This is a genomic window from Bacteroides mucinivorans (genome assembly GCF_034654355.2).
Taxonomy (GTDB): domain Bacteria; phylum Bacteroidota; class Bacteroidia; order Bacteroidales; family Bacteroidaceae; genus Bacteroides; species Bacteroides nordii.
On the sequence record NZ_CP178179.1, the window covers coordinates 5,940,161 to 5,997,831 of the forward strand.

The window sequence follows — 57,671 nt, forward strand, 5'->3', positions numbered from 1 at the left end:
GATGTAGTAGACGCTTGCGCTTTCCAGGACGGACAGATAGACTATCATGAACTGGATGCTTTTTTTGAAGTAAACAAAAGACTGGCCGATAAATACGGATTGAAATGCTGGACAAATGCCGAATCCTTCGACAGAGATATGCCTATTAAGTTTTTCCCAATAAAATTTGATAAATTACGGCTTAAACTTGAGGCAGCCCAAAGAGCTGGATACGATAAGGCTATAACATTTGAATTCTCTCATTTTATGAGCCCGCAATCAGCTTATCTCCAGGCCGGACATCTGTATGATCGCTATAAAGAATATTTCGATATCAAATAATAAACAGAAATGAATCAGTCAAAAACAAATATAGGATATATCATATTTTTATCGGTAGTGGCCGCTTTAGGAGGTTTCCTATTCGGATATGACACAGCCGTTATTTCAGGAACAATAGCACAAGTATCACAACAATTCGGGTTAAACACTCTTCAGGCAGGATGGTATGTAGGCTGTGCGTTGATAGGTTCTATTGGCGGCGTAGCCTGCGCCGGAATCCTAAGCGACAGAGGTGGTCGGAAAAACACAATGATTCTCTCGGCCATACTATTCTCAGCATCTGCCATAGGCTGTGCGTTGGCATCCTCTTTCAACGAACTGGTGATATACCGCATCATTGGGGGAATCGGTATCGGTGTCGTTTCCATTATTTCACCATTATATATATCCGAAGTATCCGTTCCCCAATACCGGGGACGACTGGTATCATTATACCAATTAGCCATTACCATCGGTTTCCTGGGGGCATATCTGGTCAATTACCAATTGATGCTTGGAGCCGATGCCGCTGCCCAATCGAGCAACCAATGGATCGTTAAAGTCTTTTCAGACGAGATATGGAGAGGTATGTTAGGCATGGAAACGGTTCCGGCTCTACTCTTTTTCCTTATCATTTTCTTTATTCCCGAAAGCCCCCGCTGGTTGGTACTTAAAAATAAAGAAGTACCGGCAAGTCGTATCCTGCAACGGATCTATGGTAGCAAAAGTGAATCTGAAATACAGATAAATGCCATACGACAAGTTGCCGGAGGAGAGTCTAAATCCGAATGGTCGCTGCTTCTACGCCCCGGTATACTCAAAGCGGTAATTATCGGAGCATCCATCGCGATCTTAGGCCAATTCATGGGAGTAAATGCTGTACTGTACTATGGTCCGTCTATCTTCCAGGAAAGCGGGCTCTCCAGTGGAGATTCTCTATTCTACCAGGTATTAGTAGGAATGGTAAACATGCTCACCACAGTGCTGGCACTGGTTATTATTGATAAAGTGGGGCGAAAGAAATTAGTATATTATGGAGTTTCGGGAATGATAATCTCATTAATACTCATTGCATTCTACTTTACCAAAGGAGCTGAACTACAGATACCAAGCACTGCATTATTAATATTTTTCCTAAGCTACATATTCTGCTGCGCAATATCTATATGTGCCGTTATCTGGGTACTTTTATCCGAAATGTATCCCATCAAAGTCCGGGGACTGGCTATGTCTATTGCCGGATTCTCACTTTGGATCGGGACATTCCTCATCGGTCAACTTACCCCTTGGATGCTACAAACCCTAACTCCGGCAGGCACGTTCCTTACCTTTGCAGGTATGTGCGTTCCATACATTCTGATTATATGGAAATTAGTTCCCGAAACCACCGGAAAAAGTCTTGAAGAAATAGAAAAGAACTGGGATAAAAAATAATTTAATAAATAAAATATATGTAAATGAAACTTAACAACTTATTGTTCACGCACATATTCGAGTTCCGTGATAATAGGAAGATGATCTGACAGCAATGAATGAACTGCCTGGGTTCTTACTATTCTCCACCCCTTTTGAGGACGAGCGTATAAATAGTCAATTTTCACTTTAGGTTCCCAGGCGGGAAAAGTAAAAGACGAATCGGTTGCATCCCACCAATTACGAGCCATAATTTTCTTTATGACTTTGGAATTGGGTTCAGCATTAAAATCTCCGCCGATTATCACAGGATAAGAAGAACTTTTAAAATAATCAGTGATGTATTGCGCTTGTAATTCGCGGGTTTTCTCATCTGTCACATCCAAATGGGTGGCTGCAAAAAAGATAGTATCGGATTTCCCAACCTCAAACAACCCCTCAAGAAGAGCGCGAGGTTCCACCCCTTGAGGATTAGGTAACATTAATTTGTTTACACTTATATAAGGATGTTTGGAGAGTATTCCAATGCCGTAATAACCATTACTGAAGTTAATCGTTTTTCCATAAAGTCCGAACATATTCGTCTTTCCAGCTAATTCAGAGAGCATATCTCTGCCGTTTTGATGAGGCGCAAGGGTCCGATGAGTATTTACATCGACTTCTTCAAGAGCTACGAAATCAGGTTGAAAAGCTTTGATGTGTTCTGCTAATTGATCGATAGTTGCAAGTTCACCGAATCTTAGATTATAAGTCATCACTCTGAGCTTCAAAGTATCTTGAGCATTTATATCCAAAGCGGATAAAAGAATAAGAATAAAAAATAATTTTTTCATGGTATACTCGATTTTGGAAACAAATATATTATTAATATTTATTTTTAGTTACTAATATTGAAGTTTATTAACGCAAAAGGATGAAAAGGCCAAGTAATTATCAAATAATTGCATTTTACAGTGATAACTTTGAATTTTAATACGAAATTCAAGTTACAAGAGAGTAAAGAACCGCGATAAAATCAGTTTTTTCAATCCAATAAAACTAAAATAAATAATACTTTTAGAGAACCGTCACAATTATCATACAAATCCATTTTTTATGAAAAAACAAAACGATATAGAATCTTTTATTTCCGGCAGTAGAGAGACCTTTGAGTCGCTCTATAATGCGTATGCAGGAAAGATTTTCAATTATATAAATTCGTTTATATATGACCCGGATCTGGCGAAAGATATTACTCAAAATACATTCCTCCAATTATGGGATTCGCGATCAAATCTCGACGTTAATGGCAATATCGAAGGCTATATATATTCTATTGCCCGAAATTTATTATTCCGTGAAATACGCCGTCTTAACATCTTTAAGAGTTATGCCGTCAAGGTACAAGAAGCCGCAAAGGAAGGAGAAGAATCAAATATAGAAGAAGATCTCTCACGAGACATGATAGAACAACAGATTCTTTCATTATTAGCCGAACTTCCGGAAGCACGCCGCAGAATATTCCTGATGAGATGGAGTAAAGGATTGTCTAACAAAGAAATAGCACAAGAACTTTCTATTTCGGAGAAAACCGTTTCTACCCAGATTCATCGCACTATTAGTTTCCTTAAGTCCAAAATGGGCTCTGCATTCATGATCTTTATTTCCGTATCTGCAATTCATTTCTAAAATATTTCACTTTCTTGTAATCCTTTTGTGGGAGCTGTGGATATATAGTATAAATAGCCACAGAAAATGAAGATAGAACGCATAAAACATTTAATCACCAATCTGCTTATAGGTTGTTCTTCAACATCCGAACGTGCCGAACTGGCTAAATGGATGAACTCCGAAGATGCCGAACGCAATAGTAGGGAAGCATGGGAAAATGCCTCCGAAGATATTGATGAATCGCTTAAAAATGAAATATGGAACGGTATTCAGTTAAAAATCAAAGGGCCTATTTCCAAACCTGCATCGTCCAAACATATCATTAAACGCCGAATTTACTCTATTCCAGGAGTTGCTGCCGCTATTGCAATTATATTATGCTCAACATTTACTGCCTACTTACTATACAATAATTTTGCAGAACATCAAGAGAGTAGGGAAAGCAATATCTATACTTTTGAAGTGGAACCCGGCCAAAAGGGAAGTATGCGCTTAGCAGACGGTACTATAGTACACTTGAACTCCGCATCTAAGATATCATTTACCGGTAATTACAATTCCGAAGAGCGCGTGGTAAGTCTTAATGGGGAGGCTTATTTTGAAGTAGCCAAAAATCCTGATAAAAGATTTGTTGTAACATGCAACGGAGTAGACATTGAAGCGTTAGGTACTGAATTTAACGTAAAAGCATATCCTGCTGACAGCATCATTACCACTACTCTTGCCAAAGGAAAAGTCAAAGTCTACAACAACGAACAAAGTGTGACTCTTCTTCCTAACGGAGTAGCTACTTATGATCTGAAACGACAGACTATCAAAGCATCAGTTACTGATGATATTTCAATTGCCAATTATTGGAGAACAGGACAGCTTGTCTGTAATGCCGAACCCTTGTCTTCCATTGCACAGACCATCGAAAGAATGTACAACGTAAAAATCAATATCAACGATACGAAGTTGAGAAATATGAAATTCACCGGTACCATTCAGAATAACTCATTGACTAATGTCTTATACGTGATGAGTCTGAGTTATCCGCTGACATACACAGTAACCGACTCTGTAATAACAGTCTCTGCCCAAAAGGATATAATAAAAAAACATAGATAAAAATAAACCAGTTAACAAATTAAGCCTATGAAAAATAATAATTTAAAATCGCTCAAGCTGTTATGCCTGTTAGTGCTGTTAGTTATAGTCTATCCGGTTCATGCACAGCATTCAGTTAGTATTGCCGATAAAACAATTGCGCAGGCAATTAAAATAATTGAAGGAGACACCGGTTATAAGTTCTTTTATGCAGAGAACTTACCGGATTTCACTAAAAAGGTCAGTTTCAAAACAGAGAATAAACCCATTGAAACAATACTCAATAGCTTATTCAAAGATACTGAAATTGCATATATCATTAAAAGTCAGAAACAAATCATTCTGTCCAAAAGGAGTACACAATCACCCTCTCAATCACCCGGAAAAATCATTATCAAAGGTCAGGTTAAGGGAAGTGACGGAGAAGCGTTGATAGGCGCTTCCATTATAACTGATAATAATGTTGGAACAATCACGGATATTGACGGTAACTATGAATTGCAATTAGATAAACCGGCTACACTAACTTATACATACATAGGTTATACTCCGCTAAAAATCAAGGTAAACAAATCAGAAATCAAGAATATCATTCTGGATAGTTCCAATGTTCTTCTCGACGATGTAGTAGTCGTAGGATATGGTACCCAAAAGAAAATAAATCTCACGGGATCAGTACAAAGTGTGAACAGCGAAGATATTCTCAGACGAAGTGTTTCCACAGGTTCCGCCGCACTACAGGGTATTATCCCCGGACTTACAGCTATTCAGGCATCCGGACAGCCGGGAGCAGACAATGCTTCTATCAAGATTAGAGGACTGGGCTCATTGAACTCGGCAACCTCTCCATTGATATTAATCGACGGGGTAGAAGGTGACATGAACCGCATCGATTTGAATTCGGTAGAATCAATTACTGTATTAAAAGATGCAGCTTCTGCCTCAATATATGGTTCGCGAGCTTCAAACGGTGTGATACTGGTTACTACTAAACGAGGTTCCGAAGGAAAAGTGAAACTTACATTCAATGGTTATATGGGCTATAACAAACCAACCACACTGCCTACGCCTACAAATGCCATCGAGTACATGCAGGCAGTAGATGTGGCACGTGTCAACGCAAGCCAGGAGCCATTATACACCCAAACCATCGATATATATAAAAATGGGGGTGTAGACAACATTAATTATTACGATACGGATTGGCGAAAAGAGGTAATTAAAGACCACGCAACAACCCAAAATTATTCTCTCAGCATCAGTGGTGGCAACAATATAACAAAGCTTTTTGCTACGGCAGGATATTATGCACAAAACGGCCTTATCGATAATAACAAATTCACACGGACCTCTTTACGCGTAAACACAGATACCAAGATTAATAAATGGATGAAACTCGGAGTAGATATAGGTATACGCCAGGCTACAGCCAAATCTCCCGTAATGGATACACCCGCCAATATCATAGGCAAAGCTCTGACCATGACCCCCATCATGTCGGGCATCAACGCCGATGGTACATGGGGATATGGTATTAACGGAACCAACCCCATTGCTATGGTACAAAGCGGATGCACAACGAATAGTATTGCTCCCGAATATACTGCAAGAACAACCTTGTCTATCGACCCCTTTGATGGTTTCAATATTTTCGGAGCATATTCATGGAAACGAACAGATGGAGAAACTAATGCATTTGTAAAGCCCTACCAGGTATACGAAAATGGCGTATCGAAGGGTGAATTTCCAACGACAGGGTCATCAAAGTCAGAACAAAGAACAAAAACAGTTACCAAACAGTATAATCTGCAGGGAACTTATGAGAAGACTTTCCATAAGAATTACCTGAAAGCATTAGTTGGGTTTCAAAGCGAAGAGTTGAAGAACAGTTACCTGTTAGCCGGCCGTAAAAACTACTATTACGAAGGGTATGAAGAACTTATAAATGGTGACGTCAGCACCGCATCGAATTCCAGTTCAAAATATGCATGGTCTATGTTGTCCTACTTCTTTAGACTCAACTATGCGTATGACGACAGATATCTGTTTGAAGTCAATGGTCGCTACGATGGCACTTCAAGATTCAAGAAAGGGCATCGCTGGGGCTTCTTCCCTTCGGTATCCGCCGGATGGAGAATATCCGAAGAGAGTTTCTTTGAATCGGCTAAAAGCGTAGTAAGCAATCTGAAACTAAGGGCCTCCTATGGAGAATTAGGGAACCAGGCAATCAGCGGCTATTATCCTTATGCTTCATCCATAGGAAGCACCAGCACTTATGGATATTGGTTTGATAAAGAGCTTGCATCAGGTGTTGCACAGATTCAATTGGCCAATGAAGCAATAACCTGGGAAAAATCAAAACAAATTAATGCAGGTATCGATATTGGCATGTTTAATAACCGTTTGAATGCAACCTTCGATTATTATATAAAAAACATCACAGATATGCTTCAGCAATTCCCCGTTCCATTATTCGTAGGAATGACGGCTCCATGGGAAAACGCCGGTTCGATGAGAAACAGCGGCTGGGAACTTTCGCTATCCTGGCAAGACCGTATCGGTAATGTGAACTACTACGTCAAAGGAAATCTCTCTGATGTAAAAAACAAAGTAATAGACTTATATGGGAAAGAATACGTAGGTACCACAACAATAACCAAAGAAGGCGAAGAATATAACTCATGGTACGGATACGTTGCCGACGGTTATTTCCAAAACCGGGAAGAGATTAACAACTCTCCTGTATACGGCGGTAATCCCAACAATATAAAACCGGGATATATTAAATATAAAGATATCAGCGGTCCGGAAGGAGTACCTGATGGGAAAATAGATAACTACGACCGCACGATACTCGGTAACTCTACTCCGCGGTATGAATTCGGACTGACATTAGGCGGCGATTGGAAAGGCCTTGATTTCTCCTTATTCTTTCAGGGAGTGGGTAAAAGAGATGTATATTACTCCGGAGCAGGGGCACGTGCTTTATCCGGTAATTACACAATATATAAATATCAACTGGATTATTGGACCGAAGACAACCCTAATTCAAGATTCCCAATATTACTTGAAGACCCCAGTGGAACAAATCCAAACAATATGATATCAAGCTTTTGGGTAAAAAGCGGAGCCTATTGCCGCCTGAAAAATATTGTATTGGGATATACGCTACCGCAAACATGGATACAGAAAGCCGCACTATCCAAAGTGAGAATTTATGCAAGTGCACAAAATCTGTTTACCATAAAAAATAACTTCTATGAAGGTTTCGACCCTGAAAACAACATCGGATCAGGTGCAAGCTGCTATCCGTTGAACAAGACATTTATATTCGGACTCAATGTGGAATTTTAATTGATGAAAAAAGATGAAAAAGACAACCTTATATAGTTTAATAGCTACGTTTTTTATCACCATGGGTACTACCTCATGTGCCGATTTTCTCGACCAGGAAAATCCGGCCTACGATGCCGAAGGATTCTATGCAACCGAAGCAGGATTAAAAGAAGGCGTTACCGGTATTTACCCTCTTTTATACTTCGATATGAACTGGGCAGTGCCTGCATGCATCGTTCTCGACCATTATACGGCATACGGACTCGAACAAGATGAAAATAGTTCGATTGGTGCAGGGGGAACGTTAAACCCCGACAATGGAAAGATTCAGGCGTTCTGGACCGGAGAATATCAAATAGCCGCCCGTGCCAATTCTGTAATTTACGGTGCCAAAGATGCCGTAGCGGGAATGAGCGATGTGGCCAGGCAGTATTATGCCGAGGCACGCGTACTAAGAGCTTATGCCTATTATAACCTTATATCGGCATTCGGCGATGTACCTTTCTTTACTGCTCCCGTAACTATCGATGAATACAAGGTAGGACGTACTCCGAAAGGAGAGATTCTCGATTTTCTGATAGAAGACCTGAACGATGCTGCCGATTATCTACCGTGGACCGCAACCCAACGGGGACGGGTGGACAAAGCCGTCGCATACGGATTGATAGCACGTATGGGCTTATTTGGCGGAAGCTTTAATGTAGAAAACAAAGCCACCGAGTACTTCAGCATAGCTGCCGATGCAGCAGGTAAGGTGATCGGTAAACGTAAATTGGCACCCAAATTCTCCGACTTGTTCAATCTGACCGGCCAGGCTAAGAGTGAAGTCCGGGACGAACTGTTATGGGAATTAATGTATTCTACAAACGGTACGAAAAAATTGCATACGGTAGGTTATGGGCATTCATCGCGTAACTATGCATCATCAGTACGTTTCCCGAGTTCTCTGATTGCAGATACTTACGAATGTATCGATGGAAAACGTATAGACGAATCTCCTCTTTATGACCCGAAACAGCCTACATTGAACAGAGACCCGCGTTTTAATGCCACGCTGGCAGGACATGGCGACACGATAAACTATACCATTACCGACGGTAATAACCCTCAGAAATTTATTCTCAACATTTATGATGATAAGACCCGGTTCTATCCGCGTAGAAATGCCTGGTACACTGCACCGAATGTAGATGTTACCACCACCAGCCCATCACTTGTGAATAGTGGAGTAGGATACTTATGGCGCAAATATGCGGATGAAAATACCGAGCTGCTCATGAGCTCTTCGAGCAATCTAATTCTGATGCGTTACGCCGAAATACTCCTTTCATATGCCGAAGCCAAAATTGAACTCAATGAGTTAGACGAATCGGTATATTCGGCCATTAACGAAGTACGCAAACGCGCCGGAATGCCGGAGGTTTCGACAGACAGGAAAGGAGATCAAAACAAAATGCGACAGTTAATACGGCGCGAACGCAAAGTTGAACTGGCACTCGAAGGGTTACTCTTCGTTGATGTTCGGCGCTGGGGTATAGGCGATATGCTTAATGAGCATCCTTCTTACGGACAACCTAAACCGGACATCAGATACGAAGGATTAGAGCCAACCGACATTCCTGACTTTAAGACTGACGAACGGCACGACCTCAATGATATTCCTTCGTATGAGGCTTATAAAGACAAACTCAGGGTGCGCGACAGAAACAGATATTGGGATCCGAAATTCACATGGTGGCCTATCCCACGTTTGGAAACAGACCGCGACCCGAATCTTACTAACCCTGATTATTGATAATCACCATATAATACCCATAAACTCATAGATTATGACGAAAAGTTGTTTAATATCTATTCTTGTCTCTCTCGTAAGCTTGACTGCATCGTGGGGCCAAGCCAAAGGTACGCAAATTACCGAAACCGACTCGACCGTGACACTCCGGAATAGCAAAGTGAGAGTTGAATTTCCTAAGGGCGGAGCTTTCGATATCTCGAAACTCACCCTTAGCGGAAAAGAATTAATATTGGGCAAAGGATATAATACTGTTCCGTGGACACTCACCTATAAAGGTCCCCAAGGAGAAAATCCGGTGCTTTTCCCTTCTCATGGAGAATATGCCGGATGGTCAAAAGAAACAAAAAACGGTAATACCGCCATTGCTTTCAAGTGGAACATGAGACTCACTTACAATGACTTGGTCCCGGTGGTAATGACTGTTTCTGTTCCTGACGATTCAGAACTTGTCTATTGGGATATCCAGGCGGGTACTCCCGAAGGTTGGCTGATAAGTAATACCCAGTTTCCACGCATAACCGTAACGCGTCCTGATGATGCCAAATTAATCACCTCAGCAGGCTGGGGTGCGGAGTACGACCTGAAAAACCCTCAGGTATATGCTTCAAGCTACCCTTCGGTAACCGGTTCTATGCAGCTCCTGCTTCTTCACAATTCCGACGGTTCAGTCTATTACGCTACCGAAGATAAAGAAGCTTGCGGCAAAGACTTCAGAGCTGCCGTAGGCGAGAAGAGTGTTACTCTATTAACAGATATTGTAGCTTCCGAAGGTTGGTCGGACGATACAACCGAAACATTCACTGTTCCATGGCCAACAGTCATCGGATATTCAAACATCGGTTGGCAAGATGCCGTAACGAAATGGTACCGCCCTTTCACTTTCACTACCGAATGGGGAAGTAAACCTTTGGCATCCCGTAATATACCACAGTGGCTCCTGGATACCGATATCTGGATTAGAGCGAAAGGAGTAAACGATACCGTAAGAAGTGCCGTAAATAAAGCCATCGATCTGTATGGCAAAAACACCTTTGTTCACTGGTACTTCTGGCACCATTATCCTTATGATACGCATTATCCCGACTACTTCCCGCCCAAAGCCGGCTTTGCCGACATGATAGCTGAAGTAAGAAAAAGAGGTTGTCATACCGTTCCCTATATTAACGGCCGGTTGTGGGATCCTGCCAGTGACAGCTATAAAGCTTTGAACGGGGCTTCTGCCTCGTGCAGAAAGCCAGACGGTACACTTTATACCGAAATTTACCCAACGTCACAGGTATTGAACACTGTTACCTGTCCCGCATCCGGACTGTGGCAAAACATTATAACCGACCTTGTAATAAAAATCCAAAAAGAGTTGAAAACAAACGGAGTATATATCGACCAGATAGCGGCAGCAGCCCCTCAGCCTTGCTGGGCTACCAACCATGGACATGCTCGCGGTGGAGGTGATTACTGGCATAAATCTTACCGCCATCTGATGGACTCTCTCCGTACTCATCACCTGGAACCGGGAAACATACTTATAAGCGAGGAAAATGCGGAATGCTACATCGACATGTTCGATTTGTTGCTTACAGTCAATTCTCCTCACAACGGCTGTAAGATTGTGCCTTTGTTCCCGATGGTTTATTCCGACAGACTCATCACCTCGGCTTATACTTACTCTCCTACCGACAGAGTGAATCGTGGTGATTTCCTGTATCAAACCATGCAATGCTTCCTGTATGGCTCCCAATTAGGATGGGTAGATCCTACCCTGTTAATGAAAGACGAAGCCAAAAGAGAAGCTAATTTTTTAAAGACTCTTTCTACGTTACGCAAAAAACAACATGACGTTTTTGTTGGCGGAAGATATATAAAAGAAATCATTCCGGAAGGAGATAATCCGGCAATAGATGTCCCCGGATTCGGAGAGATGAATGTTGTCGCCGGTTCCGAGTGGCTCTCTTCTAAAGGTCAGAAAGTTCAATATTACGTGAATATGGACAGTATCGACCATGAAATAGTATTGCCTGACCATAAAAAGATTACTGTAAAAGCCCTGCAAGGCATAAGAATAAATTTATAGAGTCATGAAAAACAGATATTCTTTACCATTATTTTTATTGAGTTGCCTCACATTCAGCTCTTTTGCTTCCAATACCTGGAAACTGCAAAATGTCGAATATCGTGTGGATACTTTATCACACGTAGTAATAGGTCCCGGAACTACCCAAACAACTTTAGCTCTGGAAGGACCGGTGAAGCTACGTGTGTTCTACACAACCACCGATATGACTAACCCGAATGTAAACCTGAAATTAATAATGGGGAAAGATAATCTGACAAGCAACGTAACCGTACCGAACATGCCGGCCTCTCACAACGATCCCGAAAATATATATTTTGCCGGGGTGAATGCCGATTTCATTGGTGGTATGGGCCCTGTAGGTACAACTGTGGCAGATGGCGAACTCTATAAGAGTTATAAGGGAACCGGCTGGTATGCAATAGGTATTGATAAAGATAAAAAATTCTGCTCCGGAGCTCCTTATACAACGTTCAAATTAGTCTCGCCAAATGCCGGACAGGCATCTATCAAAGCTGTCAATGCAGTACGTAGCGATAATGAACTGATATTATTCACTTCGCGTAAAGGAAGTACTACAGGTACCAAAGGTGCGGGAGTAGAAGTAGGAGCTGTACCTGTCGACGGCCCGTTGAAAGCAGAGGGAGCAACCAAAATGCGTGTCACCATTGCACCGGTCAAAGACGTTGGTAATATGTCGATTCCGGAAGGAGGGTTTGTCTTATCCGGAACAGGATTTACAGCAAATACATTAGCCAAAATGCAATTGGGTGAAGAGTTTGAAGTGACTCCGACCCTCTATTTTGACAACGTAGTAAAAACAGATATCACAGAAATGTGCGGCGGATGCCCGATGCTGTTGCAGGGTGGTAAAATTCTTGAAACGCAAGGTGCATTGGATCATCTGGCCAACCGGGAACCCCGTACGGCAATAGGCTATAATTCGGATGGGACAAAAGCCATACTACTGGTTGTCGATGGCCGCCAAACAGGAGTATCGGTCGGTGTACCTTCAAAAGACCTGGCTGCAATCATGCTCAATCTGGGATGTACGGAAGCTCTGAATTTCGATGGCGGCGGTTCCTCTACTTTATATGTCAAAGAGTTGGGAGTGGTCAATACACCAAGCGAAGGGAGCCTGAGAGCAGTCAAAAACGGACTGTTTATCACAACTCCCGTCACCGAAGACAAGGTAATAGCAGAAATTCGCTTTGCCGACTATACTAAGAAAGTAGAACGCAATAGTTATTACTCTCCGGTGATATACGGCTACAATGCACAGGGTGTGCTGATTGATACGAATGTAAAAGGAATCATGCTTTCCTGCAGTGCGAAATTGGGAAAAGTACAGGAAAACGGGAATACGGTATTGTGTAATGGCACAGGTACTCAACCACTAACCGCCTCTTTAGACGAATTGACATCAACAGTCCTTGTTACAGTAGAAAGTTCCGGAACAGGGATAACTTCCATAGCCGATGGAGACAAGGATGTGAATATCTACCCCAATCCCATAAGAACAGGAGAGCAAGCCCGTATCAATTTCAACGGAAGTGCAAAAATAAATATTTATAATGCTACCGGACAATTGGTAAACAGTTTCAATTGTGAAAATAGCGAAGACGCAGCGGTAACACTACCGACCGAATCGCTAAGCCCAGGTTTTTATATGATTTCAATATCAGGTAAAACCTCCAACAAGATAGCCAAATTACTGATACAGTAATTCAATCAAAAATAGTTCTATTGTTTAACTTAAATTTCAAAGGTGATGAAAAAACAATTACTTACAGCAGCGTTAATGCTAACCGGCATGTTCGCTTTGACTCCTTCTGTTGCAGATGCGAAGTCTACTATGGATTCAAATCTTACTTTGTTATGGATGAACACGGATGTGGCTCCATTGACATTGGACGTACGCCAGGGTTTTGGTAGAGATGGAAAATTCTATCTTCAAAACAAGGCAGCCAAGACAATCGAAGTATGGAATGAAACCGGAAAAATCCAAGAGATTCCTTCCGGAGCAGGTACTAACATTACTTTCGATGATGCAGGAAACATCCTCGTACGTATCGGTACATTTCCCGATCCTTTCAACAAGGATATCAATGAATTGAGAATTATTCCTGCCGACGGCTCAGCAACGATAGATATTGCATTAAGCGGTATCACAGGAGGACGTTTGGACTTTTGGGGGCATGTTCAAGGCAATGTACTTGATAAGGAAACCGGCGGTATCATATACATGGGTACCACCTATTATCCCCAGCTGGTTGAAATACCTATCATAGACGGTAAACAAGATGTGGCCAACACATACACTTACACATATGCAAGCCCCTTCGAAATTGCAGGAAACTTTGCCACTACTACGATCATCTCAGCTTGGGAAGGAAAAGAGAATGTGTCTATTTTAAGTCCGTTATTTAATAAGACGAATTGCAATTCCATCCAGAAGCTATCATTGGATGAAGATGGAAACTGGTCGCACGACTCTTATTATATAACACCCCGCCACAGCGGATGTGCAGGATTCTATATCTTCAAACTCGGAGGACAAGATTACATCGTATATCCTTCCGGCTCGAACAATGCCGATGGTTTCACCGTATCAAAACTGGCTACGAAAGCTATTTCTGATGTTGAAGAGAGTGATGAATCGGTAAGAATAGCAACAAAATATTCAGAACAAAAAGATGATGGTAATCCCATGTATATCGGCAACGCTTTCTACGGAAATCATCTTTCGGCTGAAGCTATCAGCGAAACCCAGGCTCATATTTATCAATACTTCCCCAGTGGATACATTGCAAAATATTTATTCACAGTGGATGGTGGTACCGGTGTTGCAAAAGTAGAAGTTCCCAAAGCAACAATTATCGGTGGTAAGGGTGAAATAACCATTGAAGGAGAACCGACTTTTATCGAAGTTTATACCATTGGCGGTACTCTTATAAGCCGAAACCAAAACAACGTTAAGTGTATTCCGGGAACATATATTGTTAAAACTGATAACAATGTAACTAAAGTTATGGTTAAGTAAATGCCATTCGTTCAAATATCATTTTCTTAACATAACCAGTTACACAGGATAACAGAGAGAAGAGGTTGTAGTATTTTCTTTCTACAGCCTCTTTTTATCAATCACATTTACCTAACTATAAGAAACCATCTACACCATGAAGAAAGCCATAATACCTATATTATACGCTCTCGTCTTTTCATTTGGCAACGTACTGGCCGGTAATAAGCCATTGCCTAAAGATATAAATTCGATTATAAACCAACTTACTCTGGAGCAAAAAGCCCGGCTTCTGGTAGGATGTACGGGTAGTGATAACGGCTTAAGCCACATGGTTGCAGGTTCTGCAGGATATACCTTTCCTATCGATTCTTTAGGTATTCCCTCCATCAACCTGGCAGATGGACCGGTAGGTGTACGAATCACCCCTGTTCCATCGAATTGGAAATACATCATATATGATTCTCTGGGCATCCCCTCTGCAGGCAAGGCAGAAAACCCGGCAAGCGGGAAATCCCCCTCCCCCTATCCAACTAAAAAATACACCTCTTATTGCACCTGTTTCCCCTCTACTACCGCATTAGCCGCCACCTGGAACAAAGACATAGCACGGCTGGAAGGCAATGCAATAGGCGATGAAGCCAGGGCATATGGTGTCGACATCGTACTTACACCGGGAATCAATATCATGCGCAATCCTCTTTGCGGACGCAATTTTGAATATTTCTCCGAAGACCCTTACCTCTCAGGTATCATGGGAGCAGCCATGATTAACGGAATTCAGGACAAAGGCATTGGAACCAGCTTAAAACATTTTATAGCCAATAATCAGCAAACCGGAAAACTCTATAACGACGCACGTATCTCGCAACGCGCACTACGGGAAATTTATCTCAAAGGATTCGAAATCTGTATCAAAAACTCCGATCCATGGACCGTAATGGGTTCTTATAACAAAATAGGAGGTAAATATACTCAGGCAAATCCGGAGTTACTTAAAACAATTCTTCGTGATGAGTGGAAGTATGACGGACTGATAGTGACCGATTGGTATAAGAAACGGGATACTGTCGACCAGCTTAACGGTGGAACAGATTTAATGATGCCGGGAGAACAATCTCAAATAGACGAAATAATAGCCGGAGTAAAAAGTGGCCGGATCAGTGAAGTTACTTTAAACGAAAGTGTAAAATATACGTTGGAACTCATTTTCAAATCCATCTCTTATAAAAACTGGAAGTATACAGAAGCTCCCGACCTTTCCGAAAATGCAGAATTAGCGCGTAGTATAGCCACCGAAGGAATGGTATTACTGAAGAATGACAACTCTTTTCTTCCCATACCCAAAGGGACTAAAATTGCTCTATTCGGTGCTACTGCATACAAGTCTATTGCAGGCGGTACAGGTTCATCGAATGTAAATAAAGCCCATATTACTGATATATCTACCGGACTTGAAAATGGCGGCTATCAACTCAACAACAGATTGAAAGGAATCTACACAAAATTCGTAGAATTCCAGAATGATCTTCTTGATAAACACCCCCAAAGTACTGACTGGGAAAAATTATCTTATAACAGAACAGTCATTCCCGAAATGGATCTGACAAAAGCAGAAAATACCATCGAACAGGAAGCTAAAAATTCTGATATCGCACTAATCGTTATCGGCAGAGGCTCCGGAGAAGAATCCGACAGAAGGTTAGAGGGAGATTTCTATCTTACTCCCGAAGAAAAATTTATGATCGAAAAAGTATCCTCCCAATTTCATGCTTTTGGGAAAAAAGTAGCCGTAGTAATGAATGTCTGCGGCGTAATGGAAATGAATTCCTGGAAAGAGAAACCGGACGCTATACTGCTGGCATGGTTTCCGGGGCAAGAATGTGGAGATGCCATAACAGATATAATTAGTGGAAAAGTAAACCCTTCCGGGAAACTTCCGATGACTTTCCCGACAGATTATTTCGATATTCCTTCTTCTAAAAACTTTCCGATAGTGGGAGCGACCAAGAGTGGTAAGAATTTCGATTATACCAATTATGAAGAAGATATATGGGTGGGCTACCGTTACTTTAATACAGTAAAGCAATCGATTGTTTATCCTTTCGGATATGGGTTATCCTATACTGATTTCTCTTTCAGTAAACCAAAAATCGAAAGAACAAATAACAAGTGGGTAGCAAGTATTGAAGTGACCAATACAGGTAATGTCTCTGGTAAGGAGGTAGTACAACTCTATATTTCTGCTCCTGAAACCTTCATTCAAAAACCCGGTATAGAATTAAAAGCCTTTGGAAAAACCCGGGAGTTAAAACCCGGAGATAGTGAAATAATAAAACTTCAGTTTACCGATTATGATATAGCTTCATTCGATGAAAACAATTCGCAATGGCTTACGTCAAAAGGAAAATATCTTCTGTCTTTCGGTTCTTCAAGCAATGATCTTAAGGCTACTATTCCATTCAGTATCCGTAAAGATAAAACCTGGAAAGTGAATGATGTACTAAAACCCGTTGAGAAAGTAAACGTTATGAAACTCTCCATTAAATAACCGGTTTACAAAAAACGATTACTACCATTATTGAAAAAAGTCATGACTGATAAAAAGAAAAGAATGTTTATCACAACACTTAAAAAAAGATATATAACACTTATAGCCATAATAAGTAGCCTCACCGGAGTAAATACGACACTAGCTGCTTACCAGACTGATGTAATATCAGATATGGCTCTTATCTATCAGGGAGGTACCCATCGCCCCGAATGGACAGAAGACGAACTGCGGCCTTACGTTATACACACCTTTGCCGATGGGCATATGGACTGGTTTTTCGACTCTTTTCTATTTTTTGAGTTTACAGATAGCTGGCAGATAGCATTCGGATATAATTATGGAGCACGAAATGCCCGAAAGAGTGATTGGGAATGGTTACTCAACAGAATCTTTGAAAAAGGTAAATCTCTCGATGCACTGAATTCGTGTATCGAACACTATAAAACGATTATCGGAGAACCTCAGTTTAAACACAAAATAGTATTGGGGGTAGTATCGCCGATCACCGATCAAACCGATTGGGGAAACCTTGATGGAGAAGTATTAAACTTTGCACATCGGAATGACCAGATAAAAGCTGCAAAATGGTACATTGACCAACTCATGGAACGGTTTAACGAAGGAGCATACGAGAATCTCGAACTAACGGGGTTTTATTGGCTTGAAGAGAGTACTGCTAAATGCGGAGATTTACCCAAAGACGTAAGTGACTATATCCACCAACTGGATAAACGATTTTACTGGATTCCATACTGGAATGCCCAGGGGTATAACTTATGGAGAAAGTTAGGATTTGATACTGCTTTTTTACAACCCAATCATTTCTTTAACAAAGAGATAGCAGATGACCGCCTCCTTCAGGCATGCAATACTGCAAATAAATTCAATATGGGATTGGAAGTAGAGTTCGATAGCCGTGTATTGTATGAGAATGAAGATTCATATTACAGCAGACTGGAGAGTTACATCAATGCTTTTGAAACGAATAACGTCTTTGAAAATTCGGCAATAGCCTATTACTCAGGAACAAAAGGTATACTTGATATGTATCGTTCAAATTCTATTGAAAATACTCTCATTCTTGATAGAATAGCCAATCATATATTAAAGAGGCGCAGCCGGAGTGTAGGCATTGAAACGACCAATGACCCTAAAACTGATGTTATCGTGGCAGGGGGTGTCGGAGAATTACGTATAGAGGGAATCGCCGAATCGATTAAGATATACACTATAAATGGAATACTTGTCAGTGAAAATACCAGAAAGCTACAATGCGCACCAGGTGTTTATATAGTAAAAATTGACAGAGAAACCAGGAAGGTGATTGTACGATAATAAATTGTATTTCAAAAATAAAAACTTACTTATAAAAAGAACAAACATGAAAAAGATTTTATATTTCTTAGTGATACTAATCATTACAGCTCCTATACACTTGATAGAGGCTCAAAACAGTCAAGGAAATAAGTACAAAACCAGTAAGATCAGAGATCTTGCATTAATATACCAGGGAGGTGTACAGAGAATCGACTGGACTCCTGATCAGTTTGTCCCGTATGTCACCCATCAGTTTGCCAACGGCACGAAAGACTGGTTATTCGATGGCTTTCTGTTCCTCGAGTTTGCCGATGGTAAAGGTCATAATTATGCTTATGGATATGCCAAAAAGCAGGCACGAAAAATAGAATGGGAATGGCTTCTCGACAGGTTGTTTGAAAAAGGGAAAGCGCTGGATGCATTAAACCAATGCATTGAAAATGAGAAAAAAAATATCGGAAAACCATCCTTTAAACATCAAGTCATTTTAGGAATTGCTATACCATTACCTAAACAAAAAGACTGGGGAAGCATCGATGGAAATTCTCTTGATTTCAACCTGCAGTCTGACCAGGTTAAAGCAGCCCAATGGTATATAGACCAACTCATGACCCGTTTCAAGAAAGCTAAATACAAAAATCTGGAACTTGCCGGTTTCTACTGGGTAGATGAAGATATAGCAACCTGTAAAGATCTTCCTAAATATGTAAGTCAATACATCCACTCAAAGAAAAAGGAGTTTGTATGGATACCCTACTGGAAGGCTAAAGGATACGAACAGTGGAAAGACTTGGGATTTGACATCGCATATCAACAACCGAACCATTTCTTCACAAAGGACATCCCGGACTCCCGGCTGGACGAAGCTTGTGAACTTGCTTTGAGCAATGGAATGGCTATGGAATTCGAATGTGACAGCAAAGCTCTTTATGATTGTGAGGACTCTTCGTATGACAGAATGTTAGCCTACATCGAAGCATTCGAGAAGCACAATGTATTTGAAACCTCTGCCATCGCATATTACACCGGAAGCAAAGGATTTATTGACATGTATAATTCTACTTCCCCGGAAGATAAGAAGATTATGGATCGCCTGGCACGTCATATTACTGCCCGTAGAAATATGAAAGCATTAACCAAATAGATGAACCGGATTATATTAATTATATGTATGTTTATCTCCCTATCGTCTTATTCTCAAAACGAACTGAGCATAATAAAGAAGATAGGGGAGGATGTATATATATCTTCTATGATCGATGACCGTCATGAAATAAACTACTGGTTCAAAAAATGCATGGCCAATGATTTATTTACATTTTACCGTGTTTCCATTACTTCCGATTCCACTAATACTCAAATAGTAAATGAAACCTATAGCGATAATATAGGTCCATTTAACATTCTGGAAGGCGGTTGGTGTGGCGGTAACCATCTGTTCCTGGATGAAAAAACCAAAACAGCCGAAACATTTTCTATCAAATTGTATGCTGATGGGCGTAGTATCACTACTGACACTACGCTCAAAGCGCATACAATTAAAATTGAAGTAAAAAATTATATTATTAACCCGCTCAGTGCAAAAGAAAAAGATAATCAGATATACTTCACCGACACGCTGTGCACTGAAAGTGTAAACTACACAGTAAACGGTAATAGTATCCAGGTGGATTTATCCCATGATTATACCAATAGAATCCCGGTTATAATAGAAAAATATTATGGAATGCAATCCATGTTTAAAAACGAAAAGCAACTTCTTACTCCTTCTGGTGAATATCCGTATTGGACTGACATAAAAAAAGTAAATAGATTCAAGAAAAAAGATTTCCCCCGTTTCAACCGGTATATTGAAAAGGGCGATTCTTACTTTCAGTCCTCCTTTCTCCTCAATCGCAGTTTGGGAACACACAATGAACTTCCTGATGATGATATTATTTTCATAGGTAATTCATGGACCAAATGCTATCATAAACTGATAGGAAACGTACCACGTACTGCCGGTGACTACGATTCATGGAGTGGAGTTTATACCTGGATTACGACACCACTACTCGACAATGAGTCCGCATTCGCCTATGACGGATTTATTGATGGGGAAAAAGCTATCTTCTTCTGCAATAATATAAAAGGGAACTTTACCTTTCCTTTCCCGGAAAGTATAGAATACAAGAAAATAAACTTTATAGAAAACTCCTCTGATTCTAAAATCAAAAGGAAAAACGGTTTTATTTATCTTCCTTGCAACTCACCGGGGAGTGTAATTATCTCATTGAAAAAATAATCCCAAATTTTAGAATATATGAAAAGGAAACTAACATTGATTTACTTAACAGGACTTCTTACAATTGGTATTACAAATACAAATGCCCAGCCAAAGGTCGTCGCCCACCGTGGACACTGGGATACCGAAGGTTCAGCACAAAACTCCATCAGAGCACTAATCAAAGCTGATTCTATTAAATGCGATGCATGTGAATTTGATGTATGGTTAACGGCCGATAAACAGCTTATAGTAAATCATGACGACGTTATAAATGGTTATGAAATAGAAACCACTTCCTCTGATACAATCCTCAGTCAAAAGTTAAAAAACGGAGAATTTTTGCCCTCATTAAGTCAATTTCTCGATGTCGCAAAACTCCTTACAATAGATCTTGTATTAGAAATAAAGCCTCACAAAAATAAAGAGCACGAAGCAGAAGCCGTCAAAATGGTACTCACCATGGTACAAGAAAAAGGTTTGGAAGAGAAAACATCCTACATAACATTCTCCAGAAATGCTTTTGATGAGCTTGTAAAACAAACCCGACGGCCAATTCTTTACCTGAATGGAGTGGCTCCGGATGTACTAAAAAGCATTGGTGGAACGGGAGCCGACTATCACATCAATGTATTCAAGAAAAATCCCGAATGGATAAAACAACTTCATAATTTAGGGCTTGAAGTTAACATCTGGACAGTTAGTGATCCTGAAGGGATTCAATGGTGCATCGACAATGGTGCCGACTATATTACTACCAACAACCCAAAATTAGTACAGAAAATGATTAAACAAAAATGATAAAAGAACACTATAAATAGCGGCGGTATTAAACAGCTATTTTGCATAGAAGATAGAAAAAAAATCATTTATAATGCAAAAATTACTATATTTGTGTTGGAGAGTAAGAACCAATGCATATAAATAAAGAACAGGAAAACTCATTTTCACCCTCAAACAGGCAAGAAAATCATCTTTGGATTGATTTCATAAACGGAGATGATAAAAGTTTTGAACTGATTTACAAGAAGTATGTCGGGGTTCTTTTTCGTTATGGCATTCAATTCACTCAAGACGAAGATATTGTAAAAGATGCTATACATGATGTTTTCGTCCGCATATACAAGAATCGTATACAATTGAAGAAAGAGGTTAATATCAAATTCTATCTTTTCACCGCACTCAAGAATAGCCTGTATAATACGTTTAAACGCGAAATGGTATTCGAGAAACTCGGAGAACAGGAATTATATAATATATTAGACCATTCAGATGAAAACAAAGCGTTGTCAAGTCTGGAACAGGAATCGACAAGAAAAATAATCCTGCAACTAATGAACCAACTGACGGACCGGCAACGCGAAGTCATTTATCATCGCTTCATAGAAGAACTCTCTATGGAAGAGATAGGTGTCCTGATGCAAATGAATACTCAGTCCGTACAAAATCTCATTCAACGTTCATTAAAAAAAATGCGCGAAAGTCAGTTACCTCTTCCTCTATCTATCTCATTGTTATACAAAGCTATAGAAGCTGTATAACCTATTTCCGAACAACTACTTTTTCACTTTTACTAAAAAAAATCACTTAAGGTGAGTATGTTTTCCTCTACCAATTGTATTCTGTATGTTACCGTAAACACAAGAAAGGATTAAAGCATACATGAATTATAAAGGCTGCACATATAAAGAACTACTACAGGATGATTTTTTCCTGGAATCACAGCTTACTCCAACGGATGAAAGTATCCGTTTCTGGAATACTCTCATAGAGAATGACGAGGCATTAGCTTCTGAAATCAACCGGGCACAGGAAATTATTTGCAGAATACCTTTCCGAAAAAAAGAAATTTCAGCAGATGCGCAAGATGAATTACTAAACAGAATTAATCAAAGCATTGAAGTTACTAAAAAGGAAAAGAGTAAAAAGCATTTATGGATCACTATATCAGCAGCAAGTATCGCATTATTCTGTATATTGGGTTGGACCTACTACAGTGATTTTTACTCAAATGATAATTTAATGGCCATTGAAGAAGTAGCAAAGCCCACCCAGCTTCCCTCAGAAGTACAATTAATACGAAGTGACAACAACGAGATGACTATCCAGGGAGAAGAATCCGTCATTCAATATGATGAAAAGGGTACGCTTTCTATCAATTCCGAAAAAGTGGCTACTAAAGAAAATGACAAACCGGAAAAAAAGCAATCGAAATTCAATCAGTTAATTGTACCACCATGCAAACGCTCATTCTTGGCACTCTCAGATGGGACCAATATATGGGTAAGTGCCAATAGCCGTGTCGTTTATCCGGAAATATTTGAAGACGATAAGCGGGAAATTTTTGTAGAGGGAGAAGTATATCTGGAAGTATCACCAGACAAGAAAAAGCCATTTATAGTAAAAACAAATCAACTGGATATAAATGTATTGGGAACAAGTTTCAATGTATCTGCTTATGAAGGAGACAGTAATACGGCAGTAGTGCTTGTCAGCGGAAAAGTAAACATTCATACCCAAAATAATCTGGAGGCAACGCTCGCACCAAGTGATATGCTTTGCTTTGAATCCGGTAAGATTTCCCAAAGTAAAGTCAACACAGAAAATTACACCTCCTGGCGTTATGGTACTTACATGTTTGATAACGAAGAGTTTTCTGTCATATTAAACAAACTGTCCAAATATTACGGTCGGAAAATAGTATGGACGAAAGGAGTTGGAAAACTTCATGGTTCGGGAACACTCAATTTAAAAGATGATATATTTAAACTGCTAAAAGGTCTGGAAGCTGCAGCACCAATAACCTTTACTCCAAAAAGTGATGAAATATTTGTAGATGTTAAACCCTAAAAAAAAGTAAATTTATGATAACTTAGAAAAGCACAATAACCCTAAAAAAAACCGGACGATACTGCAATATCATCCGGCTGTAGATTTCTAATAACTGGACTGACTGCAACCAGTCCAATTTTATTCAAACAAAAATCATTGTAAATGTATGAAAAACATATGTATAATTGGCAAAAACAGATGCCAATTAAATAAATTTATGAAAATCGGTCTTATAACTTTCTTAGCCACTACATGCATAATCATCGACTCATTTGCAAACAGTAGCTATGCCCAGGCAACACATATTTCTATAGATGTTGAAAACACGACTTTAAAAGAAGTATTCAGAGAAATAGAAAGAAACAGTGAATTTGTAATTTTTTACTTAGAAGAAGACGTAGATTCCAATAGAAAAGTATCCTTAAAAGTCAAGAACCAGACAGTAGACAAAGTTCTTGACAAAGTATTGGCAAAAACCAATAATTCTTATCTGATAGACGACAAGCAAATCTTTATTACCAAAAAGGAGAAAATGGCTTCTCCGGGTATTCCGGCCGTCACTCAACAAAAGGTAACCGTGAAAGGAGTGGTAACAGATATAAACGGCGAAAAGCTCCCCGGTGCTACCGTTGTAGTAGAAGGTACTCCCAGGGGAGCTATTACAGATATTGACGGTACTTACACTATCGACGTAAATAAGAACGAGAAACTTACTTTTTCTTATCTTGGAATGGCGAGCCAGACAATTGCTGTCGGAGATAAAAAGATTATCAATGTAACACTGAAAGAAAAGGAAGATATGCTGGAAGAAGTAACAATCGTTGCTTTTGGAAAGCAAAAAAAGGAGAGTGTAATCTCCTCCATCCAGACAGTACATGTCAAAGACCTGCGAGTTCCCTCCAGTAATCTGACAACAGCCCTTTCAGGACGTATAGCCGGAGTCATTTCTTATCAGACGAGTGGTGAACCGGGACAGGACAATGCGGAATTCTTTATCCGTGGTGTAACCTCTTTTGGTGCAGGGAAGGTAGACCCGCTTATCCTGATTGACAATGTGGAAGTATCTTCCAATGACCTGTCACGGCTACATCCGGACGATATTCAAAGTTTCTCTATTCTGAAAGATGCCACGGCAACTGCTTTGTACGGTGCTCGCGGTGCAAACGGCGTAATCCTCGTTACAACCAAAGAAGGAAAAGAAGGGAAGATAAAAGTCTCCTTCCGTGTGGAAAATTCCTTTTCTTCACCCACCAAGAAAATAGAGATGGCAGACCCCATCACTTATATGCGGCTTGCCAACGAAGCAGTAACCGCCCGGAATCCCCTGGCTCCGGTACCTTACTCAAACAGCAAAATCGATAATACCATCCGCAGAACAAATGAGTATGCTTATCCGGCAGTAGACTGGATGAAGATGCTGACCAAAGATGTAGCCATCAATCAAAGAGCCAATCTGAATATTTCGGGAGGTGGCAAAGTAGCCCGGTATTATATTGCAGGTTCTTTCTCTCAGGACAATGGTATTCTGAAAGTAGACAAGCGCAACAACTTTAATAATAATATCAATCTGAAAAAGTATCTGATCCGTTCTAATATAAACATCAATCTGACCAAAACGACAGAAGCAATCGTTCGTGTACATGGTACTTTCGATGATTATTCGGGACCTATCAGAGGAGGTAGCGAAATGTACAGGAATATTCTGAATGTAAGCCCTGTACGTTTTCCTGCTTATTACGAACCGGATAAAACCTATGCCGGTACTACCCACATCCTGTTTGGTGGTAATGAGGGGGTGCAATATATGAATCCCTATGCCGAAATGGTAAAGGGTTACAAGCAGGAAAGCAAAACAGTAATGATGGCCCAGATGGAATTGAAACAGGATTTTGGAAAATGGGTAAAAGGGTTGACAGGCCGCTTGTTGGGTAATACAATCCGTACTTCCGGTTTTGATGTGACACGAGCATACAGTCCGTTCTACTATGAATCAACCTATGACAGACTCACAGATAGTTATACCCTGACAGAACTAAATCCGGACACTGGTGAAGAATTTATCAGCTATAATCCGGGGAATAAAACGGTTATCAGTTCATTCTATGGAGAAGCTTCTCTTGCTTACAATCGCGATTTTAAAAAGAATGCAGTAAGTGGTATGCTAGTAGCCATTGCACGTAACTCACTGACGGGTAATGCTTCTACTCTTTCCGAATCTTTACAGAAAAGAAATCTGGGATTATCAGGACGTTTTACCTATGCATACGACTCCCGTTACATGGCAGAGTTCAACTTTGGATATAATGGTTCGGAGAAGTTTGACAAGGGCCACCGCTGGGGATTTTTTCCTTCATTCGGACTTGGATGGTCTATCTCCAATGAAGACTTCTGGACAGACAATCTGAAAAAAGTTGTATCCAAACTCAAACTACGTGCCACATACGGTCTGGTAGGTAATGACGAAATCGGAAAAGAGAGTCAGCGTTTCTTCTATCTTTCACAAGTAACCATAGGTGGTGGAGATAGCTTCAGCACCGGATATGAATTTAACGGAAGAACCCGTAAAGGCGTAAAAATCAGTAATTATCCTAACTCCGAGATCGGATGGGAAATAGCTTATAAAACGAATCTTGGCGTTGAACTCGGACTGTTTGACGGAAAGGTAGATATCATGGCAGACTTTTTCAAAGAACGGCGTACCAACATTCTCCAGTCCAGAGAAGATATTTCCACTTCAATGGGACTATGGGCTACTCCGGATGTTAATGTGGGAGAAGCGAACGGCAAAGGTATCGATATATCGATAGATTACAACCACTCTTTCCATAAGGATTTGTGGATGGTAGGACGAGCTAACTTTACATATGCCAAATCTACCTATCGTTTCTATGAAGAACCTGACTATAGTGCCATTCCCTGGAAATCAAAAATGGGCATGCCTATTTCGCAGAAATGGGGATATGTGGCCGAAAGACTTTTCATTGATGATGCAGATGTACAGAACTCTCCCCGGCAGGATTTCGGTGAATATCTGGCAGGCGACATCAAATACAAAGACATCAACAATGACGGTGTTATCAATGAAATAGATATGGTACCCATCGGATATCCTACCACACCGGAAATCAACTACGGATTCGGACTTTCCTTCGGATATAAGAACTTCGACCTCTCCGTATTCTTTCAAGGCTCCGCCCGCTCCTCATTCTGGATAGACGCTGATAAAATGTCTCCATTCAACCAATCCACTGCCAACGGAAGAGTGATTGAAACCGGATTGGCCAAATTCATTGCAGACGACCATTGGTCATTGACCTCTCAGAATCCGAAAGCATACTGGCCAAGGTTATCAAACACGCTTATTGCCAACAACAACCAACGCAGTACTCAATTTATGCAGGACGGTAGTTTTCTTCGCTTCAAAAGTGCGGAAATAGGTTATACACTTCCCAAGAGTTTTACGAACAAGATGAGGCTGACTACCTGTCGTTTTTATGCAAGCGGTACCAATCTGTTATTATTCAGTAAGTTCAAACTTTGGGATGTAGAAATGGGTGGTAACGGATTAGGCTATCCTATCCAGCGCGTTATTAACTTAGGACTTAATCTTTCATTCTAAAAACATATACATTATGAAAACATATCTGACGATTTTTAAAACCTTTATCCTGATACTCTGCATTTCACTGGCATCCTGTCAGGAATATTTAAATGTAGTTCCAGACAATATCCCCACAGTAGATCATGCATTCAAAAACCGGCACGAAGCAGAAGGGTTCCTCTATGGCTGCTTTTCCTTCCTCCCTTCATTTGCCGATGCCGGTTCCAATCCGGCACTTCTTGGTGGAGACGAAGTATGGTATATTGATCCTGTAACCGGTATGAGCCCTCGCCTTTGGTACATTGCCCGTGGCGACCAGGGTACCAATGCTCCTTTGGCAAACTATTGGGGCAGCAAACAGAATGGCGATGATCTGAAAGGAGGTAAAGCAATATTCACAGCATTGAGCGATTGCAATATCTTTCTTGAAAACATTCACAAACCTTATGATCTGACAGAAGAAGAACGGACCAGATGGGTTGCAGAAGTAAAATTCTTAAAAGCATTCTATCATTTCTGGCTCTTCCGCATGTACGGACCTATCCCATTAATTAAAGAAAACCTGCCTATCAGTTCCACATCCGAAGAAGTACAAAGATACCGGGAGCCGGTAGACGAGGTAGTGAGTTATATCGCATCCTTACTGGACGAAGCTGCCAGTGATCTTCCGTTACAGATAGAAGATCTGATGAATGACCTGGGAAGACCTACCCAACCGATGGCACTGGCTGTAAAAGCACAACTCCTTACGTTAGCTGCCAGCCCGCTCTTCAATGGTAATCCCGACTATGCGGACATTACCGACAACAGAGGTATTCATCTTTTCCCGCAAAATTACAGTGCAGACAAGTGGAAAACAGCCGCAGATGCACTCAAAACCGCTATTGATGTAGCGCATGAAGCCGGTCATGATTTATTTGACTTCAAGCAGACAAACTATGCAAGCAAACTGAATGAAAAGACAATTCTGGCTATGCAAGTGAGGGGAGCCGCTACAGAAAGATGGAACAAAGAAATCATCTGGGGCGATTCTAATTCAAACACAGATAACCTGCAACGCGCCTGCCATCCCATCTTCATGAGCGGACAAGGTACAGGTGGCCTGCGGAAATGCTATGCTCCTCCTTTAAGAATGGTTGAACAGTTTTATACCGAAAACGGAGTACCGATCGAAGAAGACAAAGACTGGGTAGGAGTAGATCCAATGGGAATAAAGACAGCATCTGCCAGTGACAAGCTGTATATTCAGGAAGGATTCGAGACAATCAATCTTCATTTCAAAAGAGAAGCCCGTTTTTATGGTTCTATCATTTTCGACGGGGGTACATTTTATGGTAACAGCAGGACCACTTCCGATGATAATCTTTGGGTAACCCAATTGAAATTCGGCAATATCGGTGGAGGTACCAATCCTTCGGACAGACATTCCAGCACTGGCTACCTGTGCAAGAAAATGATCCATTATTTATCGTCCGTACCTGATAACAGCGACCAGTTTACCCAACACAGATATGCTTTTCCTATTATACGTCTGGCCGATCTTTACTTAATGTATGCCGAAGCACTGAACGAATGGAAAGCAGCCCCGGATCAGGATGTATATGAATACATCGACAAAGTGAGAGCCAGAACCGGACTGGAAGGTGTGGTAAAAAGTTGGCAGGAACATTCATTAACTCCGGACAAACCGAAAAACAAGGAAGGAATGAGAGAAATTATACGCAGAGAACGTATGAACGAGCTGGCTTTCGAAGGCGTTCGCTTCTGGGACCTGAAACGATGGAAACTGGCAGAAACATACCTCAACAAACCGATACGTGGCCTGAATATTCTGGGCGAAACAACACAGGATTTCTATCAGGTGAAAACTGTCTATCAATTGAAATATACAAAGAAAGATTACTTGTGGCCAATCAAACAAAGCGTTTTGTTAAGAAACAAAAACCTGGTACAAAACTTAAACTGGTAATTGTAAACAGATTAATAACAGTTTAATAATAAAACAAAATGAAAAGAAATTATATAGCATACATATTGTTAACAGCTTCCCTGATGTGGAGCTGTTCGGAAATAAAAGACTGGCAGGATGAAAAAGACAATATTCCTCCTAAGAGTGTAACAGACGTAGTAGTAGAGAATATAAACGGTGGTGCAATAATCACTTATAAACTACCCGATGATCCCGATCTTCTGGCTGTAAAAGCAGTGTACTACTACAAAAAAGGAGAAGACCTGAAGGAAGCATACTCATCTGCATTCAATAATACAATTTCACTGGAAGGCTTTCCTGATGTAAACGAACGTACCGTACAACTATTTGCCATTGATAAAAGTATGAATCACTCTGACCCTGTAGAAGTACAGATCAAACCTCTCCTTCCTCCGGTAGAAATGATTCGTAAATCACTAAAAGTGAACCCTACATTCGGTGGAGTCTATATGCTATGGGAAAATACACAGGAAGACGAGATATCTATCACTCTTTATAGAAAAGATGCTAAAGGTGACATGGTATTTTATGATGCCTATTACAGTAAAGCCAAAGAGGGCAAATACACGTTCAGAGGATTGGAAAACGCGGAACAGGAGTTCTATTTCGAGATCAAGGACAAATGGGGAAATTATTCAGCTCCGCTGGATACCGTACTGACTCCTTTGTTTGAAGAAGAGATCGTTGGACGTAACAACAGTGGTGATATCTGGCAAAGATGGGGATGGGACGATAAATCTTGCATCTACAGAGGTGACATCGTAGGGCAAGAAGCCGCTGCCAATCGTCAGTTCCGCCTGATTCATGATGGTAACACCTGGAATAATTCTACCTGGTGGCATACCAAGGGCAACAAGCTATCCGACTTTATCGACTGGCCTAATGCCGAATATACAGTAATGCCCTTGTACTTCACCATTGATATGGGCAGAAAAGCCTCTTATAGCCGGCTCAGGTATTGGATGAGAAGCCGTAGTCCTATCTTCTCAGCACAAACATTTACGAGTTTCGAAGTATGGGGTACCAACAATCCCAAACCTCTCAGCCAGATAGGAGACGGAAGTAAAGAAGATAACCTGAAGTACTGGACGGAATGGCCGGAAGTAAACGGCACGGATGAGTGGAAGAACGATTGGGAAAAACTGGCAGATTTCAAACTGACTTTACCCTCAGGAGCCACGGACCCCAATTTACTGACCAATGAAGATACCGAATTTATAAAAGCCGGATTTGAAGTAGAAATGGACCCGAAATACGCTAATGAACCTTTCCGTTACATTCGTTTTGTGGTTCGTGAATGTAGGGAACCCAGTGCTCAGATTCAGCTAAGTGAACTTAAATTCTGGGGAGCGTATAAAGAATAATTATAGAAAAGTATACCAAAGAGATGATTGACTGAAACGCAGATTAACCAGGATTCCCGCAAAGTAAATAAACGGAAAATAAAAAAGAACCGTCTTTCTAATTTGCACGAATTTGTGTTAATTTGCGTTCTATCGAATTAATTCATTTCTCATAAATGCATCAAAGTAAATGTCGACAAAAGTCCTGTATATCATTATCTTTACTATATTTGCGTCAACCTCTGTGGCGCAAAATAGGATTCTGAAGAAGTTTCCCGAAGGTTACACTCCGGAAGAGGTAGGAATCAAGGTTGCCAACCGCTTCCTATCGAGTAAACATATGCTACATGGTGGTAAATGGATACATTATGCTGAAGTATGTACCTGGTACGGAGCAGTACGCTTTGCCAGCGAAAGCAAGAATAAAGAGTTATCCAGGCAGCTACAAGAACGTTTTGACTTTTTGTGTACAGCAGAAAGAGATTTCCTACCTATCAAAAATCATGTCGATTTGAACATGTTCGGATGTCTTCCTCTGGAATTCTATCTGATAACAAAAAAGATGCAATATCTGGATTTGGGAATTTCTTATGCCGACACACAATGGGAACTACCTGTAGAAGCCTCAGCCGAAGAAAAAAGGTGGACCGACAAAGGACTTAGCTGGCAAACCCGCTTGTGGATAGACGATATGTATATGATAACCATCTTGCAATCGCAAGCCTACAAAGCAACCGGTAACCGGAAATACATCGACCGGACTGCACGTTCAATGGCCGTCTACCTGGACGAACTACAACGTCCTAACGGGCTGTTTTATCATGCCCCGGATGTTCCTTTCCTTTGGGGAAGAGGCAATGGATGGATGGCAGCAGGTATGGCTGAACTGTTGAAAGTATTACCCAAAGACAACCCGGATCGTCCGCGTATCCTACAGGGGTATCTCGATATGATGAAAAGTTTAAAACAATATCAGACAGAAAATGGTATGTGGAATCAGTTGATAGACGCTCCCGATTGCTGGAACGAGACTTCCGGAACGGCGATGTTTACCTACGCCATGATCACAGGCGTAAAGCAAGGCTGGCTGAAAGCCCGGGAATATGCTCCTGCAGTCCGTAAAGCATGGCTATCACTGGTATCTTATATCAATGAAGACGGAGATGTAACAGAGGTATGTTCGGGCACCAATAAGAGAAATAACCGGCAATACTATTATGACCGACCCAAAAAAACAGGAGATTATCATGGACAGGCACCCGTACTGTGGTGCGCTTTCGCATTAATGGAAAACAAATAAATAGGTATGAAATTATATTTAAGTTTATTATGTACACTACTGCTATCCGGCTGTTCTATGACGCGGAATGAGAAATATGCAGACTACGTTAACCCCGTCATTGGTACAGACATACAAAGACATGCACGAGGTGACAAAGCACCCTCAGAGGAGAAAGGACAAACCATGCCGGCAGTCGGTGTACCCAACGGAATGACCAACTGGGTACCACAAACACTGGAAGGAGAGCATAAATGCAATCCCCCTTATTATTATTACCACGACGAAATACAAGGATTCCGTGCCAGCCATTGGATCAGTGGCTCATGTACACAGGATTATGGCAGTGTAACAATAATGCCTGTCACCGGTGAATTAAAAACAAATGCCAGAGAGCGCGCTTCCCAATTTAGCCATGATGAAGAAACGGCAAAGCCTTACTATTATCAGATAATGCTGAAAGATTACCTGATTCATGCCGAACTTACAGGTTTGTCCCATGCAGGAATCATGCGTTTTAGTTTTCAATCGGATAAAGATCGTTATATCATTATAGAACCCAATAGTGACAAGCAACAGGGGTATTTAAAAATTGATGCAAAGAGCAGGGAAGTAACAGGCTATAATCCTGCCTACAGAATCTATCAGGGAAGTGGAAAGAGTGCCGGATTCAGCGGGTATTTCGTCATCCGGTTTGAAGAAGACTTCGACTCCTTCGGAACATGGAAAGACAGTGAAATTACAACGGGAGAAACAGAAATAAAAGGGAACAAAAACAAGGTAGGGGCCTGGATTAAACTCGCTCCCGAAAAAGGGAACAGCATACAGGTAAAAGTAGGTACCTCTTTCACCAGTATTGAAAATGCCCGTAAAAATCTGGAAGCAGAGATTCCCGGATGGAACTTCGAGAAAGTAAAGAAACAATCGGCAGCCAGCTGGGAGAAAGCACTGAGCCAGATAGCTGTAAAGAGTAGCGATGAGAAGAAAAAGACTCAATTTTATACCGCTCTTTACAATGCCCGTATGCTGCCCCGCACTTTCAGCGATGTGGAAGGTTATTATCCCGGTTTCTCCGAAAATTACACCATCCATCAAGCCAAAGATTTCACCTATTATTGCGATTTCTCCATGTGGGATATCTACAGAGCCGTATTACCCCTCTACTCCATTCTTAGCCCGTCTCTCACAGGAGATTTTTCTAAATCTTTCATTGTAAAAGGGCAACAAGGTGGGTGGCTACCTATCTTTCCGCTATGGAATAATTATACGGCAGCCATGATCGGCGATCACGGAATAGCCATGATGGGGGATGCCATCCTGAAAGAGGTTCCGGGATTCGACTATGAGGAAGCCTACCGGCTTATGCGCAAAAATGCATTTGAAGTCAATACAGACCGGAAAAGTTATGTAGAAGGTAAAGGACGCCGGGGTCTGGAATCCTATCTTCAATACAACTATATCCCATTGGAAGACAATGTATGGGATGCATTCCATAAGAGAGAACAAGTATCCAGAACACTGGAATATGCCTATGATGACTTCGTTCTGGCACAAGTAGCCAGGAAATTAGGAAAAACGGATGACTACAGAACATTGGTAAAAAGGGCCATGAACTATAAAAACGTGATCGATCCGGAAACCGGCTATGCACGCGGACGTTATGCAAACGGAGAATGGATCGAACCTTTTGAGTTCGATAAATTTGTAGATTATATATGCGAAGGAACACCTTACCATTACACATGGTATGTTCCCCATGATGTAAACGGACTGATGAAACATATCGGCAAAGAGCGTTTCCGGACACGTCTCGACACTTTCTTTGAAAAAGATTACTACTGGCACGGCAATGAGCCGGGACATCATATTCCCTACCTTTTTGCTTTAGCTGGTGAAGCCTGGAAAACTCAGAAATGGGTACACAACATATTGAATAGAGAATATTATCCTACGCCCGATGGCCTGAGCGGGAACGACGATGCCGGACAAATGTCCGCATGGCTGGTATTCAGTATGGTTGGATTTTATCCGGTATGTCCCGGTATGCCTTATTACGTCATTGGCAGTCCGGGCTTTGAAGAGAGTATCATCACGCTGGAGAATGGAAAAAAATTCAAGGTAGAGGCCAAAGGATATACAGAGGAAAACATCTATATCCAGTCGGCAACCTTGAACGGACAGCCTTACAACAAATGCTATATCCTGCATGAAGACATACTGAAAGGGGGTACTCTATCTTTCGTCATGGGAAATACTCCCAACAAGCAATGGGCATCCGGTGCCGATGCAATGCCTTACGTTACAACAGAATAAGACACAATTAATATAAATACAAATCAAAATTATGAAGAAGTGGATATTAGGAGGGATAGGGCTCTGTATGTTTCTGCCTATCCTGGCACAACAAATTCAAAAAGAGGGATATCTGGTAATGGACATGGTACATCACAACCCCGGGGATGCCATGACACAGAGTGTTTTCCGCAAACCGGAGAAGTTAGCCTCTTTTGGTATGAATGGCATGGTTATCAATGAGTTTAAATTCCCGCAATGTGCCGTCAGTTTCTCAAAATTCGACAAGCGTATTTTCCCGAAAGGATCAGAAGAAAAAGCATGGATCGAAACACTGACAAAAGAAATCAGAACACAGATCAAAGCGTGTCACGAGAACGGTTTACAAGCGTTCTATTTCACTGATATCATTGTATTACCCCAAAAGTTAGTTGAGCTCTATAAAGACGAGATTTGTGACGAGGATGGAAAAATATCTTTCGAGAAGCCCAAAACCTGGGAGATTCACCGGATCATGCTGAAAGAATTATTCGAGCGTTTCCCGGAGATGGACGGATTGGTGATCCGTACCGGAGAGACTTATACCCACAACATTCCGTATCACATAGGAAACGGCCCGGTAGACTATAAAAACAGATATGATAAAAGTATTGAGATACATGCCCGGCTAATGAATCTGCTCAGAGAAGAGGTATGTGTAAAAAGAAATAAGAAGATTATATACCGTACGTGGGATTTTGGTTTCTTCCATGTCCGCCCGGATTATTACTTAGCCGTTACCGAGCAAGTAGAACCACATCCCAATCTCTATATAGCTATCAAACACACCAATGGAGACTACTTCCGGACTTTCCATTTCAACAAAACGATCACATTGGGTAAACACAAACAAGTAGTGGAGGTACAATGCCAGCGTGAGTATGAAGGAAAAGGAGCTTATCCGAACTATGTGGCAAATGCCGTAATCAATGGCTTTGAAGAGACAAAGCAGGATGCTTCTCCCCGCTGCCTGAACGATGTGAAAGATAATCCATTGTTCTATGGCGTATGGACCTGGTCGAGAGGTGGAGGCTGGTACGGTCCTTACATCTCCAATGAACTTTGGTGTGACCTCAATACCTACGTGATGAGCCAATGGGCCCTGAATCCTAACCGCACAGAAGAAGATATTTTCAATGAATATGCACTGAAAATTGGCATATCCCAAGAGACTCTCCCATTCTTCCGCCGTCTGTGTATGCTGACCCCCGATGCTATTATCCGGGGAAGAGGTTCACTCCTGCACTCCGTCAATGTAACCTGGACACGTGATCATTATTTAGGAGGAATCAACCAGCTAAAGAGAATCTTCGATGAAATCTTAAAGAAAAACATGGTCGACGAGTCATTGTACGAAATGAAACTTTCCGTAGCACTCTGGGAGGATATAGTAGAATTATCCGAAAAGATACAATGCAACGACAAAGCCATCGAACAGTATATCAAAACCTCTTCTCTATATGGACTCTGGCTTCACAGAATTATGGAACAAGGCTGGATTGTCATGCTTAAAGGATATCAGGGTGACCAAACAGGTGTATATGATAAAACAGCAATTAAACTCGCACTCGAAAAATACGATCACTCATGGAATGAGTATCGCCAACTGAAAGAAAATAACGGGGATTGCTCCACACTCTATTATGATCAATACGTTAAATTCAATGTGGGTGGTGATCGTACTAAAATCGGATTTGTAGATGGTATGGGAGCAACCGTTAACAAGTACCGCGCAATGGTAGAATAACAGAGATTCAAATTAACATTATTAACAGAGTTTCTTAACTACCATTGTTAAGCTTACAAAAGTACGTACTTTATGCCTATAAAAGTACGTACTTTTGGTATATAAAGAATACTAATTAACACAGAGTTAAATACGTATCTTTATAATACTCCTGATTAATAAATAAAGTATCTATGAAATACGGATTAGAAGAACAAACCCTACAAACCATCTTTCTTATATTCGGCAAATACCCGGAAGTAGAGGAAGTAATACTCTATGGTTCAAGAGCTAAAGGGAATTTCAAGCCTTTCTCTGACATAGACATCACTTTAAAAGGGAAGATCTCACCAGAGACCTTACTTTCCATCAATTGTGCATTCTCCGAATCCTCACTGCCATATCTGTTTGATATTTCAATATTTAATGATTTAAATAATCAGAATTTGATTGATCATATCAACCGTTGGGGAAAAGTTATTTATACCGCCGCCTCAACCGATATATCAGCCAACCAGCCATAATCAAAGCAAGTCCGATTACAATACCAAAGGCCCATTCTCCAAGCTCCATTTTAATAGACTCCCAACGAGATAACTGCTTCTCAATGGGATAAGGTACACAAATACTATCCGTCCGATTGATATAAGTCGTATCATATACAAGTTTATTTCTATATTCAACATGCCAACGGTCACGAAAAACAGTATCCCCTTTCATAAACATAAAAATACTATCATGTACGTGGATAGAATCACGTAACCAGCGATCGCGATATTCTGTATTTATCTTAACCGTTTCTATCGGAACATATTTAATACTATTACAAGATACCAACCATGCCCCGATGGATAGGAGCATGGTCAGTATGTAAATAAACCGTTTCATGGTTTCACAATTGTGTTACGCAAAAAGTTATTAAACTCACTTCGCACATCGAAGCACGGGCAGCTTTTGATATATTCTCCCGGTTCAACTTCACCACTGTCATCAAGATCAGGAGAAGTATCGCGATGTCCAAGCAACTCAATGATATCATATTCTTTACATAACTTTGCAACCAGATCACGAAGAGAGTTCTTCTGCGCTTCTGTCCGGGTATCTGCCGGACGTCCATTCACATCGAGCCCACCAATGTAGCAGATACCAATACTGTGTTTATTGTATGACACCCCGGAAAATCCTTTTGTATTGCAATGAGCTCCATCAAAAGAGAGTGGGCGTCCGTTCTCTACAGTACCATCAAGATCAATTACAAAGTTATAACCGATCCGGATGAACCCTCTTTGTCTGTGCATATAGTCAATATCTTTTGCACGTAAATCCAGTCCGGTACGTGTGGCCGAACAGTGAATAATAATTGAATCAATTTTATTCATACATTTTTCTTTTATTTATTATAGAAAAGCATAACAGAATTATCAATAAGTATTTTATAGGACTCAATAATCAGAAGGTGGTACACGGTCGGTACATCCACGAACATTACACTTCTTCATTTCAGCCTCTTTAAGACACATCTCTAATTCATGCTTTTCACTAGTCACCTTAAGAGCCTTCTCTTCTGATTTTCTAAGCTCTATATACAAATAGTCCACTTTCTCATCTCTTTTTATTTTTTCAGACATAACGCGTGCTATTTCATCTTTCAACGTATTGATAACGATAAGAAGATTCTGCATTTCCACCCCATCTGCTGAAGCATTCTCTTTTCGGGCATTCGTCCTATGGTTAACAAAGAAATTAACAATCCACTTTATGGCCTCCAAACCTCCTAATGCACCAATTATGGTTAGCCAATCATTCAAGTTCATCCTTACCTGTTTATTATTCCTCTATCTATTAAAAAGAACTGTTCACTATTATGTATTCTCTCCTATTACAGTAAAGAAAAACGCGGACCTCACATGTTTATTGGCAGTGTCGGCGTCATTAAAGAATACACCAAAATTATTCCCATTTAAATCGCTGACAATCGGTGTCACATTATTCTCGGAACTATTCGGCCGATATGGAGTTATCTGTACTGTATAGTTAGCATGCCCCAAATCGTGTATTATCTCATAATCATTTCCGGAAATATTCACACCGAAAGCATAAGCGGCACTAAGTCTGCCACGTCCTTTGCGCCCATATTGGTATTCGACCTCTCCATTATACCCGATTCGTCCGACAAGAATAATGCCGGGAACATCCATCAGATTTCCGGGAGAAACTCTTACTGTTCCGTTGGGAATACTAACAGCTATATTTTTATCACGCGGATCACCTAAGCCCCCTTGTATAGATGAAGGAACTGCGTTGAGAATTACAAGTGTCTTTGCCATATTGCCCGTACTTTTATCTTCCAACCACAATGCCCCCCTCGATCCGGAAGTTCCAGGTAGAACTCCCGTCCCGAGTGCAACATAATAGTTATCATCAGAATATCTTAAGAAACCATTATACACAGACATCTTACCGATTTGAGATCCGTCTTCTATAGTTACATTTTTGAATGTACCTTCGTCAGCGTCAACTTTTCCTTTAAACTTATACTTTTTATTAATCGGATCCAACTCAAAAACAGGCTCATTATCTACAAGAGCAAAAATACCTGTACGTGTAGTTCCATCTGAAGCTGTGATACAATCTTTACCTTGTGCAATACCTGTCAATAAACGAGTTCCACTCTCATCAGTCTCAACTTTGCCGGAAAACATTTTTGGAGTAACAATATAATCACCGCCCAATTCGGTAGCATAGCCATTCCATTTTTCTATCCATGGAAGTAAATTGGCATCAGCGCCAGGATTACCTTGTTCTCCCTGCTGACCATCTAAAACTTTATGTATGGTTGCCAGAGCAATAACTGTATTTACATCATCATACGCTGCTACTGTATAAGACTGTATAGATGAATCTCCGTAATCAATAGAAATTGTATGAAGCGGACCTCCCCCCATCGGAGGAATTACTTCCCAAATTTGACTACCTGCTGAAATTGTAAATCTTCTTACACCACATAATTCTTTCTTCCCAGAAGTTATTTTATAAAGGGAAGCTTTTAATGACTTTCCTTTAGGTACTCCATCTGCTATTGCCGAAATAGATTGAACCGTATTTCCATCCTCATTGAACTCGATTAAGTAAAAAACAGCATCTTCACCCTTATCCCCTTTCAGATTCTCTTTCGCTTCCTCCGAAAGGTTATCCCAGGTCAAAACTACATCCTGCATTGTACATACATACTTCCCCTTCGACTCATCCCATTTCCAAGAAATTGTACCTCCGGCAATGCACCCGGATTTGTCAGCGTTAAATTGTGCAGAGCCATCACCGAACATGGCTGAACCGTCCGGTTTGATCTGATAAACAACGTGGTTATCTACAGTTCCTTTTATCATACCATTCTCACAATAGAATCCTTTCATGTCGCCTTCACCCGGTATGCTTCCTCCCATTCTCATATTAAGGCAGCCCTCAAAGCTTTTCGAGTTTATATTAAAGAGGATATCAATAGCAGGTTGCCCTCCTTCGTCTGCATGTAAATAAATAGCAGATTGCCTGTCTTTGTTTATTCGATTACCAAACTGAATAATTTCATCGCCCGGCTCCGGGATATTCATTTCCCCACTACCAGCAACATACTCAATTCCATCTTTATACTCAAGCGACCCCATAAATTCTGTAGCAGGAATAATAAGAGTAGTGTTATCATTAATAATATCAGTTATTTCTACCCAATAGAATTTCGCCATATTACTAAAATGCTGACAACGGATAATATCATGGGCAACAAATGACATTTCATCCTCAATTGTGATATACCAATTACCATCTTCCTTCAATTCCGCTGTTTTAATCTTACCATTACCCTGTGAGATATTTAATGCACCTTTTATACAACGTATTTTACTAATCAGCATTTCAAACACAATCATTGTCCTTCGAACTACCAGTTCATCCGTTTCTATTCGCCATATGCCGGACACACGTTCCCAGATTTTCCAACCATGCCCGGCAAAGCCGGACACAAAATCTTCTATATACTCCGGGATTAGCTTTCCCGCCTTATTCAATATTTGTTTTCCCGTAGCTTTTGCCGACGAGAGGAAACCGGATACTCCGGTTGATGATAATATAGCCATAATTAATCTTTTATATTTTTTCTGATAATGGATAAATTTTATTTGCATATTGACTCCAGTTGGAAGCTGTTTTATAAACATCCACAGAAGTATCGGGAACATAAAACTTACATGTTGGTTCTATCATCTGAAACGATTTTACAACCATAGGAGGAACAACAGCTCTGATTATTACTTCATTCAAAGGGGAATGCTGAAATTCATAGTTTATTAATTTAATCGAATTTCCGAGGTCTACATTTGTCAGAGAGGTGCACTGCCAGAAGCAATTACTTAGAGTCTCGCATCTGTTCCCTATCCTGACAAAAGATAAACGCTGACAAGTGGAAAAGATACTTGCCCCCAATGTTACGACATTATCTAAAATAACTGTTTCTAATCCTGATTTATAAAATGCTGATCTCTGAACTTCTTCAATATTTTCCAGATTAATGCTATTTAATGCTTCGCATCCATAAAACATACATCCAGATACTATTTTTAATTGCAAAGGAAGTTTTACAGACCGTAATGACAGGCAACCACTAAACACATCCCATGCACCAGTTGTATATCCTATAAATAACTCAAATTCATCAAAAGATTTTATTTCCGTTCGGTCCCTAAAGATCCCATCAAATGAAGAAACAATCTTTATCTGTTCTATTTTCGTACCTATACCGTCTCCATAGTGAGTGGCAATAAGGTTTTGTACAAAACTATCCTTAAACCTAGTATAGTATTCACCCGTTATATTCAATACCAACTTCTTAAACGTATTTTTCAAAGCCTCAATAGAATCTTCATAGCAATTTGCATTGATATTCAACGTACCGTCCAACACCGGATAGTCGTCCTCACCGGAAAGTCCTTCACTACTCAAACCAGAATAGGAGCCATCCGCCAGTTGTGCCAGTTTATCCAACATCTCCGAACTCTCATAGTTCTCATCAAATCCAACGGCACGTATGCGCTTCAAAGCATGTGCTCCTCCCTGATCATCTTGTGTATTCATTATATCTACAAGCAGCCTCATCGGATCAATGCGTGGACAATCGACCACAAAGAAGTCAGTGATAATCCCTTTACACAAGTCAATTCCCACACCTTCATTGGTCATCAAAGGATAGTTTGCCAGCGTCAGATATTGATTGTATGCACTAAACTCCACCGTACGCAAACCACCACCAGCAGGAAGAATAACTTGTACAAGCGATGTTCCATCCGCATGTACCTCCTGCAAATGTGTACAAGCTGCCAGATTCAACGTACCGGCCAATGTAGATATATTCGACAATAGCAGCCGTTGTAAGGATACGCAATTAGAAATAGTCAACGACGAAATAGAGATGACAATAGGTTCTGTCTTACTACCCAATCGGATATCACGTAACATCTGTCCCTGAATTATCATCGATCCCTGTACATTCTTATTATGCCAGTCACCTATATCCTGCAGATAAGAGGCCCCCTGAATAGCATTCTGTTGATCACCGGACCCGGACAGTTCTATCTCCATTTCACAAACATCACCGGACTTCGTACGTGTCCCCCGGATAATTGACGTACCATTGGCTATTGCCGGATACATATCCATAGCCGGAGTCAATTCATACTTTATGGTATTTCCGGCAGCACGAACAGTGATTGTATCTGTCCCTCCGGCACTGAAAGTCCCAAAACTATATTTAGACATCATATACAAGATGCGCTTGGTTATCCACCTCTGTTCTGCCAGATAATGATCGCCAAGACTCTGTGTGATAGGATCGGTATCATTGGAGTATTTTCCCGCATTATAAGCAAGCTTACCATTCTCATAACAATACTTTGCATCCGCATTATAAGCGTTCTCCGGGAAATACTCCTGTGCATTGTCAAAGAAATACTTCTGATAAAATGCGTAAATCTTCTCCAGGTCATTACCGCTCTTCAAGCCACCAAGTGTTTGCATGGCTGTCATCATTTTGCGCATACTTGTTATCTTCTCATCCGGAAAAGCCAGTTCCATCAGATTAAAGAAGTTGTTTGTCTCACCGTTCCAGATGGAAGCTCCCGTTTTGTCCACATCATGTGTTTCTACACTATATTCTTTGTCCGGCAATCCCCGGTTGGTAGTATCAAAGCGGGTATCAGCATCATCTACACGCCATCTCCACTTCGATGTTTCCGTTCCAAAACAGTAAGGATACGTATTCTTTGCACGCTCATCCGTACCTGCATTAAATTCTACATTATTCATAAAAAACAACGTATCCTCCACATCCCAATACTGCGGAGCTTCTTTCCTGAACTTAGCAATGCGGGCATTGACAAAAAGCATATTCAGTTCATCGCCCGTTTTGTTTTCCAGATCGGCAGTCCCCAATCCATACCCTTTATCCACAAGCTGAGAGACAAGATTTATCGTGCCATTACCTATATCAGAAGGAATAAATTTATTTTGTGAGGACTCAAAATAGTACACATTATATAGGTTTACATCCCCCTCTTTGGCTATCCAAAATTCATAAGGCTCATTGCGATACGTTATCACCTGGGCATTCAGTTCATCCAATGTGCCATTAAAGGGTTTCAGACGTGGAGAACACTGATAAACCATATTATAAGCAGGAATGAATTTAGAGATTTTATCCAGTTCCCCCTCACCGAAGTTCCATGAATTTGCACCATTATACTGCCATGCCTCTTTGTCTTCGTTGTAAAACACGTTGTTATTCCACGGGACGCGAAACAAAGTACACAATGGAGAGTTATCCGATCCTTCAATGCTCAAAAGATCCGGGAACAGATCCGTATCAAATCCAAACGTATATTTATCCCCTTTATCCGGTCCGAAAGTATACAACCCTCTGAATATATAAATCGTTTCACCCTCATCATTTACCTGTTTTTCAAAACATACAAATGGAATCTGATAAACAGCCACACGTGCATTTGCATATTTCTCTGTCTTCATCGCCTCATTCAGCAAGCCCACTTCCCGATACAGGTCATCATAAGAGTTGACCGAACCTATCTTATGTGAATGCATAGAGGAAGCAAAATTCTTCTTTGCCGTGAACTTCTGTCCTGCAGGAAGAAAAGGCGTCATCTGCCACTTCTTTGCAGAAGTAGTCCCATCGGCATGTGTTACCACAGAATTCACTTTATCGAGCTGATAACGGGTATTCCATATCCAGTACTTCATAGAAGAAGTTCCCTGTCCTTTGGCTGTCACATTGCTGATTGACACATTCCAGTCGGGATGATCGTAGAAAAATACCTCCAGTGTACCTACCCGCGAGGTCTGATCGGCCATAGAAGGAATCGTGTTGTCATATACTATCACATTAAACTGATCTTTCGTATTTTCAAAGTCGATCTCCGAACCATTTGAGTCAAAAATATCATTATTTGCTTTGGCGGCCGTTTTCTCATTTATATCGGATAGCCAGTTGATATAGTTGGTCATCACCCCCTGTGAGGTTAATCCGGAGTCGTAAACACGTATTCCATAAATATCCACATCCGCATATTCAGATCCAATAACAATACCGCCACTATGCGCAAAGTAATCATTACTTTCATAGGTAAACTCACGATTCTTCACCCCGTTTACATAGAGAATACACAGATTGAATCCGGAGTTCCCGTATGCATCCGGAAGAATAGTCAGTGCCAGACGTGTACGTTTTCCTTCAAATGTATGCAAGCTCTGTATATCCTCATTTTTGAGTGACTGAGAATGCATAATAATCTCATCGGCATATATATTAAGCCCCACAAAGGAATCTCCCGAAGCAGATGAAATCGTAATAACAGGCTCCGTATAATCCGTCACATTATCAATCCTGTAATCCACTTCAATGGTTTTACCCTTGCGTGCGCATTCTACCTCAAAAGGTTTGTAGTCCATTGTCAGCATAGATTCTGCAAGTAGTCGGAGGGTTTTATTTCCATCCATATCCGTCATCCAACCATCATTACCCCAGTTCAGATTTTTCCAGACTCCGGTTATACCGGAACCATCTACCTCATTGATGATCGACTTATAGTTTTCCTGCCTGTTGGAACGTGTCTTCGGATTCATGTAAAACACCGAACCTGCCACAGCAGAATATCCCAAAGAGTTGTTCACAGAGAAAGAGATCGGACTTACCAGCTCCGTTTCCCCATCCAGAATATGAGTCACAATTTCAAAATCTGTGTTATCCATTGTTTCAATTTCCATCGGAAAAGAGAAAGTATGTTTAGTCGAACAGGCAATATTATCCTCGGTTGAGGCAAATACAGACATACTATCCTGCTTCACTACAAACTGTGCAGAAGTAGCCACATTATCACCATCGTACATGGCATACTCAAACAGAGTATTCTCGGACCAGTTGATAGCTTTGACCAATGCATTATTCACTGCCACCAGCTTGACTTGTTCGCCCGGAACAGCACAAATTACATTGAAAGACAGCGTCTTCGTCTTTATACTCCCATCAGAATTTGACACATAAGCAGATATTCGGAACACTCCGGTCTTTCCGGGATGAGGAATGGCATAATTGTAAGCAGTTTCCACATATACACTTGTACCTAAAGCCACCTCATAAGACTCATTATAATCTGTACCGGATATATTTACATACAGAGTTTTAGATACATTGCCACCAATATAAAGAGGAAGTGTCACGTTACCGGTATAAGCTGTCCACCATTTAAAGTTACCGGCATCAACAGATAATGAAGTGAGCTGAACGGTGTACACAAATGCCGGTGTAGTAACCTCCGTCACTGTTCCCGTCACTTTAATCATCACATTATTAACTCCGGAAGTCAAAAACTCAGCTACATCAATAGTAGTTGGAACTGCAGAATTAACAGATAGCTGTTTGACCACTGCATATTCATCACTATTACTGCTCTTCACTGATATCAGGCACACTCCACGTTCTCCCGTATCTTCATAAGCTTCACCGGAGTCATAGCGTTCCTGAGAAACAAAGGTGAACTTCAAAAAGCAAGGTTCCCCTTTACTTGCCGAGATATTCTTGCTATCAAGGTTATTCGTAATACGTACATTACGTTGTATCCCGGTAGAGCCTCCTCCGCCTAACTCTTTCTTTTCCCAGGCAGTTCCTGTCCACTTATATAGTGCATCCTCATTAAATACATAGCATACGCATCCTTTGAGCAGATAAGAGGTATCAAGTGCATCTCTTTCGGAAGTTGTATTAACGGGAATCCAGCCGCTACGTATCAATCTCTCTACAGCCCACTCTTTCGTACCGGCTTTACGAACCAGAATATCATCCGTATCCGAAAATGTATCGGCAGTATCGTCTACATTGCGTAACCCGCCAAGCGTGGTGGCTCCGTCACTTGCCGGAACTTCTATCAATGCAACAGAAAGGGGCTGTGAATCATCATCACTCTCTTCGATGATATTGGCTGACATACCCATGTTACTCTCTTCTATTAATCCATCAGATAGTACAGAATGAAATTGCGATGCTGTCTTTGATGAACGTACAATAATTCCTCCGTTAAGTTCCAATAAATAATCAGTACCATCTGCCTGATCTTTACGTAAAAATCGTTCATTAACCGGACTATCTATATCCAAATCATATGCTATATCCGCATAGGCTGCTTTATTAGCATGAGCGGCTTCATCAGAATAAGCAGCAGCATCAGAATAGCCAGCTTTTACTTTCTCATCAATATTCACTACCTCCCCACTATCATCATCAAGAACAGAAGTCTTCAAATGCAAATAATTATCATCATCAATAGATATCTTATCCAATGTTAACAAATTTTCATGAGTATGTCCATCTCCTGATACCGAAGAAGTGTTCATATTAACGTTAACACTTCCACCACTAATTCCGACTTTTTGTAACCTTTTACTCCGTGCTTTTGCTTCTCTGGTTACTGTTAGAACATTATATTGTTTTTTCATAATCTATCCCCTCAAAATAATCTGGTTCTACCTGTACTAATTTCACTTCACTTTCTTCAGTTATTACATGCTGCACATCACTAACTATCATATAATTACCCGGCTCACTAAGATCTGTATACAATCCAAAATCATTAAGTAATCGAACCGTACCGGTCAACATATTCATTCGATGACTGTATTGGCTGTATACAGTTCCCATGAGTAACTTTTCTATATAATCTGTAACTCCTGCACGGCTAAATTTTACTACAGGATTATAATCTTCTTTCCGTAACAGTATCCCCAATCCACACACCTTCAAATCTCCACTATTTCCTAAAAAGGTGTCTATATCCAAGTCCTCTTTTGCAGAAGTATTTACCCATGAGGAATATTCTATATCCTTAGTTTCAATTTCTTTGCCATAACCATCAACTATATCCAAAGTAGGTGTTTTATAAAGCAACCAACGAACTTTTTCTGCAAAGCCATCAAATACCGGATGCTGTGCTATATCACTATTAGAGTAGCCCGATGAACCTTGATTAAATATTCCTGTACCTATTTCTACTTCTATCGTGCCTTGTACATTTTTCGGTATAGAGATATATTCACCTGCCCCCATTATATCGTATAAATGACATAAAGAAAAATGTGGATATTGTACACATTGATGGTTTTCCATCCATCCTCCCGGATATTCAGCCTTAGTCAATTTATCTTCACGCGGAGGAGTATAATAAGAGAGTACAGCATACGGTCTATTAGGTTTATTAGTTTCCGGATAATCTCCATCTACCCAACGTTGGTTACCACCATAAGAAACGCCAATTTCCTTATCATAAGAAACATTTGCATAATGTTTCATTACAATTCCCTCTGCATTTCTTATACGCATTCTAAAAGGAATATGTACACATCTGATTTTAGTTCGCATCTTTTCATAATCCCCTTGCTCATTATAATCTCCGGATGTTTCAAATGGATTATAACGGACATCAAGTAATACTCCCATCTTAAGTCGCAACAAACGTTGCCTTTTCTTACCGTAAGATACTGATGAAAGAACATTAGGAACATCTATTTTTTTATCTATTTTTATCAACGTTTCATAATTAGTGAATAGCGAATTATTCACTATCGTATTATACAGACCATATTGATTAGCTCTAATTTTTACAATCCAGGCCACTCCTTCACCTTCATAATTGGAGAAAACCGGATCTATTTTGAAAAGCATCGCATATTTATGTATAAAAAGCCCCTTTGGTGCCGGTACAGATTGAAAAAGATCCATATAGAAACCTTCCGAAGCATTCATAAGGTCATCACTACCCACAGAATAATCCGTACGCACAAGCAGATCAGTAGCAAAAGGAGATAAACCCTCTGTTATGACTTCTTGCTTCATAAGTTCTGTCTTATCATACGGACTAAAAGATACCTTCGCACTTTTATATACAGCATCTACTCCAAGCACAGCATCCTTTCCTTCCCAATGTATTAATTCCGGTTCAAAGGTATCTTGTATAGCATTCAAATCATATATAAACACATCTCCGGATCGCTGTATCATCCTCATTGCAAATGGCCTCAATGTTTCATCCAATACGGTTCTCCATGTCATTGGCTCTCCATCTTCATCATAAAAATTACCACAGTTAATACAAGTATGAGAAAGAAGAGTTTCTGATGAAGTATCTCCTGCTCGAGAAGTAGAAATATATTGTTGTATACCCCGGATATTTATAAAAGAATTATGTAATGCTTTCTGAAAAAGCTCTAAAAGAGTCAGAAATCCGTCCTCTTGAAACTTCAATCGGTCTAATACAGCAAAATCACTAAATGTTAATGTAACCTCATACTCCTTTTCATAGGAAAAAGGTTCTTCATAAAGTTCCGTATCCAGTGTTCCACTCCAATAAAGTGTATCGTCACGATATACATCCATGCGGATACTACCCGTATCAACAGTATACAGGTCTTTATACTGTCTATCTACCCGGCTTACAACAGTTAAAGTAGCCTTACTACTTTGAACCGGCTCTAATTTGTCTGTTTCTCCCCACTCTATTACCAATGGATCATCTGCCGGAAAATCCAAACGCCCGATAGTTGCATATTTTTCCTCGGCATCCTGCCATATCTCAGCTCGCCATAAAACACCAGCTATACTGAAGAATTCACCTTTATATCTAAGATATTTTTCCATATTATTTTGTACGTTGATTAATCCTATCTACTTTATTCAATATTCCACGAAGAACCCGTCCGTCTATTACAAACTCAACTTCCCCCCCTATACCTCCGGCAGGTTGTAACATATTACGCAATCGATTGAGCGGAGCCACTACTTCCGGATTATTTTGTGCTCCGGAATATTCGCCAAAAAGCCCGAGAGTAGGACCATAAGCTAAACCGCCTGCCGCAAATTTTGGAATAGAAGCCAATGCAGCCAAAACACTAGCAACAGCGGCAATGGCTAAGATCGGTCCAACAAATGGAATACTAGCCATAGCCGATGCTGCACCCGTACCTGCTGCTGCTGTATTTGCTGCAACCTGTGTCCCTTGTGCTGTACATAATGCCAAAATTTGTGGTATAGCCGCTCCTATCGCTTGAACACAATTGGCTCCCCAATCAAGCCATTGCCCGGCTGCCCCTCCAATAAGATCACCAATACTTCCCATGGCTGTACCCATAGATCCCAGCCCATCAATCATATTAGCATTTCTCTCTCCCATTTCATCCACTGCCATATTCCACCTCTCCATATTGGAAAGTGGTTTTTCCATATTTGGCACCTCCGGCTCCGGCAATTTCATATCCTTAAACCCTTCTTGTGTCAACATGGAAGATCTCATTCCCGGATTGTCTTTTATGGAATCATTCTGTAAGCGCTCTACCATCCCACTAATACTACCCCCTACAGGTGTAAAATCTATCGGAATAGATATCTCACCATACTCTTTTTTGAAGGTTTCTCTTTCAATCCAGTCTTCTGCACCTGCTATTTGTTTTTTCAGGCTATCAATTTTCAACTGAATATCTATAGAAGCCGTACCAACTGTAGTATTTGACAAACTTTTTTCCAATTCGGAAAGTTCCTTTTTCATAGCTGCAATACTTCCTTTAGCAGGAGTATCCGACTCTGAAGAGAAGACTGATTTTGGTTTCTCTGTTATCGTATTCGTATCAGGTTTTTGAAGTGGAGAGCCTAAAACCGCATTTATCCGTTTCACTTCTTTTTCATAATCCTTTCGGGCAGACTGCATACTATATATATAAGGCGTAACCGGATTGTCAATATAAGAAGAAGCCTGGCCGGCGGTTCCATAACTCTGTACAACTGTTTTATTCAACTTACGGACAAATTGCATCCATCGTTCCGGAATTTCTTTATCTCCTCTCCGAATACTGGCAGCTATACCCTCAAATACCCGGTTACCAGTCTCTTCACCATATTCTTCCGTAAGTACCTGACGCATTTTTGTGAGATTCTGACCTTCTTTATCAGCCAATGCATCTCCTGCCGAGGATAAAGCACGTTCGCTGGCACGGGCACGGGCTGTTTCAAGAATAGCTGTACTCAGTTTACTATAGGCTACACGTGCAGTGTCTACATTGGTTATCTCTATTCCTAACTGACTTAGATAATCTCCATACTTTTCCTGAATTTTATCTTTCGCCCGTTTCCATTCATTTGTTCCTTCCTTAGCTTTATACAAACTACCAAAAAGTGTATCCAAAGAATTCTGCTCCGTAGATACCTCTTTATTCATGTCGGTCATTGCTTCATCTAAGCGCTTCTGTGCTTTTGCTGTTTCGCTATTACCTAATGCTAATTTGTATATTGCAATTCCAAGAGTTGCAGCAGCGGCAGCAGCTATAAGATAAGGACTGGAAGCTATGGCAATATTCATAGCTTTCGTTGCACCGGTAGTGGTGGCGATGGCAGCACGAGCCAATAGTACTTGCATCTGGTAGATATAAAGGGCACGTTGTCCCCAAATAATAACTCCATTATAAGCATTTTGAGCAGTGGATACGAGATTAAAAGAACTACTCATTCGCTTTAATCCTTTCGCAAAAAAAGTCATTATAGGAATATATTCATTAAATAACGAAAAAAACTTAGCTGAATCTCCTGTAATATCTATAAATTTAAGCTTCAGTTGTTTTAGTTCATTTTGGAACTCCTGCATTTTTTTTGATGTAGAGTCTGTACTTTCAGAAAAAAACTGAAAATCATTTGAATAACGTTGAAATAACTTTGCATAATTCGACAACGATTCAAAGCAACTAATAGCTACGTCTTCCATTTTTTTACATACACCAGTAACAGATTCTACTGCCTTTGTAAATTCATCCAATGACCTTGAAGCCATTTTCATATTCTCTTTTACATCAAATAATATTTGATATTCTATCTTATTATTCATATATTTGAAGTATTAATTTAATTTATATAATTATGAATTTTATCATAGGTACGATCATCTTTTTAATTCTTTGTTTAGGTATAAACTCTTTTCTTAATGATATTTCGTCTTCTTCAAAAGAAAAGAAAAGAAAAGAAGAAGATGAAGAGTTAAAACAACGTCTACACGATGAAGACAAATACGATAATGATTATCGCAAGCGCCATTCATAATATTTTCATTTATTTCAATAGAAATTTTGTATACTATTTTATTATTCATATATTTGAATTTATTTATCTTTCAACATGCAAACATTACTCATTCTCATACTCATGTCTGTAGTGATTTTCGGTAGTTTAGCCGCAATTATACCTGAAGATCCGGTTCACAAATATTTTCGTAAAACAATCGAAGAAAAAAAACGTATGAAAAAGAAAAAAGAAGCAGAAGAATTAGAACGACGGCTTCGTGAGGAGGATAAATACGATAATGATTATCGTAAACGCCATTCATAAATGCATTATCAATTTCCTTACACAATTCTATCTTACTATTCATATCTTGTCATATAAATTATTTAATAATATGAAAGTTCTTATAGAGTTATCGTACTAATATTATTTATTGGTTATTGCAATTATAGTTTTCGTAAAGAAACTATTGTAGACGCCATAAACTGCTAAATTTCCAGTTATATCAATTATATTAGCTTTAAGGCAATCAACCTCAAGACGAAATTTGGCTAACTGCTCAGTTTTTTTCTATTAATACATTATCTTCTAATAGTGACCCTATGTCAGATGGATTATTTCTCATATATTTGTTCTATTAATATAAATTCATTATACTATGTGTACAATCCCAATATTACAATTACTTTTTATTATATCCGAAGGTTATGGGGCTGCTATCATATTTATTATTATTGTAATTTTTCTCATCATCAGTTCCGTTAGTGGTGAAAAAGCTATTATAAAAGAAGCTATAAAAAATGCCCTAAAAGAGAAAAAAGAAGAGAAAGAGAAAGAAAAAAAAGAAGATGAAGAGTTAAAACAACGTCTACACGATGAAGACAAATACGATAATGATTATCGCAAGCGCCATTCATAATATTTTCATTTATTCCAATAGAAATTTTGTATACTATTTTATTATACATATATTTGAAATTTATTTATCTTTCAATATGAAAACATTATTAGGGGTTATTAACCACTGTTGTTGCTTGTTCCTCATATATCCAGAAAGTGAAAACTAAATATTATAAAGAATAAGTCAAGAAATGAGTATTAAAAATATGCCAACATACATTATAAATATAATTTTAATTATTACTTATTCTTACCACACAGTTTAATATAGAACTAACAATGAAAGAAATTTTAATAACATCACTCATTGTAATCGCCATATTTGGTATTTTACATTATTGTTCTAGCGATAGTATCATAGAGCTTCTTTTTAAGAAGCTCAAGAAAGAAGAACGTGCTAAAAAAGAAGCTGAAGAATTAGAACAACGGCTTCGTGACGAGGATAAATACGATAATGATTATCGTAAACGCCATTCATAAATGCATTATTAATTTCCTTGCATAAATATCTTATTATTCATATTTTGTCATATAAATTCATTAGTGTCCCGTTAAAATCGGGACGCGTTAATAATTAATCAAATAATCCCTGAATAAGGGGATTAAATTGCTCTTTGACATCATTGAAATTAGTCTTATTGAACAGTCCTTGTAAAGGAGTTTTATCCGTCAATGAGATGCTAAGAATCTGTAAGACCTCATAAGTTGAACGATTCAACTGCATATCATGTTGGACAATAGCTACCAAACAATAGGTGATGATAGCAACACTAATCTGTATTCGAACAGCATTCTCTGTGGTACCCCAGAACCTTTTTACCTTAAGATGCTGCTTCAACCATTTGAAGAATAGTTCCACGAGCCATCTCTTTTTATAAAGATTGGCAACATCAAGTGCAGAAATGTGTTTGGCATTCGTCAGGAAAGTGAATTCACGTTCATCCTCTTCATCATAAAAACGGATGACTCTGAATGATTCAGGATACTTCTTTTCAGAGGTGTACCCGATCAGTTTCACTTCCGCATCTGAAAGGATATTCTTGGGCATTCTACGCTTCCATTTACAGAACTTGCACTTCAGATTAGACTTCGCTCTGACTACAAAGAAAGAACCTGTAAGGTGAATCCGATAAAGTTCCTTAAACGAGTCATAAGCTCTGTCGAATATATAATAAGCATTTGGCTCATAATTAATAGCGGACATTGCTGTTGAATCATGCCTGGATGCTGTAGTTACTGTATAAAAGGTTGGTATTTGTGCTTCTATGTCATAAAGGACATGGGCCTTAACTCCACCTTTCTTCTTGCGGAACTTCGCCCAAGGGAATGTAGCCAAACATAAAGGAATCGTAGTGGAATCAAACGCATACTTTCTTCCTGGAATATCCAAGATATTAGTAACTCGTTTTTCACATGCTTCCTTCATCATGTAGAAAGCAAAGTCTTCGAAGATTCTATAATCTCGATTCTGATTGGCTGATGCAAGCGTGGTTTTGGCAATGGGTTCACGACCCAACCCCAAATGATAACGCTTTCCTTGATGGGCCTCCAAAGCTACAATCAAATCACGAAGACTTTCACGATTACTGAGTTGACCGAACATCATTGCAAGTAACTGGTTCCAGCAAGCGAAATGTTTCACATATCGATTGCCATCGTACTTGTCTACGAGCCTTCTGAACTTATCATTGTTCAAGAATTCTACTAACTGAGCGAAAACGTATTTGTCTTGGTGCATTTGAGACCGCTTTAATCGACCTCAAAGATATGATTTCAAATCGTCGCGCTTAGAAAAGCATGTCTAATAGACTATATTTCAATCATTTCAAAGAACTATTTATCCTCTTTTACGGGACAGTAGTGATATAAATTATTTAATAATATGGAAGTTCTTATAATTATCGTACTAGTATTATTTATTGGTTATTGCAATTATAGTTTTCGTAAAGAAACTATTGCAGACGGTATAGAAAAAGCCCAAAAACGAGAAAATGAAAAGAAAAAGAAAGAAGATGAAGAATTAAAACAGCGTCTACGCGATGAAGATAAATACGATGGTAACTACCACAAGCGCCATTCATAATATCTCATCTATCCCATAATTTTGCAATCTCGTCAAACCGATCTTTCGTACTAATAGATTCTTCCTTTTCATCTTGTGGTTGATTTTCCCATGAAAACCTACAAATATCAGTAGGAAGTAACTTTCTCTTACTATGAGGTTGCAACATACAGCAAGCTAAAAAGCGGGTTTGTTCCCATGACTCCCGTTCTAATCGTTGTTCCTTTTCTTGCCAGACTTTATAAGCTATAGAAAATTCAGATGGGGTACACCGGCTAAAGTCGTTCATACTCATTCCCATGCACCCCATTGCAATGCCCAACAGTTCCTCTGCTGTTACGCTTTCATCTTCTTTTTTTTTGAGCCTTCAGCACCTTCCGATAAGTTTTCCTGGAACTGTGCAAAGTCCTCCAGATTAATGCCATCGGCAAAGTGATCAAACTCCATGTCAAATGTTATTCCATCGGCACGACAAGCACTACGTACACAACAAAACATAAATAGAGTCAGCAGTTCGAGCTCAGCACCGATGTCATTTACATCCTTGCCGGTTTGACGTTTAAAGTCAATCATAGCACCCATAGTCATGCGACTGGGATACTCTTTTCCGTAAAGTTTCACTTTGTGCATATCTGTGTGAAGATTTACTTTTCAGTAGGTATTAGTTTCAATTCTACCTGACCACTGTTTTCCATTGAAATAGTGTAGCTGGCATCATCATCACCCGGATCTTGTTCTTCGAGACTGGTGATAATGAAATTTCCTTCACGATATTTCGTAGCCTCTTCACCACGCAACGCATAGCGCACTTTCACAGCTTTGCCTGCTTCCCACAACTCAAACAATTTGTCGTACCCCAGTTCATCACCATAAAACTTAAAACCTTCGGCACTAATACTGACAGACAGACCACTGACTGACTTCTCTTTCCACATACCGGGATTGTCAGCTGTCGCTTTTTCAGTAAGAGTAGGTTTCACAGCCCGTTCCTTTGTTTCTGCACTGTTAGTAATTGTACACGTTTTACTGTGTCCCAGCGGAGTGAATGTGTTTTCGCCGGTTACAATGCCCACAAGCATATCACTTCCATGTTGATATCCAGTTTCCATAATTTAAAAAATTAAATTTGTTAATAATTTACCGTTTTATCATTAAAACGAACAGAAACAGTAACGGCTACCTGTACTGTCCGTATCGCTTCGATGATGCAAACATAACGGGGTAAAATTTCAAAAACAAATAACAGTGTAATGGTTACACAAAAGTATGTAACCATTACACTGTTATTTCTCTTATTAGCGATTAATAGGCACCTTTACAGTGAAATATTAAAAACAATTTAAACATAAATTATTATGAGAAAAAAACTTTTCGAGACAGTGACAGACTGTCTAAAGACACTAACCGATTCGGAAACAGGAAAAAAAGTAGTGAAACACATTGATCTTTGGCAGACTTCCATTACCGAATCCGGTAACGAAGCCTCATTTCCAACACCAGCTGTATTTATTGAATTCCTACCAGCTACCTGGAAAACACTTTGTGGAAACAAACAAACGTGTGAAGTGCAGTTACGCCTGCACATAATAGAATATACCGCAGAAAACGACACACAAGTTGCATTACATGGATTTGAACTGGCAGACAGGATCGCCAGTTTACTAACTGAATGGCAATTGGAAAACCGAAGTAGATTCCTGCGAACAGAAAGCCTGACAAATCATGAAAGTGAAAAGGTGAAAGATTGTATGGAAACATTCAAGTTAACAATCTAATAAGTTGTTTCAACTAATCGTGCATTAAAAACAGACACTACTATTATTAATTTTCAGAATATTCATAAAATGAAAAAAAAATGCACAGGCTTCAGCTATATTAATAAAGTCAGAGATGTTAACAATATATATGACACATATGCACGATCGGGGTTATCAAACAGAGAAATCCTGAGACGATACATTTGGCCAAAGCATCTAATTTCAGAAAAAACGTTCTACAACTACTTGAACGCTTATGCGGATCCTAATTTTTTGGAAAGGCTAAAAGAAATGGAACATTCACTATCTATTAAATAATACTTCCCACAACTCAGATATAGATAGCATCACCCAATTAATAGAAGTTCATATGAGCTGCCTACAACAACTTGAATGAACTTCTATTTTCATAAATTTTTAGTGTGGTTACCTCACCTGATAATTAAGAAACACAAAAATATTAAGGAACATCCTAACGAAACCTATTCAAACATTTATAAAAAAGTTTGTATATTGTTGTATTTTTTATTACATTTGCACAATATTAATCAAAACACACAAACTTATGAAACAATCCTCATTATTCCTTATCAATTACTCTCACTTCTTGTTCCAAAGATTAGAATGATACAGTAAACAACTACAATAGTTTAAAGAAACAGGAATAAATATCAAACTTATTAACATGCAAACAATGAAAAAGATTTTATTATTAATGATGACTACATTGGCAATAACCGGATGCAGTAATGAAGAACAGGACAACCTCGTTCCAGAAGAAGTAACAGTAAACATTGATTATGATTTTTGGGAAAGTGGAAGCATGTCAAGATCCGGAGCAGATCTATACACTAACTTCTATAATAAATATGTAAAAACCAAGTTATTGACTCCGACAACTTATTCATTATCCCTAAGTACAAAAGATACGCCTAAACCAACAACTATTAATGGGTATTGGGGAAATAAGGATGGAATTAGATTAGTAGAGGGAACCTATAATATATATGGTACATCTATTCCTACAAGTTCTGGAGCGTCTATTGATACGCTGTCTATGTCATTTAATGAAAAAGTTACGATAACAAAAGAAACTACTTCAATAACATTGACAGCTAAACACTCATCATTCATGCTGATATTTGACGCAAGCAATACCACATCAATAGAATACTCAGGATATCTTGGTAATATACACAGCACTTGTAGCCTTAATAAAAAAGATGAAATCTATTACATATTTCTAAGTAAGGACATTGAAGCATCCGATCAAATTGTTGTAACAAGAAAAAACAAAAAGAAAGTTATTATTAATCTTTATGGATTATCTTTCGAAAAAGGAAAATACTATTACTTTAATGACGTGACAAACTCATTTGATATACCACCAATGACTGAAGGGAACTAATTAATCGAGGTTCAAGGTTGATTTCGATAAGTTGAAACATTCTTACTCACCCCTGATCAAAGTAAATATCTGAGACGAATGAATAAAAATCTCTGATCAATAATAAGTGGTAATAAATGGAACTACAAGTAATTCAAAGTAAGATCTACGAGATACGAGGAAGTAGAGTTATGTTAGACTTTGATCTGGCAAAATTGTATAGTACAGAAACGAGTTTATTAAAACGTGCTGTCAGACGAAACATGGAACGTTTTCCGGAAGATTTTATGTTTCAATTAACGAAAGAAGAAGCTAATAGCCTGTATTCCAGTGGGGTATTCCAAGCTGGCACACCCCAATATAACTTTAGTGCCTATGCTCCTTTTGCTTTTACAGAACAAGGTGTAGCTATGCTAAGTAGCGTATTAAGATCTCCCATTGCTGTAAAGGTGAACATTAATATCATGCGCGCATTTGTTAGTGTTCGACAATTCGTCTTAACCAATGAAAGTAATACCAAAGAGATAGAGTACCTTAAACATCGTATTGAGGAACTGGAACATCAAGGAGTGAAAGCATTTGCTATGATAGAAAGGCTGGGAGAAGAAACGTTAGAAGCCATCAATGATTTATCTGAGGATAACCGTAAAGAATTCGATAACGTTTACCTTGCACTCTCACAGTTGGCAGACAAGAAGAAACAATCTAAACCTCGTAATCCTATTGGTTTTAGGAAGTAATTCTATAATTGACCAATAGAAATAAAACAAATTTTACAAATCAATGAATATGAGAATTAGAAACAATAGCCAGAGGTATATTGTTCTTTCATGAATAGGTAAAGGAAACGAATTAAAATAAAAAGACACTGAAAGACATACACCACTTCATCTACTTTACAAGGCCACGAACTTGCAACAGACTGATAATCAACACTTATAAGATTGTACACTTTTGTTATACAAGAATGTACAATCTTATATGACAAGAGTGTACAATATTGCATGGT

Annotated in this window: 44 protein-coding genes (1 of these 44 cut by a window edge); 31 read left to right on the top strand and 13 right to left on the bottom strand. The window is 39.7% G+C overall.

The genetic code is table 11. The features are described from left to right. Both VCM39_RS22205 and VCM39_RS22210 read left to right on the top strand, forming a co-directional pair. Positions 1 to 321 carry the 3' end of a DUF4434 domain-containing protein gene (locus VCM39_RS22205; RefSeq protein ID WP_221648377.1) on the top strand. Its footprint begins 771 nt before the window's first position, so 321 of the gene's 1,092 nt are visible here — the last part of the coding sequence; its start codon lies beyond the left edge, outside the window; it ends in the stop codon at positions 319 to 321. A 9-nt stretch (positions 322 to 330) separates the two neighbouring features. Beyond that, positions 331 to 1,734: a sugar porter family MFS transporter gene (locus tag VCM39_RS22210; protein ID WP_322932275.1), complete on the top strand. Its 1,404-nt coding sequence runs from the start codon at positions 331 to 333 to the stop codon at positions 1,732 to 1,734. Between the two features lie 38 nt (positions 1,735 to 1,772). Here VCM39_RS22210 and VCM39_RS22215 read toward each other — a convergent pair whose 3' ends face one another. Continuing rightward, the gene (locus tag VCM39_RS22215; protein ID WP_321028601.1) at positions 1,773 to 2,546 is read right to left on the bottom strand and encodes an endonuclease/exonuclease/phosphatase family protein; all 774 of its coding nucleotides are present in this window, start codon (positions 2,544 to 2,546) and stop codon (positions 1,773 to 1,775) included. A gap of 262 nt (positions 2,547 to 2,808) precedes the next feature. Here VCM39_RS22215 and VCM39_RS22220 point away from each other — a divergent pair, with 262 nt between their 5' ends. From VCM39_RS22220 to VCM39_RS22320, 21 genes are all read left to right on the top strand, one after another. Further along, a complete protein-coding gene (locus VCM39_RS22220) occupies positions 2,809 to 3,381 on the top strand; it encodes an RNA polymerase sigma-70 factor (protein ID WP_221648374.1) in 573 nt (190 codons plus the stop codon). Between the two features lie 66 nt (positions 3,382 to 3,447). Beyond that, the gene (locus VCM39_RS22225; protein ID WP_221648373.1) at positions 3,448 to 4,473 is read left to right on the top strand and encodes a FecR family protein; all 1,026 of its coding nucleotides are present in this window, start codon (positions 3,448 to 3,450) and stop codon (positions 4,471 to 4,473) included. A 27-nt stretch (positions 4,474 to 4,500) separates the two neighbouring features. Continuing rightward, positions 4,501 to 7,806 carry a SusC/RagA family TonB-linked outer membrane protein gene (locus tag VCM39_RS22230; RefSeq protein ID WP_221648372.1) on the top strand — a complete coding sequence of 1,102 codons (3,306 nt, stop codon included), beginning with the start codon at positions 4,501 to 4,503 and terminating at the stop codon, positions 7,804 to 7,806. Positions 7,807 to 7,819: 13 nt separating this feature from the next. Further along, complete coding sequence (locus tag VCM39_RS22235; protein ID WP_221648371.1) at positions 7,820 to 9,583, top strand: RagB/SusD family nutrient uptake outer membrane protein; 1,764 nt, start codon at positions 7,820 to 7,822, stop codon at positions 9,581 to 9,583. Between the two features lie 34 nt (positions 9,584 to 9,617). After that, the gene (locus tag VCM39_RS22240; protein ID WP_322932276.1) at positions 9,618 to 11,654 is read left to right on the top strand and encodes a DUF6259 domain-containing protein; all 2,037 of its coding nucleotides are present in this window, start codon (positions 9,618 to 9,620) and stop codon (positions 11,652 to 11,654) included. A gap of 4 nt (positions 11,655 to 11,658) precedes the next feature. After that, on the top strand, positions 11,659 to 13,380 hold the full coding sequence (locus VCM39_RS22245) for a phosphodiester glycosidase family protein (RefSeq protein ID WP_322932277.1): 1,722 nt from the start codon (positions 11,659 to 11,661) through the stop codon (positions 13,378 to 13,380). A gap of 45 nt (positions 13,381 to 13,425) precedes the next feature. Further along, entirely contained in the window at positions 13,426 to 14,697 is a 1,272-nt protein-coding gene (locus VCM39_RS22250; RefSeq protein ID WP_322932278.1) for a hypothetical protein, read from the top strand. Positions 14,698 to 14,833: 136 nt separating this feature from the next. Then, entirely contained in the window at positions 14,834 to 17,227 is a 2,394-nt protein-coding gene (locus VCM39_RS22255; protein WP_322932279.1) for a beta-glucosidase, read from the top strand. Between the two features lie 42 nt (positions 17,228 to 17,269). Then, on the top strand, positions 17,270 to 18,565 hold the full coding sequence (locus VCM39_RS22260) for a DUF4855 domain-containing protein (protein ID WP_322932280.1): 1,296 nt from the start codon (positions 17,270 to 17,272) through the stop codon (positions 18,563 to 18,565). A 46-nt stretch (positions 18,566 to 18,611) separates the two neighbouring features. Further along, positions 18,612 to 19,691 (top strand): DUF4855 domain-containing protein, encoded by a 1,080-nt coding sequence (locus VCM39_RS22265; RefSeq protein ID WP_221648366.1) that lies wholly within the window; start codon positions 18,612 to 18,614, stop codon positions 19,689 to 19,691. A gap of 27 nt (positions 19,692 to 19,718) precedes the next feature. Then, positions 19,719 to 20,831 carry a hypothetical protein gene (locus tag VCM39_RS22270; protein WP_322932281.1) on the top strand — a complete coding sequence of 371 codons (1,113 nt, stop codon included), beginning with the start codon at positions 19,719 to 19,721 and terminating at the stop codon, positions 20,829 to 20,831. An 18-nt stretch (positions 20,832 to 20,849) separates the two neighbouring features. Next, positions 20,850 to 21,611: a glycerophosphodiester phosphodiesterase family protein gene (locus tag VCM39_RS22275; protein WP_322932282.1), complete on the top strand. Its 762-nt coding sequence runs from the start codon at positions 20,850 to 20,852 to the stop codon at positions 21,609 to 21,611. Positions 21,612 to 21,724: 113 nt separating this feature from the next. Then, positions 21,725 to 22,351 (top strand): RNA polymerase sigma factor, encoded by a 627-nt coding sequence (locus tag VCM39_RS22280; RefSeq protein WP_322932283.1) that lies wholly within the window; start codon positions 21,725 to 21,727, stop codon positions 22,349 to 22,351. A 121-nt stretch (positions 22,352 to 22,472) separates the two neighbouring features. Next, the gene (locus VCM39_RS22285; protein ID WP_322932284.1) at positions 22,473 to 23,660 is read left to right on the top strand and encodes a FecR family protein; all 1,188 of its coding nucleotides are present in this window, start codon (positions 22,473 to 22,475) and stop codon (positions 23,658 to 23,660) included. 199 nt (positions 23,661 to 23,859) lie between these two features. Then, entirely contained in the window at positions 23,860 to 27,261 is a 3,402-nt protein-coding gene (locus tag VCM39_RS22290) for a TonB-dependent receptor (protein ID WP_322932285.1), read from the top strand. Between the two features lie 13 nt (positions 27,262 to 27,274). After that, positions 27,275 to 29,212 (top strand): RagB/SusD family nutrient uptake outer membrane protein, encoded by a 1,938-nt coding sequence (locus VCM39_RS22295; protein WP_195660206.1) that lies wholly within the window; start codon positions 27,275 to 27,277, stop codon positions 29,210 to 29,212. Between the two features lie 38 nt (positions 29,213 to 29,250). Next, positions 29,251 to 30,597, top strand: coding sequence for a DUF5126 domain-containing protein (locus VCM39_RS22300; protein WP_322932286.1), 1,347 nt, complete (start codon positions 29,251 to 29,253; stop codon positions 30,595 to 30,597). 169 nt (positions 30,598 to 30,766) lie between these two features. Then, the gene (locus VCM39_RS22305; RefSeq protein WP_322932287.1) at positions 30,767 to 31,876 is read left to right on the top strand and encodes a glycoside hydrolase family 105 protein; all 1,110 of its coding nucleotides are present in this window, start codon (positions 30,767 to 30,769) and stop codon (positions 31,874 to 31,876) included. A 6-nt stretch (positions 31,877 to 31,882) separates the two neighbouring features. Further along, positions 31,883 to 34,168 (top strand): GH92 family glycosyl hydrolase, encoded by a 2,286-nt coding sequence (locus VCM39_RS22310; protein ID WP_322932288.1) that lies wholly within the window; start codon positions 31,883 to 31,885, stop codon positions 34,166 to 34,168. A 31-nt stretch (positions 34,169 to 34,199) separates the two neighbouring features. Beyond that, positions 34,200 to 35,933 (top strand): hypothetical protein, encoded by a 1,734-nt coding sequence (locus VCM39_RS22315; RefSeq protein ID WP_322932289.1) that lies wholly within the window; start codon positions 34,200 to 34,202, stop codon positions 35,931 to 35,933. Positions 35,934 to 36,106: 173 nt separating this feature from the next. Next, positions 36,107 to 36,436 carry a nucleotidyltransferase domain-containing protein gene (locus tag VCM39_RS22320; protein ID WP_122201236.1) on the top strand — a complete coding sequence of 110 codons (330 nt, stop codon included), beginning with the start codon at positions 36,107 to 36,109 and terminating at the stop codon, positions 36,434 to 36,436. Here VCM39_RS22320 and VCM39_RS22325 read toward each other — a convergent pair. The 7 genes from VCM39_RS22325 to VCM39_RS22355 all read right to left on the bottom strand — a co-directional run bounded on the left by VCM39_RS22325 (position 36,390) and on the right by VCM39_RS22355 (position 50,383). Continuing rightward, entirely contained in the window at positions 36,390 to 36,800 is a 411-nt protein-coding gene (locus tag VCM39_RS22325; RefSeq protein WP_322932290.1) for a hypothetical protein, read from the bottom strand. The two genes, VCM39_RS22320 and VCM39_RS22325, sit on opposite strands and share 47 nt — an antisense overlap. Further along, positions 36,797 to 37,291, bottom strand: coding sequence for an N-acetylmuramoyl-L-alanine amidase (locus tag VCM39_RS22330; RefSeq protein WP_221648353.1), 495 nt, complete (start codon positions 37,289 to 37,291; stop codon positions 36,797 to 36,799). Before VCM39_RS22330 ends, VCM39_RS22325 begins: the two co-directional genes overlap by 4 nt. 63 nt (positions 37,292 to 37,354) lie before the next feature. Continuing rightward, positions 37,355 to 37,726 carry a hypothetical protein gene (locus VCM39_RS22335; protein WP_221648352.1) on the bottom strand — a complete coding sequence of 124 codons (372 nt, stop codon included), beginning with the start codon at positions 37,724 to 37,726 and terminating at the stop codon, positions 37,355 to 37,357. A 48-nt stretch (positions 37,727 to 37,774) separates the two neighbouring features. Further along, a complete protein-coding gene (locus VCM39_RS22340; RefSeq protein ID WP_322932291.1) occupies positions 37,775 to 40,042 on the bottom strand; it encodes a hypothetical protein in 2,268 nt (755 codons plus the stop codon). Positions 40,043 to 40,052: 10 nt separating this feature from the next. Next, a complete protein-coding gene (locus VCM39_RS22345) occupies positions 40,053 to 45,959 on the bottom strand; it encodes a leucine-rich repeat domain-containing protein (RefSeq protein WP_221648351.1) in 5,907 nt (1,968 codons plus the stop codon). Continuing rightward, positions 45,943 to 48,153, bottom strand: a complete 2,211-nt coding sequence (locus tag VCM39_RS22350; RefSeq protein WP_221648350.1) for a hypothetical protein — start codon at positions 48,151 to 48,153, stop codon at positions 45,943 to 45,945. Before VCM39_RS22350 ends, VCM39_RS22345 begins: the two co-directional genes overlap by 17 nt. 1 nt (position 48,154) lies before the next feature. Then, positions 48,155 to 50,383 (bottom strand): hypothetical protein, encoded by a 2,229-nt coding sequence (locus VCM39_RS22355; RefSeq protein WP_221648349.1) that lies wholly within the window; start codon positions 50,381 to 50,383, stop codon positions 48,155 to 48,157. Between the two features lie 32 nt (positions 50,384 to 50,415). On the opposite strand from VCM39_RS22355, the gene VCM39_RS22360 reads away from it, so the two are divergent. The 4 genes from VCM39_RS22360 (at position 50,416) to VCM39_RS22375 (ending at position 51,936) form a co-directional block, all read left to right on the top strand. Further along, positions 50,416 to 50,595, top strand: coding sequence for a hypothetical protein (locus tag VCM39_RS22360; protein ID WP_007483097.1), 180 nt, complete (start codon positions 50,416 to 50,418; stop codon positions 50,593 to 50,595). Between the two features lie 75 nt (positions 50,596 to 50,670). Then, complete coding sequence (locus VCM39_RS22365; RefSeq protein WP_007483096.1) at positions 50,671 to 50,880, top strand: hypothetical protein; 210 nt, start codon at positions 50,671 to 50,673, stop codon at positions 50,878 to 50,880. Positions 50,881 to 51,214: 334 nt separating this feature from the next. Beyond that, positions 51,215 to 51,475 (top strand): hypothetical protein, encoded by a 261-nt coding sequence (locus tag VCM39_RS22370; protein WP_122201242.1) that lies wholly within the window; start codon positions 51,215 to 51,217, stop codon positions 51,473 to 51,475. A 260-nt stretch (positions 51,476 to 51,735) separates the two neighbouring features. Further along, positions 51,736 to 51,936: a hypothetical protein gene (locus VCM39_RS22375; protein ID WP_122201243.1), complete on the top strand. Its 201-nt coding sequence runs from the start codon at positions 51,736 to 51,738 to the stop codon at positions 51,934 to 51,936. 94 nt (positions 51,937 to 52,030) lie between these two features. Here the strand turns inward: VCM39_RS22375 and VCM39_RS22380 are convergent, their stop codons facing one another. Then, positions 52,031 to 53,194 carry an IS4 family transposase gene (locus tag VCM39_RS22380; protein WP_221648348.1) on the bottom strand — a complete coding sequence of 388 codons (1,164 nt, stop codon included), beginning with the start codon at positions 53,192 to 53,194 and terminating at the stop codon, positions 52,031 to 52,033. A 144-nt stretch (positions 53,195 to 53,338) separates the two neighbouring features. On the opposite strand from VCM39_RS22380, the gene VCM39_RS22385 reads away from it, so the two are divergent. Further along, positions 53,339 to 53,539: a hypothetical protein gene (locus VCM39_RS22385; RefSeq protein WP_221648347.1), complete on the top strand. Its 201-nt coding sequence runs from the start codon at positions 53,339 to 53,341 to the stop codon at positions 53,537 to 53,539. A 4-nt stretch (positions 53,540 to 53,543) separates the two neighbouring features. Here the strand turns inward: VCM39_RS22385 and VCM39_RS22390 are convergent, their stop codons facing one another. From VCM39_RS22390 to VCM39_RS22405, 4 genes are read right to left on the bottom strand one after another with little or no spacing between them, the layout of a single operon-like run. Beyond that, positions 53,544 to 53,807 (bottom strand): hypothetical protein, encoded by a 264-nt coding sequence (locus VCM39_RS22390; protein ID WP_255585216.1) that lies wholly within the window; start codon positions 53,805 to 53,807, stop codon positions 53,544 to 53,546. Positions 53,808 to 53,854: 47 nt separating this feature from the next. Beyond that, positions 53,855 to 54,148, bottom strand: coding sequence for a hypothetical protein (locus VCM39_RS22395; protein ID WP_122201245.1), 294 nt, complete (start codon positions 54,146 to 54,148; stop codon positions 53,855 to 53,857). A gap of 14 nt (positions 54,149 to 54,162) precedes the next feature. Next, positions 54,163 to 54,627, bottom strand: coding sequence for a phage tail tube protein (locus VCM39_RS22400; protein WP_007483092.1), 465 nt, complete (start codon positions 54,625 to 54,627; stop codon positions 54,163 to 54,165). A gap of 20 nt (positions 54,628 to 54,647) precedes the next feature. Further along, positions 54,648 to 54,794, bottom strand: a complete 147-nt coding sequence (locus tag VCM39_RS22405; RefSeq protein WP_007483091.1) for a hypothetical protein — start codon at positions 54,792 to 54,794, stop codon at positions 54,648 to 54,650. A 79-nt stretch (positions 54,795 to 54,873) separates the two neighbouring features. Between VCM39_RS22405 and VCM39_RS22410 the strand changes: the two genes are divergently transcribed. The 3 genes from VCM39_RS22410 (at position 54,874) to VCM39_RS22420 (ending at position 57,402) form a co-directional block, all read left to right on the top strand. Continuing rightward, positions 54,874 to 55,293 carry a hypothetical protein gene (locus tag VCM39_RS22410; protein ID WP_007483089.1) on the top strand — a complete coding sequence of 140 codons (420 nt, stop codon included), beginning with the start codon at positions 54,874 to 54,876 and terminating at the stop codon, positions 55,291 to 55,293. A 676-nt stretch (positions 55,294 to 55,969) separates the two neighbouring features. After that, positions 55,970 to 56,683 (top strand): hypothetical protein, encoded by a 714-nt coding sequence (locus VCM39_RS22415; protein ID WP_322932292.1) that lies wholly within the window; start codon positions 55,970 to 55,972, stop codon positions 56,681 to 56,683. A gap of 116 nt (positions 56,684 to 56,799) precedes the next feature. After that, positions 56,800 to 57,402: an ORF6N domain-containing protein gene (locus VCM39_RS22420; RefSeq protein WP_122201249.1), complete on the top strand. Its 603-nt coding sequence runs from the start codon at positions 56,800 to 56,802 to the stop codon at positions 57,400 to 57,402. Positions 57,403 to 57,671 lie beyond the last annotated feature (269 nt).

Coding starts and splice junctions, on each gene's coding strand:
- VCM39_RS22245 (WP_322932277.1), top strand. CDS start 11,659: ATGAAAAACAGATATTCTTTACCATTATTTTTATTGAGTTGCCTCACA.
- VCM39_RS22330 (WP_221648353.1), bottom strand. CDS start 37,291: ATGAATAAAATTGATTCAATTATTATTCACTGTTCGGCCACACGTACC.
- VCM39_RS22270 (WP_322932281.1), top strand. CDS start 19,719: ATGTTTATCTCCCTATCGTCTTATTCTCAAAACGAACTGAGCATAATA.
- VCM39_RS22415 (WP_322932292.1), top strand. CDS start 55,970: ATGAAAAAGATTTTATTATTAATGATGACTACATTGGCAATAACCGGA.
- VCM39_RS22315 (WP_322932289.1), top strand. CDS start 34,200: ATGAAGAAGTGGATATTAGGAGGGATAGGGCTCTGTATGTTTCTGCCT.
- VCM39_RS22305 (WP_322932287.1), top strand. CDS start 30,767: ATGTCGACAAAAGTCCTGTATATCATTATCTTTACTATATTTGCGTCA.
- VCM39_RS22235 (WP_221648371.1), top strand. CDS start 7,820: ATGAAAAAGACAACCTTATATAGTTTAATAGCTACGTTTTTTATCACC.
- VCM39_RS22275 (WP_322932282.1), top strand. CDS start 20,850: ATGAAAAGGAAACTAACATTGATTTACTTAACAGGACTTCTTACAATT.
- VCM39_RS22405 (WP_007483091.1), bottom strand. CDS start 54,794: ATGGTTACATACTTTTGTGTAACCATTACACTGTTATTTGTTTTTGAA.
- VCM39_RS22320 (WP_122201236.1), top strand. CDS start 36,107: ATGAAATACGGATTAGAAGAACAAACCCTACAAACCATCTTTCTTATA.
- VCM39_RS22365 (WP_007483096.1), top strand. CDS start 50,671: ATGCAAACATTACTCATTCTCATACTCATGTCTGTAGTGATTTTCGGT.
- VCM39_RS22255 (WP_322932279.1), top strand. CDS start 14,834: ATGAAGAAAGCCATAATACCTATATTATACGCTCTCGTCTTTTCATTT.
- VCM39_RS22385 (WP_221648347.1), top strand. CDS start 53,339: ATGGAAGTTCTTATAATTATCGTACTAGTATTATTTATTGGTTATTGC.
- VCM39_RS22340 (WP_322932291.1), bottom strand. CDS start 40,042: ATGGCTATATTATCATCAACCGGAGTATCCGGTTTCCTCTCGTCGGCA.
- VCM39_RS22350 (WP_221648350.1), bottom strand. CDS start 48,153: ATGGAAAAATATCTTAGATATAAAGGTGAATTCTTCAGTATAGCTGGT.
- VCM39_RS22265 (WP_221648366.1), top strand. CDS start 18,612: ATGAAAAAGATTTTATATTTCTTAGTGATACTAATCATTACAGCTCCT.
- VCM39_RS22310 (WP_322932288.1), top strand. CDS start 31,883: ATGAAATTATATTTAAGTTTATTATGTACACTACTGCTATCCGGCTGT.
- VCM39_RS22285 (WP_322932284.1), top strand. CDS start 22,473: ATGAATTATAAAGGCTGCACATATAAAGAACTACTACAGGATGATTTT.
- VCM39_RS22370 (WP_122201242.1), top strand. CDS start 51,215: ATGTGTACAATCCCAATATTACAATTACTTTTTATTATATCCGAAGGT.
- VCM39_RS22215 (WP_321028601.1), bottom strand. CDS start 2,546: ATGAAAAAATTATTTTTTATTCTTATTCTTTTATCCGCTTTGGATATA.
- VCM39_RS22230 (WP_221648372.1), top strand. CDS start 4,501: ATGAAAAATAATAATTTAAAATCGCTCAAGCTGTTATGCCTGTTAGTG.
- VCM39_RS22360 (WP_007483097.1), top strand. CDS start 50,416: ATGAATTTTATCATAGGTACGATCATCTTTTTAATTCTTTGTTTAGGT.
- VCM39_RS22355 (WP_221648349.1), bottom strand. CDS start 50,383: ATGAATAATAAGATAGAATATCAAATATTATTTGATGTAAAAGAGAAT.
- VCM39_RS22380 (WP_221648348.1), bottom strand. CDS start 53,194: ATGCACCAAGACAAATACGTTTTCGCTCAGTTAGTAGAATTCTTGAAC.
- VCM39_RS22420 (WP_122201249.1), top strand. CDS start 56,800: ATGGAACTACAAGTAATTCAAAGTAAGATCTACGAGATACGAGGAAGT.
- VCM39_RS22220 (WP_221648374.1), top strand. CDS start 2,809: ATGAAAAAACAAAACGATATAGAATCTTTTATTTCCGGCAGTAGAGAG.
- VCM39_RS22260 (WP_322932280.1), top strand. CDS start 17,270: ATGACTGATAAAAAGAAAAGAATGTTTATCACAACACTTAAAAAAAGA.
- VCM39_RS22300 (WP_322932286.1), top strand. CDS start 29,251: ATGAAAAGAAATTATATAGCATACATATTGTTAACAGCTTCCCTGATG.
- VCM39_RS22225 (WP_221648373.1), top strand. CDS start 3,448: ATGAAGATAGAACGCATAAAACATTTAATCACCAATCTGCTTATAGGT.
- VCM39_RS22345 (WP_221648351.1), bottom strand. CDS start 45,959: ATGAAAAAACAATATAATGTTCTAACAGTAACCAGAGAAGCAAAAGCA.
- VCM39_RS22280 (WP_322932283.1), top strand. CDS start 21,725: ATGCATATAAATAAAGAACAGGAAAACTCATTTTCACCCTCAAACAGG.
- VCM39_RS22410 (WP_007483089.1), top strand. CDS start 54,874: ATGAGAAAAAAACTTTTCGAGACAGTGACAGACTGTCTAAAGACACTA.
- VCM39_RS22210 (WP_322932275.1), top strand. CDS start 331: ATGAATCAGTCAAAAACAAATATAGGATATATCATATTTTTATCGGTA.
- VCM39_RS22335 (WP_221648352.1), bottom strand. CDS start 37,726: ATGAACTTGAATGATTGGCTAACCATAATTGGTGCATTAGGAGGTTTG.
- VCM39_RS22325 (WP_322932290.1), bottom strand. CDS start 36,800: ATGAAACGGTTTATTTACATACTGACCATGCTCCTATCCATCGGGGCA.
- VCM39_RS22240 (WP_322932276.1), top strand. CDS start 9,618: ATGACGAAAAGTTGTTTAATATCTATTCTTGTCTCTCTCGTAAGCTTG.
- VCM39_RS22290 (WP_322932285.1), top strand. CDS start 23,860: ATGAAAATCGGTCTTATAACTTTCTTAGCCACTACATGCATAATCATC.
- VCM39_RS22400 (WP_007483092.1), bottom strand. CDS start 54,627: ATGGAAACTGGATATCAACATGGAAGTGATATGCTTGTGGGCATTGTA.
- VCM39_RS22250 (WP_322932278.1), top strand. CDS start 13,426: ATGAAAAAACAATTACTTACAGCAGCGTTAATGCTAACCGGCATGTTC.
- VCM39_RS22395 (WP_122201245.1), bottom strand. CDS start 54,148: ATGCACAAAGTGAAACTTTACGGAAAAGAGTATCCCAGTCGCATGACT.
- VCM39_RS22295 (WP_195660206.1), top strand. CDS start 27,275: ATGAAAACATATCTGACGATTTTTAAAACCTTTATCCTGATACTCTGC.
- VCM39_RS22375 (WP_122201243.1), top strand. CDS start 51,736: ATGAAAGAAATTTTAATAACATCACTCATTGTAATCGCCATATTTGGT.
- VCM39_RS22390 (WP_255585216.1), bottom strand. CDS start 53,807: ATGAACGACTTTAGCCGGTGTACCCCATCTGAATTTTCTATAGCTTAT.